General features: G+C 54.9%; 53 protein-coding genes (2 of these 53 cut by a window edge). 34 read left to right on the top strand and 19 right to left on the bottom strand.

Annotation, left to right across the window (positions count from 1 at the left end; all coding sequences use genetic code 11):
- Both rho and rnpA read left to right on the top strand, forming a co-directional pair.
- A protein-coding gene (rho, locus tag VN12_RS07265; RefSeq protein ID WP_146676199.1) for a transcription termination factor Rho crosses the window boundary here: on the top strand, positions 1–867 show its 3' portion. The gene continues 483 nt to the left of window position 1, outside the view; the window shows 867 of its 1,350 coding nt (coding positions 484–1,350); its start codon lies off the left edge, out of view; its stop codon occupies positions 865–867.
- 24 nt (positions 868–891) lie between these two features.
- Positions 892–1,281, top strand: coding sequence for a ribonuclease P protein component (rnpA, locus tag VN12_RS07260; protein WP_146676198.1), 390 nt, complete (start codon positions 892–894; stop codon positions 1,279–1,281).
- 66 nt (positions 1,282–1,347) lie between these two features.
- Here rnpA and cutA read toward each other — a convergent pair whose 3' ends face one another.
- Both cutA and VN12_RS07250 read right to left on the bottom strand, forming a co-directional pair.
- Positions 1,348–1,698, bottom strand: a complete 351-nt coding sequence (cutA, locus tag VN12_RS07255) for a divalent-cation tolerance protein CutA (RefSeq protein ID WP_146676197.1) — start codon at positions 1,696–1,698, stop codon at positions 1,348–1,350.
- Positions 1,699–1,736: 38 nt separating this feature from the next.
- Positions 1,737–2,186 (bottom strand): hypothetical protein, encoded by a 450-nt coding sequence (locus VN12_RS07250; protein ID WP_146676196.1) that lies wholly within the window; start codon positions 2,184–2,186, stop codon positions 1,737–1,739.
- A gap of 252 nt (positions 2,187–2,438) precedes the next feature.
- On the opposite strand from VN12_RS07250, the gene VN12_RS07245 reads away from it, so the two are divergent.
- Positions 2,439–3,599 carry a Sua5/YciO/YrdC/YwlC family protein gene (locus tag VN12_RS07245; protein WP_146676195.1) on the top strand — a complete coding sequence of 387 codons (1,161 nt, stop codon included), beginning with the start codon at positions 2,439–2,441 and terminating at the stop codon, positions 3,597–3,599.
- A complete protein-coding gene (rpiB, locus tag VN12_RS07240; protein ID WP_146676194.1) occupies positions 3,596–4,036 on the top strand; it encodes a ribose 5-phosphate isomerase B in 441 nt (146 codons plus the stop codon). The genes VN12_RS07245 and rpiB overlap by 4 nt, the downstream gene beginning before the upstream one ends.
- On the opposite strand, the gene VN12_RS07235 is transcribed toward rpiB, so the two are convergent.
- The 3 genes from VN12_RS07235 to VN12_RS07225 form a co-directional block, all read right to left on the bottom strand.
- Positions 4,037–4,402, bottom strand: coding sequence for a hypothetical protein (locus VN12_RS07235; RefSeq protein ID WP_146676193.1), 366 nt, complete (start codon positions 4,400–4,402; stop codon positions 4,037–4,039).
- A 258-nt stretch (positions 4,403–4,660) separates the two neighbouring features.
- Complete coding sequence (locus VN12_RS07230) at positions 4,661–6,025, bottom strand: L,D-transpeptidase (RefSeq protein WP_168164272.1); 1,365 nt, start codon at positions 6,023–6,025, stop codon at positions 4,661–4,663.
- Between the two features lie 189 nt (positions 6,026–6,214).
- On the bottom strand, positions 6,215–6,529 hold the full coding sequence (locus tag VN12_RS07225; RefSeq protein ID WP_146676191.1) for a Rieske (2Fe-2S) protein: 315 nt from the start codon (positions 6,527–6,529) through the stop codon (positions 6,215–6,217).
- Positions 6,530–6,847: 318 nt separating this feature from the next.
- Between VN12_RS07225 and VN12_RS07220 the strand changes: the two genes are divergently transcribed.
- From VN12_RS07220 to VN12_RS07190, 7 genes are all read left to right on the top strand, one after another.
- Positions 6,848–9,520 carry a M16 family metallopeptidase gene (locus tag VN12_RS07220; RefSeq protein ID WP_205855213.1) on the top strand — a complete coding sequence of 891 codons (2,673 nt, stop codon included), beginning with the start codon at positions 6,848–6,850 and terminating at the stop codon, positions 9,518–9,520.
- A 3-nt stretch (positions 9,521–9,523) separates the two neighbouring features.
- A complete protein-coding gene (locus VN12_RS07215; RefSeq protein WP_146676189.1) occupies positions 9,524–12,967 on the top strand; it encodes a pyruvate carboxylase in 3,444 nt (1,147 codons plus the stop codon).
- Between the two features lie 57 nt (positions 12,968–13,024).
- Positions 13,025–14,350 (top strand): S41 family peptidase, encoded by a 1,326-nt coding sequence (locus VN12_RS07210; protein ID WP_146676188.1) that lies wholly within the window; start codon positions 13,025–13,027, stop codon positions 14,348–14,350.
- Positions 14,351–14,452: 102 nt separating this feature from the next.
- A complete protein-coding gene (locus VN12_RS07205) occupies positions 14,453–16,042 on the top strand; it encodes an amidophosphoribosyltransferase (protein ID WP_146676187.1) in 1,590 nt (529 codons plus the stop codon).
- A gap of 38 nt (positions 16,043–16,080) precedes the next feature.
- A complete protein-coding gene (locus VN12_RS07200) occupies positions 16,081–16,764 on the top strand; it encodes a phosphatase PAP2 family protein (protein ID WP_146676186.1) in 684 nt (227 codons plus the stop codon).
- Positions 16,765–16,776: 12 nt separating this feature from the next.
- Positions 16,777–17,763 (top strand): bifunctional riboflavin kinase/FAD synthetase, encoded by a 987-nt coding sequence (locus VN12_RS07195; RefSeq protein ID WP_168164271.1) that lies wholly within the window; start codon positions 16,777–16,779, stop codon positions 17,761–17,763.
- Positions 17,760–19,643 carry a MutS-related protein gene (locus tag VN12_RS07190; RefSeq protein WP_146676184.1) on the top strand — a complete coding sequence of 628 codons (1,884 nt, stop codon included), beginning with the start codon at positions 17,760–17,762 and terminating at the stop codon, positions 19,641–19,643. Before VN12_RS07195 ends, VN12_RS07190 begins: the two co-directional genes overlap by 4 nt.
- Before the next feature lie 932 nt (positions 19,644–20,575).
- On the opposite strand, the gene VN12_RS07185 is transcribed toward VN12_RS07190, so the two are convergent.
- The 3 genes from VN12_RS07185 to VN12_RS07175 all read right to left on the bottom strand — a co-directional run bounded on the left by VN12_RS07185 (position 20,576) and on the right by VN12_RS07175 (position 23,256).
- Positions 20,576–21,733 carry a hypothetical protein gene (locus tag VN12_RS07185; protein ID WP_146675402.1) on the bottom strand — a complete coding sequence of 386 codons (1,158 nt, stop codon included), beginning with the start codon at positions 21,731–21,733 and terminating at the stop codon, positions 20,576–20,578.
- A gap of 524 nt (positions 21,734–22,257) precedes the next feature.
- Entirely contained in the window at positions 22,258–22,626 is a 369-nt protein-coding gene (locus tag VN12_RS07180; RefSeq protein ID WP_146676183.1) for a DUF2834 domain-containing protein, read from the bottom strand.
- Positions 22,627–22,767: 141 nt separating this feature from the next.
- Positions 22,768–23,256 carry a DinB family protein gene (locus VN12_RS07175; RefSeq protein ID WP_146676182.1) on the bottom strand — a complete coding sequence of 163 codons (489 nt, stop codon included), beginning with the start codon at positions 23,254–23,256 and terminating at the stop codon, positions 22,768–22,770.
- A gap of 452 nt (positions 23,257–23,708) precedes the next feature.
- Between VN12_RS07175 and VN12_RS07170 the strand changes: the two genes are divergently transcribed.
- Positions 23,709–24,713 (top strand): alpha/beta hydrolase-fold protein, encoded by a 1,005-nt coding sequence (locus VN12_RS07170; RefSeq protein ID WP_240491350.1) that lies wholly within the window; start codon positions 23,709–23,711, stop codon positions 24,711–24,713.
- 76 nt (positions 24,714–24,789) lie between these two features.
- Positions 24,790–25,113, top strand: coding sequence for a TraR/DksA family transcriptional regulator (locus VN12_RS07165; protein WP_146676180.1), 324 nt, complete (start codon positions 24,790–24,792; stop codon positions 25,111–25,113).
- A 76-nt stretch (positions 25,114–25,189) separates the two neighbouring features.
- On the opposite strand, the gene tyrS is transcribed toward VN12_RS07165, so the two are convergent.
- From tyrS to VN12_RS25735, 3 genes are all read right to left on the bottom strand, one after another.
- Positions 25,190–26,455: a tyrosine--tRNA ligase gene (gene tyrS, locus VN12_RS07160; RefSeq protein ID WP_146679825.1), complete on the bottom strand. Its 1,266-nt coding sequence runs from the start codon at positions 26,453–26,455 to the stop codon at positions 25,190–25,192.
- A gap of 70 nt (positions 26,456–26,525) precedes the next feature.
- Entirely contained in the window at positions 26,526–27,536 is a 1,011-nt protein-coding gene (locus tag VN12_RS07155; protein WP_146676179.1) for a carbohydrate kinase family protein, read from the bottom strand.
- 56 nt (positions 27,537–27,592) lie between these two features.
- On the bottom strand, positions 27,593–27,784 hold the full coding sequence (locus VN12_RS25735) for a hypothetical protein (RefSeq protein WP_168164270.1): 192 nt from the start codon (positions 27,782–27,784) through the stop codon (positions 27,593–27,595).
- A gap of 5 nt (positions 27,785–27,789) precedes the next feature.
- Between VN12_RS25735 and VN12_RS25730 the strand changes: the two genes are divergently transcribed.
- Complete coding sequence (locus VN12_RS25730; RefSeq protein WP_168164269.1) at positions 27,790–28,251, top strand: hypothetical protein; 462 nt, start codon at positions 27,790–27,792, stop codon at positions 28,249–28,251.
- Between the two features lie 122 nt (positions 28,252–28,373).
- Here VN12_RS25730 and VN12_RS07145 read toward each other — a convergent pair whose 3' ends face one another.
- Genes VN12_RS07145 through VN12_RS07135 form a run of 3 tightly spaced genes read right to left on the bottom strand, consistent with a single transcriptional unit; the run spans position 28,374 to position 32,554 of the window.
- Positions 28,374–29,669 carry a hemolysin family protein gene (locus VN12_RS07145; RefSeq protein ID WP_256388140.1) on the bottom strand — a complete coding sequence of 432 codons (1,296 nt, stop codon included), beginning with the start codon at positions 29,667–29,669 and terminating at the stop codon, positions 28,374–28,376.
- Between the two features lie 27 nt (positions 29,670–29,696).
- Positions 29,697–31,400 carry an amino acid permease gene (locus tag VN12_RS07140; protein ID WP_146676177.1) on the bottom strand — a complete coding sequence of 568 codons (1,704 nt, stop codon included), beginning with the start codon at positions 31,398–31,400 and terminating at the stop codon, positions 29,697–29,699.
- A 32-nt stretch (positions 31,401–31,432) separates the two neighbouring features.
- Positions 31,433–32,554 carry a serine/threonine-protein kinase gene (locus tag VN12_RS07135; RefSeq protein ID WP_146676176.1) on the bottom strand — a complete coding sequence of 374 codons (1,122 nt, stop codon included), beginning with the start codon at positions 32,552–32,554 and terminating at the stop codon, positions 31,433–31,435.
- A gap of 141 nt (positions 32,555–32,695) precedes the next feature.
- Here VN12_RS07135 and VN12_RS07130 point away from each other — a divergent pair, with 141 nt between their 5' ends.
- The gene (locus tag VN12_RS07130) at positions 32,696–35,263 is read left to right on the top strand and encodes a hypothetical protein (RefSeq protein WP_146676175.1); all 2,568 of its coding nucleotides are present in this window, start codon (positions 32,696–32,698) and stop codon (positions 35,261–35,263) included.
- A 48-nt stretch (positions 35,264–35,311) separates the two neighbouring features.
- Here VN12_RS07130 and VN12_RS07125 read toward each other — a convergent pair whose 3' ends face one another.
- The gene (locus tag VN12_RS07125) at positions 35,312–36,532 is read right to left on the bottom strand and encodes a hydantoinase/oxoprolinase family protein (protein ID WP_168164268.1); all 1,221 of its coding nucleotides are present in this window, start codon (positions 36,530–36,532) and stop codon (positions 35,312–35,314) included.
- 123 nt (positions 36,533–36,655) lie between these two features.
- On the opposite strand from VN12_RS07125, the gene VN12_RS07120 reads away from it, so the two are divergent.
- Positions 36,656–37,831 carry an FtsX-like permease family protein gene (locus VN12_RS07120; protein ID WP_168164267.1) on the top strand — a complete coding sequence of 392 codons (1,176 nt, stop codon included), beginning with the start codon at positions 36,656–36,658 and terminating at the stop codon, positions 37,829–37,831.
- A gap of 90 nt (positions 37,832–37,921) precedes the next feature.
- Here the strand turns inward: VN12_RS07120 and VN12_RS07115 are convergent, their stop codons facing one another.
- On the bottom strand, positions 37,922–38,485 hold the full coding sequence (locus tag VN12_RS07115) for a transcription termination/antitermination NusG family protein (RefSeq protein ID WP_146676173.1): 564 nt from the start codon (positions 38,483–38,485) through the stop codon (positions 37,922–37,924).
- Between the two features lie 285 nt (positions 38,486–38,770).
- Here VN12_RS07115 and VN12_RS07110 point away from each other — a divergent pair, with 285 nt between their 5' ends.
- From VN12_RS07110 to accD, 18 genes are all read left to right on the top strand, one after another.
- Positions 38,771–39,889, top strand: a complete 1,119-nt coding sequence (locus tag VN12_RS07110; protein ID WP_146676172.1) for a hypothetical protein — start codon at positions 38,771–38,773, stop codon at positions 39,887–39,889.
- 200 nt (positions 39,890–40,089) lie between these two features.
- Positions 40,090–42,447, top strand: a complete 2,358-nt coding sequence (locus VN12_RS07105) for a DUF1592 domain-containing protein (protein WP_205855211.1) — start codon at positions 40,090–40,092, stop codon at positions 42,445–42,447.
- Between the two features lie 18 nt (positions 42,448–42,465).
- The gene (locus tag VN12_RS07100) at positions 42,466–43,761 is read left to right on the top strand and encodes a DUF1552 domain-containing protein (RefSeq protein ID WP_146676170.1); all 1,296 of its coding nucleotides are present in this window, start codon (positions 42,466–42,468) and stop codon (positions 43,759–43,761) included.
- Positions 43,762–43,990: 229 nt separating this feature from the next.
- The gene (locus VN12_RS07095; protein WP_146676169.1) at positions 43,991–44,872 is read left to right on the top strand and encodes a DeoR/GlpR family DNA-binding transcription regulator; all 882 of its coding nucleotides are present in this window, start codon (positions 43,991–43,993) and stop codon (positions 44,870–44,872) included.
- Positions 44,873–44,884: 12 nt separating this feature from the next.
- Entirely contained in the window at positions 44,885–45,583 is a 699-nt protein-coding gene (pduL, locus tag VN12_RS07090; RefSeq protein WP_146676168.1) for a phosphate propanoyltransferase, read from the top strand.
- 43 nt (positions 45,584–45,626) lie between these two features.
- Positions 45,627–45,929 carry a BMC domain-containing protein gene (locus tag VN12_RS07085; RefSeq protein ID WP_146676167.1) on the top strand — a complete coding sequence of 101 codons (303 nt, stop codon included), beginning with the start codon at positions 45,627–45,629 and terminating at the stop codon, positions 45,927–45,929.
- Between the two features lie 92 nt (positions 45,930–46,021).
- Positions 46,022–46,291 (top strand): BMC domain-containing protein, encoded by a 270-nt coding sequence (locus VN12_RS07080; protein WP_146676166.1) that lies wholly within the window; start codon positions 46,022–46,024, stop codon positions 46,289–46,291.
- Between the two features lie 28 nt (positions 46,292–46,319).
- Positions 46,320–47,504 (top strand): acetate/propionate family kinase, encoded by a 1,185-nt coding sequence (locus tag VN12_RS07075; protein WP_146676165.1) that lies wholly within the window; start codon positions 46,320–46,322, stop codon positions 47,502–47,504.
- Positions 47,505–47,533: 29 nt separating this feature from the next.
- Positions 47,534–47,842 carry a EutN/CcmL family microcompartment protein gene (locus tag VN12_RS07070; RefSeq protein ID WP_146676164.1) on the top strand — a complete coding sequence of 103 codons (309 nt, stop codon included), beginning with the start codon at positions 47,534–47,536 and terminating at the stop codon, positions 47,840–47,842.
- Between the two features lie 3 nt (positions 47,843–47,845).
- A complete protein-coding gene (locus tag VN12_RS07065; protein ID WP_146676163.1) occupies positions 47,846–49,309 on the top strand; it encodes an aldehyde dehydrogenase family protein in 1,464 nt (487 codons plus the stop codon).
- Positions 49,310–49,319: 10 nt separating this feature from the next.
- Positions 49,320–49,580, top strand: a complete 261-nt coding sequence (locus tag VN12_RS07060; RefSeq protein WP_146676162.1) for a EutN/CcmL family microcompartment protein — start codon at positions 49,320–49,322, stop codon at positions 49,578–49,580.
- A 54-nt stretch (positions 49,581–49,634) separates the two neighbouring features.
- The gene (locus VN12_RS07055; RefSeq protein ID WP_146676161.1) at positions 49,635–50,384 is read left to right on the top strand and encodes a hypothetical protein; all 750 of its coding nucleotides are present in this window, start codon (positions 49,635–49,637) and stop codon (positions 50,382–50,384) included.
- Between the two features lie 13 nt (positions 50,385–50,397).
- Positions 50,398–50,679, top strand: coding sequence for a EutN/CcmL family microcompartment protein (locus tag VN12_RS07050; protein ID WP_146676160.1), 282 nt, complete (start codon positions 50,398–50,400; stop codon positions 50,677–50,679).
- A 54-nt stretch (positions 50,680–50,733) separates the two neighbouring features.
- Positions 50,734–51,669, top strand: coding sequence for a class II aldolase/adducin family protein (locus VN12_RS07045; protein ID WP_146676159.1), 936 nt, complete (start codon positions 50,734–50,736; stop codon positions 51,667–51,669).
- Between the two features lie 99 nt (positions 51,670–51,768).
- Complete coding sequence (locus VN12_RS07040; protein WP_146676158.1) at positions 51,769–52,707, top strand: lactate/malate dehydrogenase family protein; 939 nt, start codon at positions 51,769–51,771, stop codon at positions 52,705–52,707.
- A gap of 217 nt (positions 52,708–52,924) precedes the next feature.
- Positions 52,925–53,725, top strand: a complete 801-nt coding sequence (gene rpe, locus VN12_RS07035) for a ribulose-phosphate 3-epimerase (RefSeq protein ID WP_240491349.1) — start codon at positions 52,925–52,927, stop codon at positions 53,723–53,725.
- A gap of 34 nt (positions 53,726–53,759) precedes the next feature.
- Positions 53,760–54,452, top strand: a complete 693-nt coding sequence (locus tag VN12_RS07030; RefSeq protein ID WP_146676157.1) for a histidine phosphatase family protein — start codon at positions 53,760–53,762, stop codon at positions 54,450–54,452.
- Positions 54,449–55,285 carry an acetyl-CoA carboxylase, carboxyltransferase subunit beta gene (gene accD, locus VN12_RS07025; RefSeq protein ID WP_146676156.1) on the top strand — a complete coding sequence of 279 codons (837 nt, stop codon included), beginning with the start codon at positions 54,449–54,451 and terminating at the stop codon, positions 55,283–55,285. Before VN12_RS07030 ends, accD begins: the two co-directional genes overlap by 4 nt.
- 172 nt (positions 55,286–55,457) lie before the next feature.
- Here accD and VN12_RS07020 read toward each other — a convergent pair whose 3' ends face one another.
- The 3 genes from VN12_RS07020 to leuC form a co-directional block, all read right to left on the bottom strand.
- Complete coding sequence (locus VN12_RS07020) at positions 55,458–56,438, bottom strand: glycosyltransferase family 10 domain-containing protein (protein ID WP_146676155.1); 981 nt, start codon at positions 56,436–56,438, stop codon at positions 55,458–55,460.
- 42 nt (positions 56,439–56,480) lie between these two features.
- The gene (gene leuD / locus VN12_RS07015; RefSeq protein WP_146676154.1) at positions 56,481–57,077 is read right to left on the bottom strand and encodes a 3-isopropylmalate dehydratase small subunit; all 597 of its coding nucleotides are present in this window, start codon (positions 57,075–57,077) and stop codon (positions 56,481–56,483) included.
- Positions 57,078–57,139: 62 nt separating this feature from the next.
- Positions 57,140–57,671: the final stretch of a 3-isopropylmalate dehydratase large subunit gene (gene leuC / locus VN12_RS07010; protein ID WP_146676153.1), read on the bottom strand. The gene runs 884 nt beyond the window's last position; only the last 532 of its 1,416 coding nucleotides appear in the window; the start codon falls outside the window, past its right edge; its stop codon occupies positions 57,140–57,142.

The raw sequence follows: 57,671 nt of genomic DNA, 5'->3' as shown, positions 1-57,671 counted from the left end.
GAGAACCTCACCCCCATCAACCCGGAGCAATGGCTCCGACTAGAGATCGGAACACAACCGATCACCAACCGCGTGATCGACTTGCTCGCTCCCATCGGACGCGGCCAACGATGCTTGATCGTCGCCCCTCCCCGATCCGGGAAGACGATTATGCTGCAGCACATGTCACAAGGGATTGCGCAAAATTATCCCGAAGTCGAGCTCATTGTGTTGCTCATCGATGAACGTCCCGAAGAAGTGACGGACATGCGTCGAAACATCCAACGTGGCGAGGTGATCGCGAGCAGTTTGGATGAGGACGTTGAGTCACATGTTCGCATCAGCCAGTTGGTGGTGGATCGCTGCAGAAGACTCGCGGAGATGGGCAAGGACGTTTTCTTGCTCATGGACTCCATCACTCGCCTAGCCCGCGCGTTCAACAAATATGTTGGTAATAGCGGTCCTACCATGAGCGGCGGGGTGAACATCAAGGCCATGGATATACCCAAAAAGCTCTTTGCAACCGCTCGCGCTTTCGCGGAAGGTGGCTCGCTCACAATCGTCGGTACCGCTCTGGTCGATACGGGGTCCCGTATGGATGAGTTGATCTTCCAAGAGTTCAAGGGTACGGGGAACATGGAGTTGGTTCTGGATCGAAAGCTGGCAGACCGTCGCGTTTGGCCTGCGATCGATATCACTCAGTCCGGAACACGCCGTGAAGAATTGCTTCACGATCCTGATACGTACCATTCGGTCACCATGATTCGCCGGACTCTCAACTCGATGCATCCGGTGGAAGCGATGGAGCAACTGACGAAGCAGCTTTCTCGATTCCCGAGCAATCAAGAATTCCTGAAGCTCATCGCTAACGCAAAAGTGATGGATTAGCCTGCGTTCGAGATGTGAGGCAGCATGAAGGACGAGTCGCTACCCGCTTCAATACGCTTGAAATCCTCCCGAGACTTCGAACGGGTCTTCAAGCGAGGTATCGTGGTGGCAGATGATGTCCTCGTTCTTCACGCTATCCCTCGAGCGGACAATTCCGGCGAGCCGCCGGCGAAAAGCGAGGCATCGAAAACGCCCCAATTGGGGATTAGTGTTTCCAAACGCGTCGGCCACGCACCCCTTCGCAATCGGTGGAAGCGGCTCATCCGCGAAGCGTTTCGCAAGCAACGCGAACAGATTCCTCCGTTGGATTACGTGATTCGACCGAAAAAGGACGCACTCCCCGACTTCCATCGCATCTTCGCGTCGCTTCCGGTCCTTGCCAAAAGGGCCGCCAAGAAGATCGCAAAAAACTGATCCCTTGGAATCTTGTAGGAAACAGCGCCCAAGCCAATCGAAGGGTTGCCTAAAAGGCGGCGGCGTTTACGTCGAGGTGCTTGAGCTGGTCGGGCCATCGCACGTTTCCTGGGCGACCCATTCCGCATAGGAACGGCACGCTTCGACTTGCCGTACCAACAGCTCGGGTTGCTCATAGGGATGACTAGCTATTAACCATGCAACCAGCATCTCTTGTTTGTCGGCCGTGGTCTTCAATGAAAGCCTGTGTTCCGACGCTGTTTCGACCGAGCCACGCCAGCGATAGACACTGAGGATCGGACCATCAACCTGCACGCAGGCCGCCAGTCGCTGCTCGACTGCATTTCGTGCCAGCGTCTCCGCCTCCTCCGCCGTCGAAACAGTAGTAACGAGCTCGACAATATTGGGACAAACCACGGTGCCACCTCGAAGTCAGAGAATCCAGCGGAATACGATTACGCCAACCCACGTTCGACAAGCAATCGTTCCTGCGATTCCTCGTCCAAAATCTCGCCATGAAGCCGACGGAACTCATCTTCGATGTCCGCGATCTCGTCGCGCTGTGAGTCAAAAGTCTGCACATCGTGAATGATCGAGTCCAGCCGGTCGATCAACCGCCATTGCCAACACTCGATGTCCCGAAGATCGGAATACAATCCGGGACGCTGGCATGCAACATGTTCCAAATATCCTTCCCCGGCAACGCGAGTAAAGTGTTGATCGAGAACCCATCGAAAGCTCACCAAATGTTCCATGAGCTTGCTCCAGTATGGACGCTGGTGCGGATGCTCAAACCAGATTCGGAAGTCTTGCTCCAGCTCCACCAAGCCTTCTTCGATGCCGCTCTGACTATGATTCAAGCACATGCGAATGCCCGAAACGTCGCGTCTGTTGTTGCTCATCATCCAAACCCTCCTTTGAACAAGGATTGAAAGAGGAAGATCGCCCTCGAGATAGATGCGGACTCAGGATGTTTTGTCAGTCTCCCAAAGAATCGGTCGCAGCGTCAAGCATTTTGGGAAAATAACGGAATCCCCCTGGGGAAAGTCCCGCAACACCTTGGAGTCGCGCGAGGGGCTTTTCGCAACTTCGGCAACTCTGGTACCATAGGGGCGATTACAGATTAACGGGTGCTAGGGAGCCGGCAAATACGACGCATGGTCAAGCAGTTCGATTGGAAAAACACCGAAGATCCCAGGGACGTTGTCCACTTGGCCGTTCAAGCGGTTGCAGAAGGGCACATTGTGGCAGTTCCAGGAGACTGCTCTTACTTGCTCGTGGGATCAGGCATGCATGAGTCGGCGGTGGACAAACTGGCCGAGATTGCCGGTCAAGATAAGAACCAACATGGCTTGACCCTCATGCTGCGTTCTTCATCCGAACTCTTGGACTATTTCCCGGATGTCTCTTCCTCCATACGACGTTTTGCGTCGAAGGTGTGGCCCGGGCCGATTACAATCGATCTCGCCGATTCCCAGCCTAATAGCCTGCTGCGCTGCATGAAGCCGGATGTCGTGTCCAAGCTGATGCGACCGAACAAAAAGCTGCGAACCTCTCAACCCTACCACCCCGTCTTTCAACAAATGGGGCGGTTGTTGGCGGGGCCTTTGGTCGCAGCTCCCGCGACCACGCAAAATGGGAAACTGGCACGAACCGTGGAATCGATCTCCTCGGACTTGCATGCGATTGCCATCCATGATGGCGAGACTTGCGAGATCGGACTTCCCACTTTGGTCGAATTCGAAAAGAACGTAGCGTCCATCACCAGAGAGGGAATCGTGACGGCAGATTATTTGAAAAGCCTTTCGCGAATCACGATCCTCTTCGTCTGCACCGGTAATACCTGTCGCTCACCCATGGCAGGAGCCTTGATGAACAAAAAAATTCAAGAGCGATTCGCGGACTTGTTCCCAGGGGAGCAAGTGCCGATTGTCGCGTTCTCGGCCGGTGTTTCCGCTTACGGTGGAGACCCCGCGTCGCCTGGTGCCGTTCACGCTATCCAAAAGTATGGGACAAATCTCGACTCCCACTCCAGTTCGCAGCTATCGCAAGAAATGGTGGAGCAAGCGGACTTGATTCTGACGATGGGAAGTCGCCATAAGCATGCGATCGTCTCGCAGTGGCCTACCATTGCGAACAAAGTGCACATGATCTCGCCGACGGGCTCGGAGATCACCGACCCTTTCGGTGGGCCCTTCGACGCTTACGAGCGATGTGCCTCCCAACTGGATGAATACACGAATCACTGGATCGAACAACTGAAGCTCGGTGACTTGATTCTCTGGAACGATCCCCAAGACAAAAAAGGCGAGCAATGAGAATTGCCCTAGGAAGCGACCATCGGGGTTTTCAAATAAAAGGCAAACTGATCACGTTGCTTACAGCGGATGGGCACGAGGTCGAGGATTATGGTACGCACAGTGATCAACCAGTCGATTACCCGGATTTTGCAGTCACGGTGGCAAAGCGGGTTGCGGAAGGGGCGGTCGAACGCGGGATCCTGATTTGTGGAACAGGTTTTGGAATGGCTATCGCAGCCAACAAATTCAAAGGGGTTCGCGCTGCGGCCTGCAGCGATGAAGTCATGGCGGAAATGTGCCGTCGCCATAACGATGTCAATATCCTGTGCCTCCCCGGTGACTTGATCGGGGACCGCCCCGTCGGTGATTTGGTTCGAGTCTGGCTCGCAACCGAATTTGAAGGAGGTAGACACCAACGGCGAGTCGAAAAGATTCGGGCGATCGAGTCGACTTAGCTACTTCTGCGGACGCACGGCCAGGTTCTCGACACCTAGCAAGCTCCATAGACCGAAGCTAAGAAAAAACGACGCCACTGCGATCGGCAAGATGTAACGGTGGTAACGGTACCAAGCACGCTTTGCTTCCGCCCACTCTGCGGTTGGTCCATCGAATAGAACAAGCGACGAGCGGGCGTTGTCCTGCCGTGTTTCCGTGGCACGAACATCAGCGACATATTTCTTGGTGAAGCGGCTTGCGCTCGATGCGACGGCGGTCGATTCGATACCTTCGGCGGCAACAAAGGGCCAATCGATCGCCCAGATCAATGCCAGCAGGCTTCCCAAAAATAACCAAGCTCCCTTGTGAACAAATCGCTGCACCATCTTGCCCCGACACCCCATTTCTCTTGGAACGGACCCGTCATTCCCAGCCGTTGTTTGTGCAGCAGGCTAATCGCAAAGGCTGTTCCCTAGAGGTCGCGCTTGTCGTGAGGGAGGGGCTAAAACGCACTGAAACGCAGGCGAAAGCTCATTTTTCTCTCGCGTTCGCAGTGTTCAAACGAAAACAGGGATGTTGCTTCACGGCAACATCCCTGTTGGTTTATGGAAACACGAATGCGCGGGTGTTGTGGGAATACTACCCTAATTGCGAATGACAATAGGGGAGCCATGCGAGAGCATGCCGAAGACGTCGGCCGCATCTTGGGGAGACAAGCTGATGCAGCCTTGGGGGCCGCTCGCATCGGGCGACGAACCATGGATGCAGAGATCTCCTCCGAGATCCATCCAGAAGCCACCATAAGGATTGCGTGGGTCGGAGCCGGGGATAGGGGCTCCGCTGCCATAATAGTTACGATCCTTTTGCTTATCGACCACTTTGTAGTCGCCCGTCTTGGGGGCGGGATCTTTTCCAATCGTGACCGGGTAACGGCCCGCATACAAATCGCCAACGAACAACGTCAGTTCGCTCGTGCTCAAGTCGACTTCAGCACGAAAGGGGCCTGGCACCACTTTGAGTTTGGTACCGGTTTGTAAAGGGCCCTTTGGTTCGATCGCGTTGATACGGGCAAGGATTTCGGCCGGGACTTCAAACTTCTTGGCAACGTCTTCGAGTGTCTCGCCGGGGACAGGAAAGTAAGCGATGTCCAGGAAGTGCTGCCGGGAGTAAACGACTTCTCCCGCCAACGCATCGAGAAAATCCAACAGGTCTTGCCGTTGTTCGGTTGTCAGCTCGTTGTCGTTGTAAAAGAGGCTGAGCGTCGCGAGAGCTTCCTTCAGCTGGCCGCGTTTGGATTGCGAGAGAGCTGTTTCCTTGGCGTTTTCATACGATTTGCTGGGACCGATCGGCTTGCTATCGCCCGTCTGTTTCGCGTCGGTTGGATCGACACTGTTTTCGTCTGGTCCCGTCGACTCGTCCTTAGGAGATTCGGACGAATCCGGTTTGGGGAGGCCCGTTGCCGATGGCGGGAGGGCAATTCCGAAATCAGGACTATTGGTTGTTTTCAGATCCTCTTTAGTTGGTTCTGATTTTCCATCGTCGTTGCCTGCGGCCCCAGGAAGTGTGGAGGGGAGCGGAGGCAGCGTTTGCAGGGAATCGGCTGGCTTAGCGAGATCGCTCGCAGGAGCACCTGGCAGACTCGGAAGTGCGACGTCGGAGGGGGACGCCGGCAGAGGCGAGAGAGGCGACGGAGAAGAACTCACTGGAAGGCCAGGGAGTGGGCTGGTGGGAGGAGTTGCAGCGCTGCTGAAACCGGACGATGGGGCGCTTTGGAACGCCGCCCAGGGATCCGATTGGGGCGCAGCTGCCGGAGTACCCGGGGGCAGGGCAGCCGGGGCAGGCGCAACAGGCCCAGTTACGCCCGTTATGTCCGGGGCATCCGCCGACAGATCGAGCCCTTCGATCTCCGGATTGAAGGAGGTGTTGTTGGATCCGTTGAGAGCGATAAATCCCCCATAGATCACGAACAAAAGCAATACGACGACAACAGCAGTTTTGAGTGTTTGCACTTCGGTCCTCCTGACCTCTTCGAAGAAGGCATGGCGAACGAAGCGTACCGCGCTCGCCTCACAGCTTGTGAACACCGCATCCCAAACGAGTGCGTATCCGGCGTGGGGAGAACCCCAGTCGTGTCCGCGACGTTCCAACGCCTTCGCGTTAGCAACGAAATCCACAATCCGATTCAACCCGGACTTTAGTTAACTCGCGCCCGCAAGGTCAACCTCAATAATCCCGTCCGATTCCTGAATGGGATAGGTCTTTAGCATCGGCTTGCATGTCGCCGCATTGCAACCGGTTCGGAGGTCGTATTGCCAGCCGTGCCAAGGGCATGTCACCGTGCCGTCCATCAATTTCCCCCGAGCCAACGGGCCACCTTGATGCATGCAAATCCCATCGATCGCGTACAGCACCCCTTGGTGGCGAAAGATCGCCAGTACATCGCTTCCCACCAAAACTTCGTGCGAGCTTCCCTCGGGAAGCATGTGGGATTCGCAGACTCTTGTCCAAGCCATAACATTTAGTCCATAAAGGGATTCAAGAGGTTTCTAAGTCTTTTGGGTTCTGATCGCGGCATCCGTTCAACGGAAAAGGAAAATTGGTTTACAATCGAAGCCCTTGATCGCGGTCCGCTGCCTTATCACTGGCGTCGCCTTGCCATGGTCGTTTTGAAACGAAAGGACGTTTTGATACTTATGAAAAGCGCGTTCACGACGGAATCGATAGACCATCTACAAAGCGATTGGCCATCTCGGGCATTGCGAAGTTGCTTAGCTATGTTTTTGGTTCTAGGCACATACCTTTCCGACCGCCCCCACTTACAAGCCGAAAATATGCCAACGAAAGTCGCTTCCGTAGAAGGAATCAACGAATACCGACTCGACAACGGGCTCAAAGTATTGCTCTTCGTCGACAACAGCCAGCCCAAAGTCACCGTGAACTGCACGGTTTTCGTCGGCTCTCGCCACGAAGGCTACGGGGAAGCCGGCATGGCGCACCTTCTGGAACACATGGTTTTTAAAGGAACCGATCTCAACCCTGAAATTCCCAAAGCACTCAAGGACCGAGGGGCGACGTTTAATGGGACAACGTGGGTCGATCGAACCAACTATTACGAAACCCTACCCGCCTCGAATGAGAACTTGGAATTCGCCATTCGGTTGGAGGCGGACCGCTTGGTCAACAGCAAGATTTTAGGGGAGGATCTGGCTAGCGAATTCTCCGTTGTCCGCAGCGAATTCGAGCGGGGTGAAAACAACCCCATCGGTGTTCTCCGACAACGCATGCTGTCGGCCGCATTCCAATGGCATAACTACGGGAAATCGACCATCGGTAACCGCACGGATATCGAACGTGTACCTGTCGATAATTTGCGAGCGTTCTACCGCAAATACTATCGCCCAGACAACGCTATGGTCATCGTCGCTGGCAAGTTCGAGGAGGCCAAGGCGCTCGAATACGTTCAAAAGTACTTCGGGGTGCTCGCGCGACCCAAGCAGCCTCTTCCCGCCACCTATACGGTGGAGCCTCCGCAAGACGGCGAACGTATCACCATGGTGAGGCGAGTCGCGGACATCCAAGCGGTTGGAGCGGTATACCATGTTCCAGCCGGAGGAGATCCCGAATACCCTGCTATCGATCTGCTCGCGGAAGTTCTTACCGATGAGCCGAGCGGTCGACTCTACAAGTCGATGATCGAGACAAAATTGGCGACCGGTGTCTTCGGCGGAGCCGAGGGGCTGCACGATCCAGGCACGATCCTGTTCCTCGCCCAAGTTCCCCTTGAGAAGTCTCTGGAAAAGGCTGAGTCGGCCATGCTGGAGACATTAGAAAACTTAGTCAATGCTCCTGTCACTGAAGAAGAAGTCTCCCGCGCAAAGCAAAAGATTCTCAACCAACGCGAACGCGCTGCAGCACGTAGCGATAGTCTTGCTATCAGCTTGAGCGATTGGGCAGCCCAAGGGGATTGGAAGCTTTATTTCCTCTACCGCGATGGGATCGAAAAGACGACGGCTGCCCAAGTGCAGGTCGCTGCGCAAAAGTACCTAGTTCGCAATAATCGAACAGTTGGACGGTTCATGCCGGCGGATCGATCCGATCGAATCCAAATCCCTGAACGGCCGGACGTCAACGAGTTGGTAAAGGATTACAAAGGGCGAGAAGCGATCAGCGAAGGTGAGCAATTCGATCCCTCTCCCGCCAATATCGAGTCTCGATTGGTCCGCGGCAAATTGGCCAGTGGGCTGCCCTACGCCTTCTTGGCGAAGAAGACTCGGGGAGCAACGGTCAATCTCACCCTGAATCTTCGGTTCGGTGACGAGAAATCTCTCTTCGGAAAATCGGCGGCTTGCGATCTCTTCGGTGAGATGCTGATGCGAGGCACGAAGAACCTGCCTTTGCAACAGTTCAACGACAAGTTGGCTTCTCTCAAAGCGACAGTGCGAGCGTCTTCGCGCCCTCAGTCTCTCACAATTGGATTGGAAACACGCCGTGAACATTTGGCGGAAGTCTTGGAAGTCATCGAAGAGATGTTGCGAAATCCTGCATTCGAAGAAAAAGAATTCGAGCTTATTCGCGATCAAGTGCTGACGTCCTTGGAAAGCCAAAAGAGCGAGCCGCAGGCTTTGGCGAACCTAGCGGTCTCACGAACTTTGAACCCATACAAACGCGGAGATATCCGGTATCTACCCACGATCGACGAAGAAATCGAAGACTTTCAAAAACTCTCGATTGCTGACATCGTGGATTTGCACGCCAAGTATCTTTCGGGGACCGAGGGGGAAGTCGCTATTGTCGGGGATTTTGACGCGGAAGAGATCGAGCCCAAACTTTCGAAGATGCTAGGAAACTGGAAATCCAAAGTCCCATTCCAGCGTGCTGCGACGTCCGCGACCACCGATGTGAAGTTGCCGCTGCAGTCCATCGAAACTCCCGACAAAGCAAATTCGGTTTATTTCGCCAGCCAACAGTACGCACTGCGCGATGATCATCCGAAATATCCTGCTCTATTGATCGGCAACCAAGTGCTCGGCGCCGGTGCGCTCTCATCGCGTCTCGGGGACCGTGTCCGACAGAAGGAAGGTCTATCGTACGGAGTCAACAGCAATCTCGCATCCAGTTCGATCGATGAACGAACAGTCTTCTACATCACCGCGATTGCCAATCCGAAAAATCGGGACAAGTTGGTGGCGACGATTGACGAGGAGGTACGCAAACTCGTTAAAGATGGCATCACCTCCCAAGAGCTCCAGGACACGGTTCAAGGTTATTTGCAAAATCAACAGTTGATTCGCAGTCGCGATGTCGGTCTTGCTGGATTGTTGGCGAACAACATTTTTACCGGCCGCGACATGAGCTATTACGAAAAATTGGAATCCGCTGTCTCGCAACTGACCGTCGATGCCGTCAATGACGCAATCGCGGAGTACATTGATCCTGACACGCTCGTTGTCGCGACGGCGGGAGATTTCCAAGCTCCCACTCCTCCCCCTCCCTCCAAGCCTTAGTCCATGCCGGCATTCCAAAAAATCCTCGCTGCCAACCGCAGCGAGATCGCAACCCGTATCTTTCGAAGCGCTCACGAAATCAAGATCCGGACGGTCGCGATCTATTCGCACGAAGACCGATTCGCACTCCATCGATTCAAAGCAGACGAAGCCTATCAAATCGGAAAACCAGGGGAACCAATTCGTTCTTACTTGGATATCGATGGAATCGTGCGTCTCTGCTTGGAAAACGGAATTGACGCCGTTCATCCCGGTTATGGCTTTCTCTCCGAGAATGCGGAGTTTGCCAAAGCCCTTGGAGCCAACGGGATTACCTTTATCGGTCCGAGCGTGCGCGCTCTGGAGCTTCTGGGAGACAAAGTCGCAGCTCGCGGGATCGCTAAGAAAGTCGGTGTTCCTGTTTTAGAGGGCTCCACGCGTGCCGTCCGCTCGCTCGATGAAGCGCACGAGACAGCCAAAACGATGGGCTATCCTATCATGCTCAAAGCCTCCAAAGGGGGCGGGGGCCGAGGGATGCGCATCGTTGAAAATGAATCGGAACTGGCTATCAACTTGGAGCAAGCTCAACGCGAGGCGAAAAACGCCTTCGGCAGCGATGAAGTCTTTCTCGAAAAACTCGTGGCCCGCGCGCGGCATTTGGAAGTCCAGATTCTTGGAGATCTCCATAGCAATCTGATCCATCTGCACGAGAGAGATTGTTCGGTGCAACGGCGGCATCAAAAGGTTGTTGAACTAGCACCTGCACCGAACCTTGAAAAACGTGTTGCGGCGGAGCTCCATGAAGCGGCGCTCGCGATTGGTCGTGAAGTGGGCTATCACTGTGCGGGGACCGTCGAGTTCCTTCTCGATACCGACTCGAACCAATTCTATTTCATCGAAGTCAATCCGCGTATTCAAGTCGAGCATACCGTCACGGAAGAAGTCACCGGGATCGACTTGGTGCGGGCTCAAATTCTTGTAGCGCAAGGAGAGCGATTAGGTGACGATAGCCTTGGTCTGCCTCTTCAAAAGGATGTTCAAGTCGTCGGATCCGCGATTCAATGCCGGGTTACGACCGAGGATCCTTCCAATCAGTTTCGTCCTGATTATGGAAAGATTTCGCACTACCGGAGCGCAGGTGGGCTAGGCATTCGGCTTGATGCAGGAAGTGCCTTCAGCGGTGCGGTCGTCAACCCCTTCTACGATTCGCTATTGGTCAAAGTGACCGCGCGCGGTCGCAATTTGGGGGAAGCTGCCGGACGCATGGAACGATGCTTGCAAGAGTTCCGGATTCGGGGGGTTAAAACCAACATTCCTTTCCTGATATCCCTCATTACCCATCCCACGTTTTTGGAGGGAAATGCGACGACTCGGATGATCGATAAGACGCCAGAGCTGTTCGAGCTACCGCGTCGACGCGACCGAGCCACACGCATCTTGAGCTTCATCGCGGAAACAGTCGTCAATGGGAACAAGCTCATCGAAGGCTCCTCCAAATCCATTCGTCGCGAACCAGCAGCGATACCAGCTACGGACAAGAGTATTCCTTTACCGGAGGGATACCGCGACCGATTCTTGAAGCTCGGGGCACAGAAGTTTTGCGAGAGCATCCGTGACTCCAAAGAGCTATTGTTCACGGACACGACGATGCGGGATGCCCATCAATCCCTTCTCGCGACTCGATTGCGAACCGCGGATATGGTCGCGATCGCGGATGCGTACGCACGGCTTGCTCCGCAGTTTTTTTCGCTGGAAATGTGGGGTGGTGCCACGTTCGATACCGCGATGCGGTTTTTGAAAGAGAGCCCTTGGCAACGCCTCAGCGCGATGCGAGAACGCGTCCCCAATATCTTGTTTCAAATGTTGTTGCGAGCGTCAAACGCGGTAGGCTATACCAACTATCCGGACAATGTGGTGCAGGAGTTTGTTCGGGAAGCGGCGTCGGCAGGGGTCGATATTTTCCGTGTCTTCGACGCCCTCAACTGGACCGAGAACATGCGAGTCGCCATGGATGCGGTCCTGGAATCGGGCATGATATGCGAAGCGGCCATTTGCTACACAGGGGATATCACCAATCCGAGTCGTCCAAAGTACTCACTCGGTTATTATGTCGATCTAGCCAAAGAGCTTGAACGCATGGGGGCCCATATGCTGGCCATCAAAGATATGGCGGGGCTCTGCAAGCCAGCAGCTGCCAAGCAACTGGTTCATGCCCTCAAGCAAGAGATTGGAATTCCAATTCACTTCCACACCCACGATACCGCGGGGATCCAAGCGGCTTCGTTGCTGCAAGCTGCCGAGCAAGGAGTAGAGGTGATCGATGGAGCCTTCGCGTCGATGTCCGGCGGAACATCGCAGGTCAACTTGAATACGCTGGTGGAGGCATTGCGAAGCTCGGATCGAGAAAGCAAGCTTGAAACCGATGCATTGACCCAGATCTCAGAATATTGGAAAGGGGTGCGTCAGTTCTATGCACCGTTTGAAAGCGAATCGCTCGTCGCTGGCGGTGACTTGTACCAGCACGAGATGCCCGGTGGACAGTACACGAACCTTTACCAGCAAGCCAAGGCATTGGGGCTCGCATATCAATGGGCAGACGTATGCAAGCGATATGCGGACGCCAACCAATTGTTAGGGGATATCGTCAAGGTGACCCCGACGAGCAAAGCGATCGGCGACCTGGCGCTTTTCATGGTGGCGAATCAACTCACTGCGGAGGACATCGCCGAGGGACGCCGCGAGCTTTCCTATCCCGGTTCCGTTCTTGATCTGGTCGGGGGAATGATGGGACAACCGCCTGGTGGTTTCCCCGCAAACGTCAAAAAGAATATCCTTCGGAATAACCCCGAAGTCACAAGCAGGCCCGGAGAAACGCTGCCGCCTGTTGACTTCGAACAGATCGGCAAACATTTAGAGTCCAAGCTGGGGCGAGCCGCGAATCGACGCGAAAGGGTAACCTCGGCTCTCTACCCCAAAGTATTCGATGAGTTTCTCGCGCATGTCCGGAGCTACGGTGATGTCTCGCTGCTTCCGACACCCATATTCTTTTATGGACCTGCGATCGGAGAGGAATTTTCGGTCGACATCGAACCTGGAAAGAAGCTCATCGTCAAGTTTCTTGCGGTGGGAGAAGCCCGACCGGATGGAACTCGGGCCGTTTACTTTGAGCTTAATGGGCAACCTCGCGAAATTGAAATCGTCGACCAATCGATCGAGAATAAAGCCGTCGCCAGACTTAAAGCAGACCCATCCGATCCAACCCATATCGGAGCAGGGATGCCGGGTATGGTGATCGGCGTTTCGATCGCGGTTGGGGATAAAGTGCAAAAGGGTCAGAAGCTTCTGGCGCTCGAAGCGATGAAGATGGAAACGATCATGACTGCAGAACGGGATGGCGAGATCGCAAAGCTCTACGTGCAGTCGGGCAATCAAGTCGAGACGGGTGACCTGTTGCTCGTTCTCAAATGAAATAGCTCCTACGTCGATCAATGAGATACCTTAACACCAATCCGTCGAGTCGCTGCCGTGACAACCTTTAACCTTCGAGTTCTCGGAATCGTGACGGTGGTCTGCCTCTTTTGCTATGCAAATTCTGTACGGTTGAGGAAGCTCGGGGACCTTGGATTGGTTATGGACTTGATCGAGCAGCAGTACGTTGATCCTGCCGATCCGCAGGCTCTGTATAGCGCGGCGATGTCAGGGATGCTTGCGTCGCTCGATCCTTATTCAGGTTACATTCCGCCGGAATCCCTCCAGCCTTTCCAAGCGATCTTGGAGCAAGAATTTGGAGGCCTCGGGGTCAGTCTGGATGGACCGCCCCGTCGCGATCGATTGACGATCGTCAGCACGCTTTATGATTCACCCGCTTATCGGGCGGGAGTCAAACCCGGAGATATTATCCTGGAAGTAGATGGCTTCCCGGTCGCAGATTTGAAATTCGCGGAAGCGTCGCAGCGGCTTCGAGGCAAAGAAGGAACAACGGCCAGCTTGAAGTTGGAACGGCCGGGTGAATCCGAGCCTCTCTTGATCTCCGTGACGAGAGCTCGCATCGAAGTGGAATCCGTATTGGGCGACCGACGACTGGAAAACGGGCGATGGGAGTTCCGAATGCAAGCCGACGAAGATGTGGGCTATTTTCATATCGAACTTTTCGGAGAAAAGACAGCCGATGAGCTCAAACGAGCGATCGAATCGAAGAGCACCTCCTGGAAGGCACTGATCATCGATGTCCGCGATAACACAGGTGGATTGCTCTTCGCAGCCACCGACATTTGCGATTTTTTTCTCGAAGGTGGAGAGATCGTAAGCACGAAAGGACGCAACGGCAGCGTCGATGAAGTGTACGAGGCAACTCCCGGTGCGCTAGTGCCCCCCGAAATCCCGATTGTCGTGCTCGTCAATGATCAGAGCGCTTCGGCAAGCGAAATCTTAGCCGCGTGTTTGCAAGACCGCGAGCGGGCTATCATTGTGGGGACCCGAACATTTGGAAAAGGAAGTGTCCAAAATGTGATACCGTTGGAGGGTGGCAATGCGGCGATGCGACTCACTACGGCCTACTACTACCCCCCCAAGGGACGGTTGATCCACAGACGCAAAGACGCCAAGCCGGAAGATCCTTGGGGCGTGGTTCCGAGCGAAGGATTCACCGTAGAGGTCAACGAGCCGGAACTAGCCGCGATCGGCGAGCGTTTTCGCCTTCGAGCTGATCCCCGATTTGTACCGGAACCGGCCGAAACAGGGGAAATAAACCCTTGGATCCTGCGCGATCCGACTTTGACGAACGACCCGCAATTGCTGCGCGCACTCGAGGCGATCGAGACCTTTGCAAAAAAAGAGCTTGTCGACAAGTAGAGGCTCATCCGCTACGATTCCTTGGGGTAGGGTGCGACAAACCCAACACAAATCCAGTCCCCTTTGCTCGAATTCCTGCTAGTCGAGGCTTGATCCGATCTCATGAGCGAACTGCACCATGAATGCGGTGTTGCGGCCATTTATCACTTACCCGGTGGTGATGAAAGCCGTCTGAGCCCCGATGCGGGCCGCGACTCGATCTCTTATCTGCTTCCTCGCATGCTGCAGGATATCCAAAACCGCGGACAGCTCGCGGCGGGGATGACGACTTACAATCCAGATCGATCCCTCATTCTGGACACAATGAAGGATATAGGAACAGTCGCGGAAGTCTTCCGGCTGTCCCATCGCGGAAAAAGCGAGGCGATCATGGAGGCCTATGCAGGCCGCGCCGCGATTGGACACGTGCGCTATGCAACTTGCGGTCAAGACGACCGCAGCTATGCACAACCTTTCGAACGACAGCATATCCATAAAAACAAGTGGTTCAGCTTTTGTTTCAATGGGCAATTAGCGAACTATACTGACCTTCGCGATCGGTTGATGAAAGATGGAGAACACCATCTGGCGCGAGACACCGATACCGAGATTATCATGCACGAACTTGGACGCGAATTAACGCTCTCTGCCAATCGTTCGTTGATCGACGTATTCGCTTCCGCCGCGAAGAAGTTCGACGGAGCGTTTTCGATTGCGATCTTGAATGCCAAAGGGGAGCTGCTCCTAGCTCGCGATCCACTCGGGATCAAACCATTGTGTTATGCGACCGACGGGCGGCTTTTTGCTGCAGCCAGCGAGAGCGTCGCGTTACTCAACCTCGGCTTCGATCGAGATGCGATTCTATCGGTTCCCCCAGGGCATGCGATCTTGGTCACTCCCGATGGCATCCAAATCGAGAGATATTGCGAAACGCCTAAGCCTGCTCACTGCTTCTTCGAATGGATTTATTTCGCAAACGTGGCGAGCACCCTCGATGAACGAAGTGTTTATCTTTCGAGAACGAGGCTAGGTGAAGAATTAGCGCGTATCGAACTTTCTAGAAACCAGATTCCGATCGACAACGATACGATTGTCGTTCCGGTTCCCGATACGAGCAAAGCGGCGGCCGATGCTATGGCATACCGCATGCGGATTCCTTCCCGTGAAGGTTTGATCCGCAATCGTTATAGCGGTCGGACGTTTATCGAAGGTGGTCGAGCACGCAAAGCGAAAGCGTCGAGCAAATACACTCCTTTGCGCGAGGTACTCGATGGCAAACGCGTGATCCTCGTCGAGGATTCCATCGTTCGCTCAACGACGATGAAAGTACTGCTGCACCGCATACGCGAGCTCGGCGGAGCCAAAGAAATCCACGTCCGCGTCGCTTGTCCGCCAATTATTGCTCCTTGCTTCTATGGCATCGATATGTCGACCATCGACGAACTCTTTGCACCGAAGTTCTTGGAAAACGGGATGCTGACGGAAGCAGGCCAGGATCGGATGGCCGAACAACTCGGGTGCGACTCCCTTCGCTACCTGCCTGTGGAATCGATCGCTCGAGCAATCGATCTTCCTTCAAACCACCTTTGCCAAGCGTGCATTACAGGCAAATACCCCACTCCTGTCGGACAGCAGCTCTACAGCATCGCGCAAGCGAACCACCTGTCCGGAAAAAGCGATTCGCGAACCTACGAACTAAACCCAGTGGTTTGATCGGTCAACTCAGTAGTTCGGACGACGGGAAATTAACCGTGCTCGATTCGCGAAGTCGCAGGCGTTCTTGGGTCCTATTGATCGCTTGCATGGGCGCGGCGATCCTGTGCTTGCCTTGGGATCTTGAGCTTTCCTACTGGTTTCGCTCCCTGAAAATTCCCGGTGACCTCAATAAGTTCATTCAGATGAGCGAAGCGTTCGCACATTTCTTAACGATCGCTTTCGTGTTCGGTTGCTTGCTATGGACGGATGTTCGCAATCGGTCCCGGCTTCTCATCGGTCTCGCATTCGTTCTGTTGTGCGGGGCGGTGGCCAACGCGGCTAAAGCCATAATTCCCCGTGTTCGGCCAAACGCGATTGATCTATTGCCCCTCGAGCTTTTGCCTGAACGCAGTTTGGACGTGTGGGGCGCTCCCCTTTCAGGTTCCTGGTTGGATGAGCATTTCCGTAGCTTCCCATCTGGCCATGCAGCGACAGCCATGGCTGTCGCCATCGCTCTTACTGCCGTTTATCCGCGGGGTAAGTGGTTTTTTGTTTCGCTCGCAGTCGTCGCTTCGGTGCAACGAGTTGAAAGCGCCTCACACTATTTTTCGGATGTCCTGTCGGGGGTCGCAATCACTCTGTTCACAGGTTTGATTTTCTGGCCTCGTGTTCAACCTCGATTTGAGCGCAATGCTTCGACCGAATTGGATCTAACGACCATACGAAATGCGTCAGAGTAAATGGACCAATTGATGTTTTTCGATAAACCAGTAACTAAGGATGCGAAAGGTGGAGCCATCGCAATCGGCAATTTCGATGGCGTGCATTGCGGCCATCGCCGTTTGTTGATCCAGCTGAAATCCCTCGCCAAACGAACAGATGGGCCCGTGGTCGTTGTGACTTTTGATCCACCCCCCCTCCGCATTCTTCGTCCGGAACTATCCCCAAAGCCCCTGACGACGCACGAATCCAAATGCAGACTACTGAGGGAGGCTGGAGCGGACTTCGTCGTCGCATTGAGGACCTCACACGAATTGCTCCAGCTGTCTGCGGAAGATTTTTTCGATCAAGTGATAGTGGGAGCTTTGGGGGCAAAAGGAATTATCGAAGGACCAAACTTTCGGTTCGGACGTGACCGGCGAGGAGATGTGGACTATCTCCATCAACGATGTCGAACGCTTGGAATTGAGTTTGAGTTAGCGGCAGTCGAAATGGATTCGGGAGATTGGATTTCGAGTACACGTATTCGGAAAGAGATCGAGCTCGGAGCTATTCAAGCAGCCAATCGATTATTGCTACAACCCTATCGCATTCATGGAGTTGTGGGGACAGGCGCTCGACGCGGTCGAACGCTAGGATTCCCAACCGCGAATCTCGACGCAATTTCCGTCCTCGTTCCGGCGCATGGAGTCTACGCAGCGCGTGTGTCAAACGTTGAGGGGATAGAGGCCTCGATTGCAAAGTCAGCAATGCATCAACCTGTTGCGCTGCACATCGGTCCCAACCCGACCTTTGGAGAGGATGCAAAGAAGGTTGAAGCGCACATACTTGACTTTAGTGCGGATCTCTACGGCGCATCGATGGAATTGGAATTGCTCTCGGAGATACGAGGGGTCCAGAAGTTTCCGTCGATCGAGGCATTGCGTGCCCAGCTGTCGAAGGACATTCAAACGACTCGCGAGATTTGTTTGGCTCACAAGTCTCACCCAGTTCAGAGCCTTCGCAAGGAATTGCCATGACATCGGATTCGAAATCGGCGGTCAACACCTACCAGTCGCTTGTCGAATCCTTTGAGGAAACGATCGAGCGTTCGAAGCGACTGTCGAAGGTATTGGTTCGCTGTCGAGTCGGATCTGCAATACCAGGACTGGCCATGATCGTGGTGGGAGTTGCAGAACCTTCGCTTGGAAGTTGGACTTGGAAAGTAGGACTTCTGCTCATCGGAGTGTTCCTCTTTTTTGCCACCTGGTACGAAACCATCCAATATCGAATGCAAAATCTGCATTCGCAGTTGTTTGGGTTGGTGAGACTCATTGATCGTTGCAATCGTAATTGGAAGGAGCTGGCACCCTTACCCTCTGAAGATTACGTGGTTCCATACACTGCGGAGTGGACGCAGGATCTCGATGTATTCGGTGAAAGAAGTTTGTTTCGTTGGGCGTCCCTTGCAATGACGCGGACCGGAGCCGAGACGCTTGCTCAGTGGATTACGGAATGGGCGAGCCCCGAAGAGATTCAAATGAGGCAGGAGGCAGTTCGCGAATTGTCGAAGACGCGGTCGTGGAGATTGGATTTCTACCGTATTGCGTGCGGGCTCCGATCTCAAAGGACCTATCCCGAAGCCATCGCGGAGTGGGCCTCCTCGCAAGACTTTTTTGAGGGAAGGCGTTGGATTTACGCCCTCGCTTGTCTAGGACCCTCTCTCGTGATTCTGGGAGCGATCGGATTGGTAGGGGCGTTCTTTCTGGGAGTCGGGGTTGGGCAACTAGTTGGAGTAAGTGTTTTGCTCTTTGGGTTGGCTATTAACTTTGTGCTAACCATGATCATATTGGGCCCGATTCATGATCTGTTCAATCGAATTGGATATGCAAACCGCGAGCTCCAACTGTTGAGTGACTGGATTACCTGCGCGGGGGAAATGCCTCGGAAGAGTTCGATGTTGAACAGCATTCACCGGTCTCTCCTTACACCTGGAGATTCGCTACCCAACGCATCAGATGGGATTAGCAGACTACAGCATTGGATGACGCTAGCAGGTTTCCAAAAGAGTCCATTGTTTTTCATTCCGTATGTCACGTTGCAAATTGCGATCCTGTGGGATGTGCGCGTTTTGGAAGGACTGGAACGCTGGAAAAAGAAGTACCAGGCCCTAGCGCCGCGTTGGGTGGAAGCGATTGGGCAACTTGAGGCACTTAACTCGTCAGCGACGATTGCGGATGAGAATTCCGAGTGGAGTTATCCGTCTGTCGGCCAACGAGGCAAGATGATTACGGCAACGGGTCTCGCACATCCTTTGCTCCGCGATGATCAACGTGTTCCGAACGATCTTGCTATCGATGAAAAGCAGCGGCTTCTGTTGGTAACGGGCAGTAACATGGCTGGGAAGTCGACGCTGTTACGATCGGTCGGTGTGAACGTGTTGTTGGCTAGGATAGGTGCACCTGTTTGTTCGAAGAGTTGGGTCAGTGAGTCGCTGGACATCGCATCGAGCATTCGGGTCCAGGATTCTTTGCAAGACGGTGTGTCGTTCTTTATGGCGGAGTTGAAGCGACTTCGGCGGGTGGTCGACAAGGCTGTGGAGGAGGATCGAGAAGGGGGGCACCGTATGCTCGTCTTGCTCGATGAAATCCTGCAAGGCACGAATTCTCGCGAACGTCAAATTGCGGTCGATTCCGTTTTGAGGAGATTGATCGATCTGGGGTGTGTGGTATTAGCAAGCACCCACGATTTGGAGCTGGCATCCAGTGATCAAATGAGAACTTACGCGCAGATCGTTCATTTTCGCGAGTACTTTGAGCAAATCGATGGAAAGCAAATCATGCGGTTTGATTACAAAATGCGACCTGGTGTAACCCCAACCACCAATGCTCTCAAACTCCTCGAACTCGTTGGCCTCTAGTTCCCCGATACGCGTGCGATACGCCACGAAATAGTCCGCATTGTCCACAATTGTCCGGACCCCTCTTTGTTCCCCGGTACGTTTGCGATCGGCCACGGGGAGCATGCGACATGAACACAACCGGATACCCCACCATCTCCCCACCCCTCCTCACAACGCTCTCAATTAAGGGCACCCACCTTTTGGGGGGCGGGAGTTTTCTCGCAAAGGCGCCAAGACGCAACGAAACGCGATCACCAAATCCGAGGCACCCACCCATCACCAAATCCGAGGCACCCACTCATTGCGGCGCAATCGTTCCTCAAATAGCAGGCACCCACCTTTTTGGGGGGAAGAGTTTTCTCGCGAAGGCGCCAAGACGCAGAAATTCCCAATAGCAGGCACCCACCTATTCAAATCATCCCCGATCATTCCCAATTCCCGATAGTAGGCACCCACCTTTTGATAGCAGGCACCCATCGTTTGGAGGGGGTGGGGACGGAGGTTGGGGGGAATTGGGGGCGGAATTGGCCTGGGGGGCTGGAATTCGGAGGGATGGCGCTCTCAATTAAGGGCACCCATCTATTCAATCGTTCCTCAAATAGCAGGCACCCACCTTGTTGGGGGGAGGAGTTTTCTCGCAACGGCGCAAAGACGCAAGCATTCCCAATAGCAGGCACCCACCTTTTGATAGTAGGCACCCATCTTTTGGAGGGGGCTGGGACGGAGGGTGGGGTGGAAGTGGGGGCGGGATTGGCCTGGGGGGCTGGAATTCGGAGGGATTGGGCTCGGATGGGCGCAGCGGCGAGCCGGACCCGAGAATGCAGGAGGGCGAAGAGCGGGAGACTGGAGAGCGGGGTTCTGGCTCAGGCTCCAAGGTGGGGAACCGGAGCTAGCGGAGCCACTTGCTCCTTGCTCCTTGCTACTGGCCAGTTGCCGCGAAGCGCTGCCCGCTAGGCGAAGCAAGCGGCAGCTTGGCGCTGGCCGCGACTCCAGCGTTTGTGGGTCCGCTCCGCGTCGGCGATCATCGCCTTGGGATTCCCACTACAACGGCTTGTCCCAAAGTACTTCGTGTAGTTCCACACCAAGTCGCACCACATGCTCGGTTCCACTCCCAAGCCGGTAAACAAGGGCTCCAAGGATTCAGGAACCCGACACACGCTCCCTGGCGGATGATCCTTCTGCTTAGCAGTCCATTGCAACAACTTCACATAGTCCTCCAGGTTCATCGTCAAGAACCCTCGGTTGCTGGCGCGCAGACCATTGGTGCTGGCCTGCGGATCAAACGCGTCCACTCCGGGGTCGAGCGTCAAAGGGGCCAACCAGGCGTCTCGGGGGACCAGTGGACGGGGGCCAGTCTGCTTACGAGCCTTCTTCTGCTCCTCGAGCGTCATCTTGGTCCTCCTCGCGATCGATTCCTCCCGGGACAAGGGAATACGATCCAGAGCCGAGGATTCGATCATCGCTCCCTTGGCAGCCTCGATTCGATCAAACACCGACGTGTGCATCGAGAGTTCGATTGTTGCGGCCAGGTTCGCGCGCAAGACATTGAGATCCACATACATGGCGCAGGCCAGCAAACCCGCTTCATCGAGAAGCCGCTTCGCTTTGAATCGGCCATCCCAGAAGCAGCCACTGCATTCATCTTCTGCATTGGCTCGCCTGGCGATGACTTCTGCGAGAGAACGCATGAACCAAGAGATATCGGAGAGTCGGCTGCGATACTCTTGGATCTTCTCGGGATTGGCTACAGCGCTTCGGACATCCTCCTCGTTGGGCTCGGCCAAGACATCGAGGATTCGGGTGCCTGGAAAGAGTCTTAGCCAGCGGGTGGCGACTTCTACGTCGGACCAAGTCTTCACGACATCGGGGCGATTGCGGAGGATGACATGGAGGTGATTGGATAGGACGGCATATTGGAGAACGTCGATACCGAAGACAGAGGCCAGGGACTCCAGGCGCTGGCGAATCCATTCTCTGCGGTGGGTGTAGTCTTTCTGGGTGAGCTCATCGATGCCTGTGAGGAAGGCGCGACGGACACAGCGATGGTAGCAATGAACAAGGCAGATTTCGTCGCTGACGAACTGCTCACAGCGGAGCGTGCTGGACATGGTGGATCTCTCCAAGAAGTTCGGGGTGTAGATCCCATCACCTTATGGGATTGAGGGAAGGGATGCAACCAAATAGGTGAACTTTTTGGAGAGGGGTAAATAGAAGGCACCCACCTAATGGGGGGGAGGGAGGTTTCTCGCGAAGGCGCCAAGACGCAAAAGGGGAGGGGCGGGGATTCGGGGTAATCGGGGATTCGGGGCACCCACCTAACGAGAGAGCGGGGATTCGGGGCACCCACCTAACGAGAGAGGGAAATAAGAGGCACCCACCTTTTTATAAATCATCACCAGCGTTGGGTGGCGCCCACGTATTGAAAACTTGTTGAAACCAGGAGGAGAATAAGAGGCACCCACCTTTTTGATAGCAGGCACCCACCTTTTGGAGGGAGGTTTCGCGCGACGGCGCAAGGTCGCGATCGGAGATTGGGGCACCCATCTAACCAAGGCCGGGGAATAGGGGGCACCCACCTTATGAGTTGGTATATGAATAGAAGGCACCCACCTAATTGATAAGGGGCACCCACCTAATTGGGGGAGGGGAGATTGGGGGCAACCACCTTGGGGAGGTGCACGTTGGGGAGGTGTCGCAAGTGCTTTTCGCGGCGGTATAGAAAGGTGGGGAGGGAAAAACAGACCCCCACTGCGAAGATCAGTAGCAAGTGCCAGATGAAGCCCTTCATTCGAAGTCGCTTCGATTCTTGGTGCATCCAAAGTGTCGCTGCAGTAGCGGTTACCATCAGATCCCAGGAGAAACCCGAAATCACCCATGTGGCATAGGGTGCCGCAAAGAATTCGGACCAAGCGGTTTCGCCACGCGAGCCGAAGTGAACGCCGAAACAAACCATGGGTGCAATGAACCCCAAGATGGAAAGTATCAAGTATAGGATTCGCATCGAGTCTATGCTCAGTTCTGGAGCGGAGGCCAATCGGATGCAATGAGGAACGGGATGCCCCGATGAGCTGCGTCCCCGTTAGGAGACATCCACGAGCTGGATGTCTCCTTGAGGTGGATGACCCATTTTCAAGACGGTCGATTATTCTTCGTACACGGACGGGAATTGGACTCCCGCCATTCGTAGGTAGACCGAAAGAATGCCTCGGTGATGCGCTGAGTGGCCAAATACCCACTTCCTTAAACAAGCCCCTTTCGCCATCGTGAAAAGGGTTTGTCCTCCCATTTTGAGAGACCAATTCTCATCCATGACGGAATCATCGACGCCCTGAAGTGCTTGCATCGCCTTACCGCAGTAGGCATCCAATGTTTCGATCAACTTTCCCTGATTTGCTAAATCGGGAGTGCTATACGCTTCACCGTTTGTTGGTGCGATATCCCACTCACTTCCTGAAAGGATATCGGGCAGCCAGCTCATGATCTCTACCAAGTGATTGGCGTTCCATGCGATCGAGTGTAGGTCGGCACTGGGTTGCCACGCCAGCAGGTCCCTAGGGATCTTTGATAGAAGGGAACGAGTCATGGCGGACTCGATCGCAAGCTCCTTCGCCATTTGATCCGAGATCAACATTGCATGTTCCTCAACGGGGAGTTTGGTCTAGCCGGATATAGCCTGATTCGTAGACGAAAGGGATCGAATGCGCGTCCCAAGCGGGCGTCACTGCGTCGTTTTCCCTTTTGGCAGAACAACCGAGCTGCTCATCCGGACCAGTTTAGCAAACTGCGGAGGCTTAGTTGGAACATTCAAGAAATTCTAAATCTCTCCGAAACCTTGCGGTATTCGTCGTGTTCTAGGCGCTCTTAGCACGAATTCCAGCCAAGCTCTTCTCCTCTTCTCATGCAATGGAAATCGATATGCTCCGATCTTTCCTTCTCTCTTCGTTTGCAACACTCTTTGCGATCCCATGCGTCGTCCCTTTTCCATCAGTGCAGGCGCAACAAGCTGTTCCTGCCGATGACTGGAAGCCCGCTTCAACAAATCAAGAAGGAAAAAAATATCCAAGGGTGAATTCGGAGGGGCGAGTGCAAATTCAAATCGTGGCTCCCGATGCGAAAAGCGTTTCTTGCAGCTTTCGAGATAGCAGTGAATTCGTTAAAGATGACAAAGGGGTGTGGATTGGCACGACACGCTCATTGGATGAAGGCTTTCACTATTACACGATCAAAATTGATGGAGCTGAAGTCCCCGATCCTAACAGTAAGTATTTTTTTGGTGCCATGCGATGGGGGAGCGGGGTCGAAGTTCCTGCAAAGGACGAAGAGTTTTACAGTGTCAAGAACGTGCCGCACGGACAACTTCGGGAGGTTCTTTTTTTCTCAGCAAGCACGGATATGACGCGTCGCGCGTTCGTCTACACACCTCCCGGATACGAACAAGATTTGGAGAAACGCTATCCCGTCCTTTACCTGCAACATGGTTGGGGTGAAAACGAGTACGGCTGGGGGGCCCAGGGACATGCCGGGCTGATCATGGACAATCTGATTGCTGAAGGGAAAACCAAACCATTCATCATCGTGATGACGTACGGTATGACCAGTGATATTCGGATGGGGGGGATGGCGAACTTTGATATCAAGCACTTTGAAAAAGTGCTGGTCGAGGAGCTTGTGCCTTACATCGATTCGCATTTCCGAACGCTATCGGATCAGCCTCACCGTGCGATGGCCGGACTTTCCATGGGAAGTATGGAAACCAAAGCGATCACTCTGAAGCATCTGGATAAGTTCTCGCATATCGGACTTTTCAGCGGAGCCACGATCAGCAAGGAGGACGTCGACAAGACCGAGGGCTTCCGAGACAAAGTGAAGTTGGTATTTGTCAGTTACGGTAGCAAAGAGGTTGGTGGTGCAGGCGCTCCTCGCCGTGGTGGGGAGCCAGAGGCCAACACGAAAGGCCTGCGAGACGCTGGGATCAACAGCCATTATTATCTATCTCCCGGCACGGCCCATGAGTGGCAGACATGGCGTCGAAGTTTGCGCGAGTTCGCACCGATGCTTTTTGCCAGCGAAACAGAAAAGGCGAATTGATCTGCATTATTCGGGCACGTGTTTTGCTTATGGTAAGATAGCTCGAACGAATCATTCCTTCCAACTATGAAATGACATGATGACGGAACAAGAACTTGCCGAACTGAAAGCGAACTTGGAAGCCAAGCTATCGGAATTGCTGGAAAGGGCCGAAACGCTAGAAAACAAGCTGCGCGAGCCTGGCGACAGCGATTGGAGCGAGAATGCGGTCGTTCTTGAAAACCAAGAAACCTTGGTCGCTCTAGGAGGGGCAACGGAAAAGGAAATCGGTGACATCCGACTGGCACTCGAACGCATTGCCAAGGGGGAGTATGGGCGATGCTCGCGATGTCACAAATCAATTCCAAAAGCGCGCTTGAGTGTGCTCCCATGGGCCACTACCTGTGTTCAGTGTGCTTGAACGGTACAGGTAGATTGAGCGAGTGATTTTCCGGCCCCTCATAGTGGGGGCGCGGGAGGGGGAAGCGTTGGGTTGGTTATTCGAATCTCAAAAGTGCATACTTCTTTTTGCCGCTACGGAGCACGATGACCGACTCGCTCGCTAGGTCGTCGACACCAAGAGTTTTGTCGATACCTGGGCAGCGACGATTGTTGATGTAGACGCCACCCCCTTCGATACTTCGGCGGGCTTCGCTTTTACTAGGAGCCAGGCCAGCGGCTACCAGTGCGTCGATGATTCCGAGGCCTGCGGCGAGAGTGGCCTTCTGCAGCGTCGAGCTGGGAACATCTTGGAAGATGGACAGCAACTCGTGATCGGACAAGCGGTCGATTTCACCTCCGAAGAGGATTTGCGAAGCGCGCTGCGCGGACTCTAACCCTTCGATCCCGTGGACAATTTGCGTAACGGATTGTGCCAATCGGCGTTGGGCTTCGCCTGGTTTCGATGCAAGTTCCGATTCGATTTGAAGGTACTCTTCGTGTGGAATGTCCGACAGGAATCGCATGACGGTAAGGACATCCGCATCGGCGACGTTGATGAAGTATTGATAGAACTCATAGGGACTGGTTCGTTCGGCTGACAGCCATACTGCACCTCGTTCTGTTTTTCCCATCTTTCTACCATCCGAGGTAGTGAGCAATGGATTGGTGAGTCCGAATAGCTGTTTGCCCAGCATGCGACGACCGAGGTCGATTCCGGCGGTTATATTTCCCCACTGGTCGCTTCCGCCTAATTGCATGCGGCAGTCCATGTTCTTGGCCAGATAGACAAAGTCGTAGGCTTGCAAGAGCATGTAGCTGAACTCGGTGTAGCTTAGTCCGCTATCCGTTCTTTCGAGACGGCTCTTCACGCTGTCTTTGCTGAGCATGACATTGACCGGGAAGTTCTTTCCGACATCGCGCAAAAAATCGAGATAGGAGAACGAGTGCATCCAGTCGAAGTTATTGACGAGTCGAGCACTTGATTCGCCGTCAAAGTCCAAGAACTTCGTCATCTGCGATCGAATAGCGTCGACGTTGCTGGCTAATTGTTCTTTGGACAGAAGGTTCCGTTCATCGCTTTTGCCGCTAGGATCTCCAATCATTCCGGTTGCACCTCCTACGAGGGCGATCGGTTTGTGACCTGCCCGTTGAAAACGGCGGAGCAGCGTCAATGGGAGTAGATGTCCTAAGTGCAACGAATCCGCGGTTGGATCGAAGCCGGCATAAACCACAGTGGGGGATTCAAGTTGTTTGGTGACGGCATCGAGATCGGTGCATTGGTGGATGAGGCCTCGCCACTGAAGTTCTTGAATGATCGACATGGTGTATTGAAGGATGATTGGCGCGGAGGGTGATGTACCGTCGGCTGGGCTTTCCAAGACCGAGGAGACGCTATTGTGGTAAACAAAGTTCGTTTGGCAATGCCGGAGTCGCACCGCTTTGGGAAGCCACATAGCCGGCGACATCGGTCGCCCAACATTGGACGCTATCCCAAGGCTGCTGCAAAAGTGCTCCGAGGACGAGGGCGGCGGTGAACGCATCGCCCGCACCGACCGTGTCCTGGATTGTCACGGGGTTCGCGGGCTGCTCTGTCCACCGATCTGTTTGAACCGCGGAGCCCTTTGCACCTTGCGTAAGCGCTACAAACCGATACCCAAATTTGGCTTGGAGCTTTTCCAACATCTCTCGTTCACTGCCTGAAATCTGAAGTATTTCTGCGACAACGGGGAGTTCGTCTTCGTTCAATTTGAGGGCATTGGCTCGCTTCAAGGAAGCCACAATGCACTCCTCGGTGAAATAGGGGAAACGCAAATTCAGATCGAGAACTTTCCAACACTCTTCGGGGCAAAGGTCCAGAAATTTCTCGATTGTTTGACGAGAAATTTGCGAACGCTGAGCCAGTGTGCCAAAGCAGACGGCGTCGGTTTGCGAGGCGAGTGTGCGGGCTGTGTCGGTCCAAGTCAGTTCGTCCCAGGCCGGATATTCGATAAAGCGATAGGACGCTTTGCCTTGCGAATCGAGTTCCACGAGGACTTGCCCGGTTTCCCGTTCATTCCTTTGAACCAGTTCTGTCCGGACGGATAGACGGAATAGCTCGCGCAGCGCGGCATCTCCGAGGGCATCGCGGCCTACAGCGCTCAATACGTAAACATCCGCTCGGTCGCCTGCAAGCTGTTTGCAGGTCGACGCGAAGTTCGCGGGAGCTCCGCCGAATCGAGGGCCATCGGGGAAGACATCCCAAAGCACTTCCCCTAGTCCCACAATCGTGAATCCAGTGTCCTTCATAGCGTGTTCGGTTCCGGTATTGACGAGTGAAATCCAATGTTTGCGTTCCAAGCGTTTCTGATCATATCCGTTACAACCGCTACGTTGTCCCGAGCTTCCCACTTTACTTTTGGGCAATTTTTACCATTTAGGTTGCGTTTCCTGTTCCTTGGGGAATGTCTTAGGAGTTCGCGTCATTGACCATCCATGACGATGGCGACTGGATGAAGGCCAGGACGGCAGGCAACCAGAATGTTCCGGACGCGGTAAATGAAACCCTCGTTTGTGTTTGGAGATACATCCATGCGTCGTTTGATCGCTTCCTTGGCAGTGGCTGCTGTTGCAATTAGCTTCTCGTCCACCGCTTCCGCTGGTCTTTTCTGCAAGAAGAATGCTTGTTGCGAGCCAGCACCTGTTTGTTGTGAACCCGCTCCTGTCGCTTGCTGCGAGCCAGCACCTACTTGCTGCGACGTTGATCCTTGCTGCAAGCCAGCTCGCAAGCATCACCTCAAGGGCTTGCTCTCGAAGCTCCACTGCAAGAAGTCCAGCTGCTGCGAACCAGCACCATGCTGCGAAGCTCCTGCACCAGCTCCTTGCTGCCAAGCTCCCGCTCCAGCACCAGCACCTTGCTGCGATGCAGCTCCAAGCTGCTGCGACGTTGATCCTTGCTGCAAGCCAGCTCGCAAGCACCACCTCAAGGGCTTGTTCGCTAAGCACCACGGCCGTAAGGCTAGCTGCTGCGAGCCAGCACCTGTATGCTGCGAAGCAGCTGCTCCTAGCTGCGGTTGCAACTAGTTGCACCGAGCTTCGGCTCATTCAACAACAGTCGGCGACGACTTATAAAATGACTTAGACGCTTGGTCTAACGCAGGAGCTCCAGCAGTCGCTGGGGCTCTTTGCGTTTGAATGGACCGATCGCGATACGAACACGTTGTGTTGGCCATGGAGAGCAAACGGTGATCGCTTACGGTTAAGCTAATTTGCGAGCACCGACAGATAGGCCTCGAGAACTCGCTGCCGGCGAACTTTACGAACGAGTATTCGGACGTCTTCGAACTGGATCGTCTCGCTCCCCTGCAGGTTTTGTTGACCGAGTCTCTCCATAATCCACGAGCTTAGATTCCGAGGAGTCTCCGTCACCCCGAGGTCGATACCCGTGAGATCGCGCAGGCGGGACAAGGTCACTCCCCCGCCGACTACCCAACCCCCTCCGGACCGAATGACATGGATGGGGAGTTGATCATGTTCGTCTTGAATGTCCCCTACGAGCTCTTCGACGATATCCTCGAGCGTGATCATGCCGAGAACGGTCCCAGAGGCATCGCGGACGAGTGAAATGTGCGTCCTCTCTTTGAGGAGAAACTCCAGGGCGGTGGCGATTGGCAAGTCCGCTTGAAGGCTGGGAATCTCTCTCAAGATCCCTCTTAAGGTTGGCTCGGTCGGACTGAGCTTGAGAGCTGTGACAATATCTTTGAAGGTCACATAGCCAACGATCCCTTGGGGATCGCCTTCCTTTTCCGTTACGGGGAATCGCGTATGGAGATCCAAGTGGGCTGCGATGAGACTGGAGCCGAGATTTTCATCTGCATGCAACATGCGGATATGTTCTGCCGGGAGTGCGATCTCTCGCAATGGGCGGACCGATAGACGTGCGGCTCCCACGATGATGTTCTCTTCGCGGGCCCCAATAAGTCGCGAAGCGCGGGCCATGCTGGCAATCGCCCGAAGTTCTTGTAGCTCCAATGCTTCGACACGGGAGTCGCCATGCATTTTAGGTCGCATGAGTTTCTCGATCACATCGATCAAGGACGACGCGGAGTATTCGAGGAACCAAACAACAGGCAGGACGCTTAAGGAAAAGAATCGCATCGAGGGGGAGAGCAGAAGGCAGACCCACTCCTTGTGACGCAACGCAAAAAGCTTCGGCATCAACTCACCGGCTACGATGGTGAGTGCGGTCAAGGGAACGACGACGACTGCGATGGCAACAATTTCAGCCGTGCTCTCTCCCAGTCCGAAGGTTTCGAGGAGAGGCGCCAAGTCCTCGGTCGCGCTCGCGCCGCTCGTCGCCCCGGCAATGAGTCCAACTAGGGTTATCCCGAGCTGGACCACTGCTAGACTCTTTTCGATTTCCTGCTTCATGTAGAGCGAGGCCGATGCCCCACGTCGCTTCTCGTGCACGAGCGATTGCAATCTCGCAACGCTCACCGATGCGAGCGCGATCTCATAGGATGCGAACACACCGTTCACAAAAATCATGGCGACGACAATAAAGATCTCAGAATACGCTATGAAAATCTACAAACTCCTCCGCAGATGGCTGTTCCAGTAACCGTACAGGAAATAGACCAAGAAACCAAATGAACACCATATCAAAAACAAAAGCCAGTTCTTAGGACCGATTCCGGCGATGAGATACAAATTGGTCAAAACTCCCAAAACGGGAATCAATGACCACCGGTGCAACCAGGCGCCATACGAAAGCACGACGAAGACAATGTAGAAGACAAGATAGGGAATGCGTGACGGATCGGTGGGGGCATCCGTAAACAGAGACTGCACCAAAGTGCTCCAGTGGGACAAGTCCCACACGCGGTGATTCACAGGCAATTTCGGGGTAAATATCGAGTAGAGCAAAAGCAGGGCAGGCATAATCCAGCGACCATTGATGTAAGGGACGCGGAAAGACGATTGCGCGGCCTCGGATGGATCCGCTTCGAGTCGAAGAACCCCAGCCGAAACAAACATGAACGCAAATAAAGTCCCCATGCTGCATAAATCGAGAACGATATCGGCGTTCAAGAACAGCGTTGGCAATGCAACTCCCAAGCATGTTACCCAGGTTGCAAAAGCGGGTGTGCGAAATCGAGGGTGGATCTTCGCAAAGCGTTTGGGCAGAAGCCCATCGCGAGCCATGCTCATGAAAATCCGAGGCTGGCCGATTTGAAATACAAGAAACACGCTGGTGATCGCTACGACCGCGCTGATCGAGATGATGCCAGCCAGCCAATGCAACTCGTACTTCTCAAAGACCAACGCCAGCGGGTCTTCGACATTCAACTCGCTGTAGGAAACCATCCCGGTGAGGACAAAGGAAAGGATCACATAGAGCAACGTGCAGATACCCAGCGTCAATAATGTAGCCAGGGGGAGATCGCGCTTCGCATTGCGGCATTCCTCGGCGGTGGTGGAGATTGCATCGAAACCGATGTAGGTGAAGAAGACGGACGATATACCTGCCAATACTCCAGTCACTCCGTTGGGTGCAAAAGGACTCCAATTCGAAGGCTTCACATAGAGGAAGCCGACCCCGATGACCAATAGGACAACGGCCATTTTTAAAAACACCATCGCATTCGCAACGACTTTGGATTCTTGGATTCCGATGAACACCAGAATCGAAACCAGGAAGTTGATGAGCAGGGCGGGTAGATCGGCGATGATCCGAAGTCCTCCGATTTGCGGAGCGTTGTTCCAGACATCGCGCAGCGCTTGCTGACGTTCGGTCGGCTCGGAGGCTTGCACCGCTAAGGAACAGGAGTAGTAGTCGGTAATCATCCACTCGGGCAATTGAATATGGATCCCTCGCAGGAGGTTCACAAAGTAGTCCGACCAAGAGAAGGCGATGGTGCTATTGCCTATGGCGTATTCCAACAAGAGATTCCAGCCGATGAGCCAGGCGCAGATTTCGCCAAAGGTTGCATAGGAGTACGTGTACGCGCTACCACTGACCGGGATACGCGAGGCGAACTCGGCGTAGCACAAGGCGGAGAACATGCACGCGACCGCGGTGAGGACGAATAGGACGCTGACCGCAGGGCCTCCGCTCGCAGCGGCTTTTCCGATAGTGGAAAAGATACCTGCGCCGATGACGGCTGCGATGCCGAAGCATGTCAAATCGAGCAGTCCGAGGCTTTTCGCGAGGGAATGCCCGCTCACGCTGACATCGGGGGAGCTCTGGAGTGAGGAGAGAGGTTTCCTGCGGAATAATTGAGAAGGCATCTTTGCTTTCAATGGATTTCAAAACGACCGATTCATTCGGATTCGTCCAGCTCTTTGAGTTCTTCAATCCAAACTCGAATGTCGTTATCGTACTCGCTAGCCAAATCACTGAGGACTAGTTGCCGATGAAAAGAGGCCGCTCCCTCCTGAAGCAATTCGGCCGCTTCGGCGCTCGGGAACCTTCTCGCAGGATCGGGCGAAATGAGACCCCGGCAAAAATTCATCAGAAGAGCATTGCAACTCACCTCTGGTGGCAACAACTCGTGCAATCGATTCGGTAGCGATCGTTTTTGCTCCAGAAGAGCGCGGTAGGAATCGGTTTCTGAAAAGCATGGTTGCCCGGAGAGGAGTTCGACTAGTACGTAACCGAGCGAGGCCAAGTCGCTGCGAGGGGAAACCTGAGCGTTTTCTAGGACTTCAGGAGCGGCGTAGACAGGCGTACAAGTGAAGATGTTGGGTTGGTTGTCCATGGAAAAGGCCGATCCGATGTCGATCAGCTTCGCATGTCCCGTTCGCTTGATCATGATATTCGACGGTTTGATGTCGCCATGCACGAGGTTCTCGCGATGGAGCGCTGCGAGGGCAGCTAAACAATCGCGAACGACCGCCACTGCGACACCTGCTTTGAATCGTGCATGAATGGGGCCGGCCGTGGCGATGACATTGTTGATGTATTCCCAACGCTTGGAAGGCAATCTCCCGCGAATGCGAGAAAGCCTTTCGGATCGAAGCAGATCCTTGAGATCGTATCCGTCGATCCACTCCATGATCAGGAGTCGAATCCGATTGCGATCGATGAAATCATGAACGCTGAGAACCCCTTCATGCTGAATGCGAGCGACACACGAAGCGACTTTACCTATCCGCAGCATCGCTTCGTCGTATGCCGATTGCGAGCCGTAACGCTCCGGTGAGAAGACTTTCATTGCAACAGGGAGTGCGAAGCCATCTGCACCCCTGCGTTCCGAAAGAAACACGACACCTTGACCGCCGCTGCCGAGTACCCGATCCAATTTGTGATAGCTCATCCACTGCAGACGGCGATCCTCCAGCAAATGCTGATAACGATCGAGCAATTCTGGATTGCATACTGGAAGGGAATCCCCTCCAATCGTTCTCGAACGGAGGTCTCCCGCGTAGGTGGTGGTTTGCATAAAATCATCCATGAGAGGAAAAGCCGCTCCGCTGGGTTGAGGAGGCCATCTAATCCTGATGCAATTCGATCCCAACGACAAGAGATTCGGACCCGAGATTCCCTTTTTTGTCCATCGCGATGCGCAGACAGTGTTTCCGCCATGCTCACCGATAACCGCTTTTTTTCTTGGATCACTGTTGTCCTTCTGGCATCTCTTTTTCTAGGAATTGGCCCTGTATTTGGCATCGAAGGTTATGGAACTCCTTGGCCGGAAAATCACCCCGATCGCATTCTCATCGAGCAAATCTCCCAGGCTGGATTGCATGAGGTCGCTATCGAAATCTGCCAACGGCGAGGCAACGATTCCAGTCTGTCGAGTTCCGTCAACGAGAAAGCCCATTGGCGAATGCTCTGGATGGAGGCATGCACTTATCAACGCATTTCCAATTCCGGAACTTGGTTGGACAATCCGAGCGAGATCACCCAATTCCTCGAGGAAATTGATCGAGAAGCCGAGCTTGATCGAACGGGAGTGCGCGGGCCATGGGTTCAATTTCAATCAGCACGCTGCCGGTGGCTACTGCTTCGGTCCGCCGTATCTTCCTATCTGGCCAGCCCTACGCGGACGGTGCTTTCGGAGTGGGCGCTGACGGAGATTCGTCGAGCCCTCGAGATTCTCGAGCGAATCGAGCAGGATGCCGCTTCCATCGCGACCGCTTCGCGCCCGAATCCACTTCATGAAACTCCGACGGCGACAGAAGTCAGTTCCTTGATTGCCGATTCCAAACTTCTTCGGTGCGATTTGCTCGTTCTACGGGCCAGTTTGTACCGCGATAACGGAGATGAGCAGTCTGCTGCGGGTACCAGCATGCTCGCGTTGTTGGAGGAAGCGGAAAAAAGAATTGGAGTCAATTGGAGGGACTATCCTAAAATCGAGATCGCCCGCTGCCGCGCTTGGCTTTATTTGCAACAGCACTCGAAAGTGATCGAAGCGGTACAGAGCACCTTGGGGGACTGGGATGCGAAAGGGGACAGACAGGCGACCGAACGTTGGAGAGCAACGCTTTGCGCCATCGCTTCGGAGTCGCTGCGGAGGACAGGGAATCTGTCGGGGGCAAGCGAGTGGCTGGAGCGTGGAGGGGGATGGCAGACGGATCCGAGTCTCGCGATTGAGCATTTCGCAATTGAGCTTGCACGAACCCAAGCAACCGACTCCCAATCGCTTCAGAGAGTTCTCGATCTCAAGCGAGACATTTCCGATCGATTTGGTACCTATTGGTCGAATCGTGCCGACGCATTGCTCATCGCCTCCAATCGTGCAGCGCCGGGTGTCTCGAATTCGCCCAAGATGCCTGGCTCACCGGGGCCCACGAATGCATCGGTGGCCAATGAGCTGATTAAAGCGGAGGTCCGGCAATTATTGGCTGGGAAACGATGGGAGCAAGCCATCGATCGATTGCAACAAGCAGAATTGGCAAGCTCCGAACAAAAGGACATCGACAGTGCGATGAGTTTTGCCATGCAGATCGCTGCGCTGTGGGGATTGCAGGGGGACCCGATGGCTTCGGCTAATGAGTTTTATCGCGCTGCCGTCACCTATGCTGACTCGCCATTGGCGCCAAAATCCGCCATGAATGGGGTGTCCATGGTCCAGGCAGGATTGGTAAAGCTCTCGCAGGCTGCGGAACTCACCGACGTGCAGAGGCAAGAGCAACGCGAGGAGTGGCTTCGACTGCGAACCGAGATTTGGAAAGAGCTTCTCGAGCGATGGCCCGTTTCGGAGCAAGCCTCCACCGCCGCAGATTCGCTGGCAGATTTTTATCTTGGAACCGACCAGATCGACGATTGGTGCGAGCTTTGGGTCGGTCGTTGGGAGAAGCTAGCATCCGGAGCAGGTGCATCCAGTACGAGCGGAAATCAGCTCGCATCGCGGGAAGCCATCCATGTCGTCGCGCTGCGGTCGCTCGAAGCTCTTCGAGTTTATGCGTGGCTGCTTCATGAGTCGTGGCTCGATTCTTCGATCGTCAATTCCGAGGATGGAGCCAAGTGGGATCGATGGATGTCGAGAACCAAGGACGCCAATGCAAAAGATGCAGCACAAGACATCGCCATGGAGTGGGATCGATTGATGCGATGGCGGAGCTCCGCGGGTTGGGAGTTTGCCGATCGATTGGCAGAACTGTCCGATGCACCGAAGTGGCTGGTGGCGTGGGTACCCGCTCATCAGTTGGCGCTCCAATTGTCCAATGCTTCTCCAAGTCCCTCTGGCAATATAGAAGACTGGAAGGAATTGAATCGACGGGTCACTTCCACGCGAGACGCCTTGCCTACGGATTCAGCGAACGACACCGCGTTGATGCGATCCGTTCGGCGCTCGACATCGTATTTGCAATGTGTCTTGGAGCATTATGCGGACCCCTCGGGAGGGGGACTGCAGCGATTGATCGAGTTCGAAAGGAACCATCCCCGGGATCCCTGGTGGTCTTATTACTCCGCCTTGATTCTATCGGGAGTACCAGAGAAGAGGGCGAGTGCGGAGTTGAGTTGGAAACGTTTGGCGGCGGCGGTTCCTGTTGGTTCGGTCGGTTGGCTGGAATGCCGAGCCCGACAAGTTCGGTTGCTGCGAACAAGCGGTCGCACCGAAGAGGCGAACCAGCTTGCGGAACTTGTGCTGGCTACGACCCCCGGAATCGATGCGCTTTGGCGCGGGCGTTTCCCAAGCAAGTGATGGAAGGGAGTTGATGGATCGGAGGGACTCGACGAAGCCTGCGACGAATTAAATTCCGTGGGTGGGAGCGTTTTGTTGGGCCAGTTTAGCCACGGCAAATGCTGGACCGCATCGCGAGATATCGCTGTTGTACGCTTGCGACCAATCGATTCGGTCGACGTCCCAACGGAGGAAACGCAAGGCGTCTTCGATTAGGAATCCCCCGTGTCCGCAGACGATGATTTGGCCAGGTTGCGGGAGCTCCGCCGGTTTCTCGGGATTATCTCGCGATTCCATCGACTCGAGGGTAGCTCGACTCTTCTCGGTTTCTTTCGATATCGATCGTTTCGATTTCTTCGTCTTCAACGCGAGTTGGCTTATTTCAGTTTGGATGACTTGCTGCATCCCTTTTGCGATCAATGCGACTTGATCCTGTCTCGCTTGGGAGGCAATTGCGTCGATATCGCTGTCGGCCAGGGTGGATCCGTCTTCACCTACGAGGCGAGCCAATCGAAAGCGAGCGCCGTCGCGTGTCGCGGGACGACCATCGGCGGTTTCGCAGTCATCGGGGGCGTCAGGCAGGTCCCCTAACCAGAGATGCACATCCCGAGCACTGGCAAACCATTCGTTGATCGTCGGGCACCATTTCCCGTAAAGAGGAAGCCTCGGGGAAATTGCACTCACATTGGATCGCTCGATACCCGTATAGACCAACGCTCCGCATTGCAGTCGTTGCGAATCCGTGCAGGCGTCGATGGTCACATGGCCATTGCGAAGCGGTATCAGATCGGTTGTTGTCGAACCGATATCGACCATCAAACTGTATCGAGGAGGAGTCGACTGACCCACAAAGCGGGCGAGCGCGTGCCAGTTCGACGCAGCGACCATCCACGGGTCGCGAGCGGCTTGCGAGACCGTATACCAATTCCCTTGAACCCCATAAACCTTCACCATGCTAGCGGGGAGGATGGTGGTTGTTTGTTCTAGGATGCTGGCCACGCCGATGGCTCGGGTGGGGAAACAATCTGCGAGCTCGCCGGTCATCGTCAGAGCTATTCCCGAGAAGGGAGGGGCATCCTCAAGCAACTGCGCGATGGCGGCTCCGAGAGCGTGCGGATGTTTCCAGAGAGGAAACGGGAGGCTTTTGGCCCACTCGCATGTGTGCGCTCCTTTGATATTGGCTCCGCCAATATCGAGACCAATCCAAGGCTCAGCGCCATCGTTCGGTCCGTGGCGCTCCATCTGAGAGAGCTGTGGAGAAGCGAAGTTGGATGCAGAGGAGGATGGCATATTCGAAGACGAGCAATGCGAAATGGGGATGCAAATAGACAAGGAGGGGGGCGAGAAGGTAAAGTCTGGTTGATACTCGACATCCTGCAACGGTACTATCGGAAAAGAATCGAAACAAACGTTATGCGAACGCCGTTGGCTTGGCTGAACACGACTTCGAGCATTTCGAAGCTGGCGCTCGGAGCATCGGGAATCGGGTTTGCTGTTCTGCTGATGTTCATGCAGATTGGATTCCTCAATGGATTGTTCGATAGCGCTGTGCAAGTGGTAAGGTTGTTGGACGCCGATCTCATTCTGCTCAGTCCAGCGCGGTATACCGTTCCGAGCGAGCAAAGGTTTGATGTGAAGATCTTGGACAGAATCCAGCCGAACCCGCGAGTCGAAAGCGTTCATCCCATCTATGTCGATCGGGCTGTCTCCGAGATACGTGTGATGGGATATGGGACTCGTTCGATTCGCGCCATCGGCGTTCCTACCGGGGCTCCGATCTTCGTCGATCCCGCGATGAATGAGAAATGTGCCCTCCTGGTCCAGCCCGACCAGATCCTCGTCGACCGAAAAAGCAAACGGAAATACGGTTTTGAGAAGCGAGACTTGCAGCGGCTTCAACAGCAAGAGGTCGAGCTATCGGGTAAGCAAGCGCGGATGTTGGACTGGGTGGAGGTCGGCACCGATTTTGTATACGACGGGACGATCATCCTATCGGAGCGAGGGGTCGCTCATTTTTTTCCGACGCGGAATGGAGTCGCGCCTCCGTTATCGGGAGCAGACTTGGGATTGGTCAAGCTGAAGTCTCGCGATCGAGCGTCGATCGAGGCGGCGCGCGAGGAGTTGACGCCGTTGGTGGGGCAGGGGGTGCAGATCATGACCAAGAGCGAATTGATCGCGAGGGAAATCGGATTCTGGGCTCGCAACACCCCGATCGGAGCGATCTTTTCCATCGGAACCGTCATGGGGCTCGTGGTAGGAGTCATCATTTGCTACCAAATTCTCTTCACCGATATCAGTGATCATTTGGCGGAGTTCGCCACATTGAAAGCGATGGGCTATGGTTCCAACTACTTTCTGCGGTTCATTTTAGCCCAATCGTTTTATCTCAGTCTGTTTGGCTTCTTTCCAGGGTGGATCGTCAGTTGGCTGCTCTATTACGGGCTTGCTGAATGGACCGGTTTGGTGATGCGGCTGACGACCGGGCGTGTTGCCTTGGTCTTTTGCCTTACCTTTGTGATGTGCACCGTGAGCGGCCTGCTTGCCGTTCGCAAACTTTGGGCGGCCGATCCCGCGTCATTGTTTCGATAGCAAGAAGCTTGGTGTCGTGTCAGCCGATCTGAGGCGTCCCTTGCGATCCGATAGCCCTTTAATCCGCGAGCGGGCGGATGTGGGGAAGATTTAGACTGGTTCGAGTTGGCAATCGTCAAGGGCCACACTGGCGCCGCGACCCATGTAGCGGACGCCAATCAAGAGGCGTACTTCGTTCTCGCGACGAAGGATCGTCCCTTCGAAGCCCTTGAAGACTCCGGATTTGACGCGAACTTTCTGGCCGGGTTGGAGTCGGACTTCGGGAGCGAGCGGTGCATCGGTGAGGATCAAGTTCCGGATTTGTCGAAGGTCTTCCACCAATTCATTCGGGTTTGCGACTTCCATCCAACGGCTTACGCTTCCTGTGCAGACGGCGCGGTATCGCTGCTCATTGTCCCCTCGCATAAAAACGTAGTTGGGGAAGAGCGGTTCCAGACTCGTTCGAAGCCGCCCTTGTGGCGATCGATACCGTCTGGCGATCGTCGGTCCAAAGAAAGGGATGTTCTCATCCAGCAGCTGACGCATCAGCTTCTTTTCGAATCGAGCGAGCGTGTAAAGGGCGAACCAGGTCTGTGGAGTGGTGGAGCTGGCTGGCTCGATAGGTTCTAGCAAGTCCAGCGGCCAGATATCGGCTTCAGGCTTCAGAATAGGCATAGCGATGGCCCGCAATTGACAGCAAAAGGACAAGATAAAACGGAGCGACCTTTCCTTCTTCTTCGGAATCTGATAGTTCCCGACTGCGATCGATCCTCCAAGAATCATACGCAAGCATGAGAAAGGTCAAGTCCGAGTCATTGAAAGTGCTAGCGATCGCTTCAGATTGGAAAATGCAACCCAATTCGCTGTAGAAGAATCGCCATAAGCCCGATAATTTGACTTACCGGATTTCTCAGACGCAGGGTTCACGACACTTTGTTCCGCTCTCCCCAAGTCCAACCGATGGTCCTACGGCACTTCCGCTTGGTCTGCTTGGCGTCCTGCGTGGTCCTTTGCTTCGTCCCGTTGTTGAATGGGATGGATGCCCCTGTCGTGAGTGACGGCGAAGCGTCCGCCTTGGGGGACCAGCCCTTTTCGTTTCCGGAACCGTCCGGATCGATCGAGTTTCCGGGTCTGCGTGAAACCCCTGACCGTGAAACTCCAGTGGGAAGACTCATCAACTTGGAAGATGGTCCGGATATGGATTCGGCCTATGTCCCAACGGGCCGTGGTGATGAACTAGAGCTACCGTCCGCTGAGCACTTCGGTCAGGCGTGGGAACGGTATCCAGCGAGCAAGATTTTCTTGCCGAGGCTTCGGCATGCGGCCCATCACCCTTACACGGAATACCGGCAGGACGAGAGCACCTTTAGTTACTTGCCTGGCACTGGCGACGAGTTGGGATGGATCGACTTCGAATCCACGCCCTATCAATCCAGGGGGCAGCGGAGCGGAATTTCGACAGGGATGGGAATGCATCTTCTGGCAGGTCCTGTCGTCGTCGATGCGCCGCCACGAGTCTATGACTTCAGTTTGGGATACCAGCGACGGGACGCATGGAATGATTTCTGGAGTTACGACGTCGCCGCGAGTGTCGGGGTATTTAGCGATTTCGAGGGGAGTGCTCGGGACGGAGTTCGTTTCCCTGGGCATGCGGTAGGGATGCTCCATGTATCTCCGGAGACCGATTGGGTTTTTGGAATCGACTATTTGGATCGAGGGGACATCAAGATCTTGCCTGTGGTTGGTATTTCTCGTCATTCGGAACGGCACCCCAGCATGCGGTTCGATCTTGTCTTTCCCAGACCTCAGGTCGAGTTGGCGCTGGGGTCGGGGCGAACGTTTTACGTGGCGGGCAGATTGGGGGGCGGGACTTGGGATGTCGAATTCCCCGATGGTCAGGGGGATGTTCTCACGTATCGAGACTATCGGCTCCTCTTTGGCTTGCGAAGCCCTCATAGCGATTGTGCCAGCAGCATTGAGGTCGGGTATGTTTTCGGACGGAAGATGGAGTTTGAAACCGAGAGTGGTGTCGCGACCCCTGACGATGCTTTCGTTTTGCGGTTCGTTACGTGGAGATAGGGGAAACCACAAACCGTTCCGCCATGGGATTCTCTTTAGTGGCTTGATTCATTTCGTGTAGAATGAGTCCCCGCCCTTCCTTTCCTTCCAGCGGGGGAAGCTTCCCACCTAACATGCATTGCTCTCCTTCTCCAAGCAGACCTCGGATTGCTTGGTCTTTTCGGTTCGTCGCGCTGTGGATCGTGGCCGCTTGTTTCTCCTTGCCAACGAGAGCCGAAGAACGGTTGACGGGTTTTTTGGCCCAGCACTGCACCGCTTGCCATTCAACGGATTCCCCTGAGGCGGGGCTCGATTTGGAGGGGCTGTCGGTCGATTTTCAGGGGCCGACAGATGCGCTGCGCTGGACGAGAATTCTGGATCGGGTTGCAAACGGTGAGATGCCCCCTAAAGGGGAGGCGCGTCCGAGTGCGAGGGAGCAAGAGGACTTTGTGTCCGGACTTTCCAAGCGAATTCGATCCGTTCAAGAGAAGGAATACGAGCGATCCGGCCGGGTGACGGCGAGGCGGCTTACCCATTTGCAATTGGAGAGAACGCTCCATGATTTGCTCGGTGTCGACATACCGTTGGCAGCGGAGATGCCCGATGAGCCCAAGACGGGTGAGTTTACGACCAGTTCGGCAAGCCAATCCATGTCTCACTTTCAGTTGGAAAGCCATTTGAAGGTCGTGGATCTAGCGCTCGATGAAGCATTTCGCCGACTTTCGGCAAAAGACGACGATTATTCGAAACGAGAGTTTGCCCCGAAGGACTTCTCGCGCACGCGCGACCGATGTCGAGAGCCGGAATGCATTGACGATCAAGCCATTGTGTGGGCTTCGCAGCTGATCTTCTACGGCCGGATTCCTGCCACGACAGCAAAAGCGGCGGGATGGTATCGGATTCGATTTCAGGCCCATTCGATCAATACCCCAGCGAAGCATGGCGTATGGTGTTCGGTTCGGACCGGACAGTGCGTATCGAGCGCTCCGCTGCTGGGTTGGGCGGGAGCATTTGAAGCGACCGAGACCCCAAAGGTTGTCGAGTTCATCGCTTGGCTTCCCAAGGGTCATATGTTTGAAATTCGCCCCAACGATCGCACCCTCAAGCAGGCGAAGTTCGCGGGTGGGCAAGCGTCGAATGGGGAAGGAGGGGCACAGAATGTAGCCGGCATTGCGCTAGACTGGCTGACGCTCGAGCGAGTCCACCAAGGACCCACGCAGGAGGAGATCCGTGGAAGGCTTTTGCATGAGTTACCTATCGAAATGAACCGGATTGCTTCGGATGTCCGATCGAAAAAAGGGAACGAGGTCTCGGAACCAACAGTTGCACTGACGTCTTCGGACCCCGAATCGCACTTAGCCACTGCGATGACGGCCTTTGCGAGGCGTGCCTTTCGCCGACCTTCGCGACCGGAGGAGCTACAGAAGTACATCGAATTTGCTCAGGATGAATTTCGTCGAACCGACGAGTTCGCCCAGGCTTTGCGGAGCGGTTATCGTTCAATCCTTTGTTCGCCGCGATTCCTCTATTTGCTCGAGCCACTCGGCGCATTGGACTCGCATTCCATCGCATCGCGACTCAGCTACTTCCTTTGGGGGTCCATGCCTGACGACGAGTTGATGCGTGCTGCGAATGCGAAGGAGTTGCAAACGAAGGAGCAAATTCGTTCGCAGGTGGATCGGATGTTATCCACTTCACGTGGCCGGCGATTCATTCTCGATTTTGCGGATCAATGGTTGGAACTCAACCAAATCGATTTCACCGAACCTGATACCAAATTGCATCCCGACTTCGACATTGTGGTGCAGAGCGCGATGCTGGAAGAAACACGATCCGTTCTGTCGGATGCCATGGCAGAGAATCGTTCCGTGGCCGAGCTATTGATGTCAGACAGTACGTACCTCAACAGCCGGCTTGCTCGGTTTTATAAACTCCCTTTTGATTTGACGGATCAGATGGAAAGGGTTGCATTGAAACCGGAGCATCGGCGCATCGGATTGCTAAGTCACGGTTCGGTATTGAAGGTGACGGCAAATGGCACAAACACTTCCCCTGTGTTGCGAGGTGTTTGGGTTGCCAATCGCATTTTGGGGGATCAGATTCCGCCGCCGCCGGAAAATGTTCCGGCAATCGAGCCCGACGTTCGAGGTGCCACAACGATTCGCGAGTTGTTGGAGATGCATCGGAGCGATCCGAGTTGTGCGTCGTGTCATGTGAAGATGGATCCGCCCGGGTTTGCGCTGGAGAACTTCGACGCTGCGGGCCGTTGGCGCGACCGTTATCCCGCGGTGATCGAGGGAAAAGTGAAGCCCGGGGCTGTGATCGACCCGAGTTACACAATCGCCTCGGGGGAACCGTTTCGCGATTTGCCGGAATTTGTTCGTCTCGCTGCTTCGGATCCGCGCAAGCTGGCTCGAAATTTGGCGGAGAAGCTGGTGGTGTACGGGACAGGTGCTCCTGTGTGGTTCGCGGATCGGGCAGAGGTGGATCGAATCGTCGCGGAGAGCGAATCGAGTCGGTTCGGCATCCGATCCATTTTGGTTGCGGTGGTCGCCAGCGATCTATTTCTTAGAAACTAAAGCAAGGGAGTTGGTGCAATGAATCCAGTGAGAATCGGTCAGGCCCCGTGGGCTGTCCAACGTCCCTTGAGCCGTCGTAGTTTGTTGCGAGGTGCGGGAGTCGCGATGACTTTGCCTTGGCTTTCGGCGATGGAGCGAACGTTCGCGAGTTCGCCTGCGGGATCGCCCAAGCGATTTGTGGCCATCACGCTTGGGCTGGGGCTGCATCAAAGCAATTGGAAGCCGGAGGAGGCCGGCTTTGACTACGAGCCCTCGTTGTATCTCAAGAATCTTCAGGACTTGCGACGGGACATGACCATCATTTCCGGATCGTCGCACCCAGGCGTTGGAGGGGGCCACCGCGCCGAAGCCAGCATCTTGACCGCATCTCCCCAGGGAAGTTCGGGGCGTTCGCGCAATACCATATCGATCGACCAACTGATGGCGAAGCATTTGGGCGATTTTACGCGGTTTCCGTCATTGGTCCTTTCGGCCAACGGGAGCGACAGCCCGTGTTACACCGAAAGCGGTGCGATGATTCCTGCAATGAATTCTCCGAGGGCCGTTTTTGAGAGGTTATTCGTGGACGATACCCCATCAGCCAGGGCCTTGCAGTCCAAACGGTTGCAGCAGGGGGTATCGATCATGGATTTGGTAGGAGAGGATGCGAAGGATCTGAAGCGGAAGTTGGGAGCGGGGGATCAAGATCGGTTGGATGCCTTTTTTACAAGCGTCCGGGATCTGGAAAAACGGATGCAGGAATCCGAGCAGTGGACCAAGCGACCGAAGCCCAAGGTGGACGCGAAGCCGCCTGTAGATGTTGGGTCCCCCAACGACGTCATCGCCAAGCAGCGGACGATGTGCGACGTCATCAAGTTGGCTTTGGAAACGGATTCTTCCCGATTTGTCACCTTCCATTTGGGTGGCGCCGGGGGCGTGGTACCCATTCCGGGTGTGGAGGAGGGGTATCACAATTTGAGCCACCACGGGATGGATGAGACCAAGATCGCGCAGCTCGCGCTCGTCGAGCAGGCGATTGTCGAGGAGTGGGGGCAATTCCTGCGATCATTGCGGGAGACCCAGGATCAGAGGGGGAAGCTGTTGGACAACACCAGTGTGCTCCTCACCTCGAATCTCGGAAACGCATCGAACCACGACAATCGCAATATGCCCGTGCTGTTGGCAGGGGGAGGGTTCCGGCACGGTCAGCATTTAGCGTTCGATCAAAAGAAGAATTATCCCCTGCCGAATCTCTTCGTATCCTTGCTCCAAAACGTTGGAATTGAGGCCGATCAGTTCGCAACCAGTACCGGGACTCTGACCGGTCTCAGCTGAAGTGGGGTGGGGCAGCTTCGCCTGCGCGGCTATCCCACCTTTGGATTTTTCTGCTCCCGGTGGCCTTCACCGGTGAGGGATTTGACGGCTGCCCCTTCACATGTCGCCTTTTTGTGACAGATTTCCTTCAAACTCCCGTCACGGATCGTTGCAGAATAGGCAATTTGGGTCATATTGGGGGAGTGGTGTTGTAGCTCCTCTCCAAATAAGCCAGAAAACTATCATCTGGATGAATGTTTCCTCTCACCCTAATGCATCGCTCAGCCGCCGAGAGAAGATTCTCGAGATGGTGCGGACGCACGGATTCGTGTCGATACCGGATTTGCGGGATGCGTTCGAGGTGAGCGAGTCGACGATCCGGCGGGACTTGGAAGCGTTGGAGGAAAATGGGGAGGCGAAGCGGACGCATGGTGGAGTCTTTTCCACGGGTCCGAGTTCGAGTGTTCGGCAGTTTGGTTCGAAGGGGGGGACTTGGGAGAAGAAGAGGTCCATCGCGATTGCGGCTGCTTCTTTGATCGAGGACCACGAGACGGTGCTGCTGGATGGTGGGAGTACGACCTACGAGTTAGCGAGGCAATTGGTGGGTCGACCGTTGCAGATCGTCACCAATTCCTTGCCCGTCGCCAATTTGTTCGCATCGAGCGATACCGTCGAGTTGGTATTGCTTGGGGGCGCGGTGCATCACAAGACCGGGGTGACGTTGGGGAGTTATGCCAACGAGATGCTTCGATCGTTGAACGTTCAGAAAGCATTTCTGAGTGTTGCGGGGATCAATCCCAAGGGCTTTTACAACAGCAACATGCTTTTGGTTGAAACCGAGCGGATGATGATGCAATGCGCTGATCAGGTATTGGTCATCGCAGACAGCACGAAATTCGGTCGCTCCAGTCTCGCTCGATTGTGCGATTGGTCTCAGGTGCACACATTGGTTTCGGATGACAGTCTTGGCGAATCCTGGCGTCGGCTCGCGAATGAATCCAAGGTTGTTCTCCATCTGGCGGAGCCGAGCGTCACGGAGGAGTCGTCGTTGGAGGCTCGAGACAGCCATCCCGTATCCGCGTCCACGGTCGTGTCCGAACGACTTTCCCTTAGCAAAAATTCCGCTTCATAAAGCACATTGAATATGGCAAGCGCAATGAATATCGATCCATCCCACATCGAGTCGCTGGTTCGCAGTGCCGTTGCCCAAGCGTTGGGTGGCGTAGCGGGCGCGAGCAGCAAACCAAATTTGGTCGTAAGCATATCGGCCCGTCACGTCCACTTGACCGACGAGCATGTGGAGAAGTTGTTTGGTAAAGGAAAGAAGCTGACGCCGGAGAAGGGGCTTTATCAGGATGGTTTTTATGCGGCGGCGGAGCAAGTCATGATTGTGGGACCTCGGCGTCGGATGCTTCCGAATGTTCGCGTTCTCGGTCCCACCCGCAAAGCGAGTCAAGTCGAATTGGCGTACACCGATGCGATCTCCCTTGGCATTGATGCCCCGGTCCGGCACAGCGGTGATATCGCTGGGACACCGGGTTGTGTGCTGGTTGGGCCCGCGGGTGCGGTTGAGCTGACGGAGGGGGTGATTCGAGCGGCCCGGCACGTGCACATGGGGCCATCGGATTGCGCGCATTACGGAGTCAAAAACGGGGACTTTATGTCACTCGTGGTGAAATCACCTCAGTGTTCGGTCGTCTTCGAGGATTTGCTTGTTCGCGAGGACAAAGCGGCCAAGCTTGAGGTGCATATCGATACGGACGAAGGGAACGCGTGTGATCTGGATCACGCCACCTTGGTCGAGTTGCGAAAACAAGGTCCTTGCAAGTGCCAGGACCACTAACAGGTTCTATGTCTAGTTTCCCTATTTTGTTTGGAGAATTCGAATGGCAAAGGTCAACGAAGCGCTCGGTATGATCGAGACCAAAGGCTTTATCGCCTTGGTCGAAGCGACCGACGCGATGATGAAGGCGGCGAACGTGAAGTTCCTAGGTTGGGACAAAGTTGGTAGCGGGCTGGTTTCTGCTTTTGTGAGTGGCGACGTCGCTGCCGTCAAAGCAGCCACCGATGCGGGCGCGGCTGCGGCTGGTCGCGTTGGTCAAGTCATGAGTGTGCAAGTCATTGCACGACCACACGATGATTTGAACAAAGTGCTGAAGGTCAATGCGGCCTCCAGCTCCGCTGAATAATGTCTGCCGAATCGAAGAGCTTGCGGAGCCGCAAGCGAACATCGAATTCCAAACAAACTTCGAAACAACTTACAAGCTCGAGTGATAGCAACATGCAAAATGCAATTGGATTGATTGAAACCAAAGGTCTGCTGGCTTTGATTGAAGCCACCGATGCCATGGCCAAAGCGGCCAGCGTCGATATTGTGAAGCGAGTCGATATCGGCGGCGCCTATGTGACGACGGTTGTCAGTGGCGACGTTGGCAGCGTCCGCGCGGCAGTAGAAGCTGGCGCAGCAGCGGCCGCCCAAGTGGGCGAATTGGTCGCTAGCCACATTATTCCACGACCTGCTGAAGGTCTCGTGACTGCATTCTTCAAGTAAGCCTGGTAAACGGAGTGTCTGGAAAGCCATGAAGGTTCTCGTATCCAACTTAGGTTCGACAAGTTTCAAGTACCGACTGTACGACATGACCGATGAGCGGCAGCTCGCTCGCGGTGGTGTAGAACGTATCGGTGCACCCGAGAGTCGTTGCTTTGTCGAGATCGGCTCGCATCGAGCCGAGATGATGCAGAGCGTACCCAACCACGGGGTTGCCGTGGATGCGTGCATTGCTCAGTTAACCGACCCGCAGAATGGCTGCATCCGAGATGCCAGCGAAATCAGCGCGATCGGTTTCAAAGCGGTACACGGCGGTCGAATCTCGGGGGTGTTCCGCATCGACGATGCGGTTTTGTCGGCGATGGACGAGATGAATTCGGTGGCTCCTGCCCACAATCCTCCGTACATGGCTGCAATGAAGCAGTTGGCTTCGATGTCGAAGATCCCTTTGGTCGCCGCGTTCGAAACCGACTTCCATCAAACGATCCCGGAAGCTTGGAAACGCTACGCCATTCCGACCGATTTGGCGGCCGCCCTTCCCATCCGGAAGTGGGGGTTCCATGGTGCATCGCATCGTTTCATAGCAGGTCGGGCTTCGGAACTCTTGGGCCGTAAGGACGCGAGAATCGTCTCGTGCCATTTGGGAGGTAGCTCGTCCCTCTGTGCTATTCAAGCCGGAAAGAGTGTTGCTACCACGATGGGGATGAGTCCGCAATCTGGATTGCCACAGAACAATCGAGTCGGCGATTTGGACCCGTTCGCACTCCCGCTCATGATGGAACATACGGGGCTTAGCTTGGACCAATTGCTCCACAAGCTGGCGACCCAAGCCGGGTTGCTCGGGCTCTCCGGCGGACTGTCGGGGGACGTGAGAGATTTGGAGCAAGCCGCGGAGGGTGGCAACGCCGATGCCCGTCTAGCTCTCGATGTCTATGTAGCGGACATCCGGCGGCAGTTGGGTGGGATGATGATGGCCATGAGCGGAGTCGATGCGATTGTCTTCACCGGTGGAATCGGCGAGAACGGCAAGCGAATTCGGCACAGTATCTGCGAAGGATTGGACGATTTCGGTATTCGCCTCAGCGAAGAAAAAAATCAAACAGGTGCACCCGAGAGACGGATTGACGATGGAGCAGGCAAGGTCCAGCTATGGATCATTCCGACCAACGAGGAAATTGTCGTTGCCCGTCAAACGGTCGCGGCGATTCAAAAGTAACTTTCACCAGCACAAGCTGAGAATCAACTATGTTCGTCGCTAAAGTGACAGGCTCAGTTGTTTCCACTCAAAAGGTGGACACGATGGTAGGCCAAAAATTGCTCGTCGTCGAACCGTATCGATTGGAACCCAGCGCTCGTAACGAACTGGTGACGACCGGACGGACTTTCATCGCCGTCGACACGCTGGGAGCAGGAGTCGGCGATATGGTGTTGATCACGCAGGGAAGCAGTGCGAGATTCACACCAGAGACAAACAAGCTTCCGATTGATTGTGTGATCATCGGAATTGTGGACACCGTTCATATCGAAAAAAATAACGTTTACAAACGTCAATAAACCATGCAAGTTTCAGAGACCCTTATTCGTACGGTGGTTGAGCAAGTGATCAACCAAGTGCGGCAGTCCTCCGCGGCTGCTGCCACCTCGAGCGCCCCGGCTGCGAGCCAATCGTCGGCTTATGGTCGCTATGGACTGTTCTTGGAAGTCGACGACGCCGTTCGCGCGGCGCGGGCGGCTTTCGAGGAATTGCGCAATCGCCCCATCGAACACCGTCGCCGGATCATCGAACACATCCGACGGATCTCCATCGAAAATGCGGTGGAACTCGGCACGATGGAAATGAACGAGACCAAGATCGGCCGGTTAGAGCATAAGATCGCAAAGCTTCAGACGTTGGGGGAGAAGACCCCGGGTGTGGAGTTCCTCAAAACCGAATGCTACAGCGGTGATCACGGTCTGGCGGTCATCGAACATGCTCCGTTCGGCGTTATTGGTGCGATCACTCCGGTCACTCACTCCCTGCCTACGATCACCGGAAACGCCGTCAGTATGATCGCTTCCGGGAATGCCGTCGTTGTGAATCCACACCCGAGCGGAAAGAAGGTTGCCGCCGAGGGAGTACGTCGATTCAATCAAGCCATCCACGCTGATTTGGGGATTGATAATCTTATCTCCTTGATCTGCGAACCCACTCTCGAAACCGCGCAGCAGCTGTTCAAGCACCGAAGTGTAGCGTTGATCTGTGTCACGGGCGGTCCTGCCGTCGCAAGGGCAGCGCTCAATAGCGGCAAGCGAGCGGTCGTCGCTGGCCCGGGCAACCCGCCTGTGGTCGTGGATGAGACTGCGGACCTCGATCGCGCGGCACGCTGCATCATCGATGGAGCTTCCTTTGACAACAACCTCCTTTGCATCGCGGAGAAGCAAGTCTTCGTGGTGGCCTCCGTATTCGACGCCATGATGTCCGCCATGGAGCGGGCAGGAGCCGTTCGACTCAATGCACCGGAAGTCGAGCGTCTGACCCATGCCGCGTTGTCCAAGGTCGGAGAAGGGAGCGATGTCCACTTCGCTCCCAAGAAAGAACTGCTCGGTCAAGACGCTCACAAGTTGGCGGCGGCGGCTGGCAAGACGATCGATCCCAGCGTGCTGGTAGTCTTTGGAGAAACGACGAAGGATCATCCGTTTGTACAGACCGAACAGATGATGCCGTTTCTGCCATTCGTTCGCTGCCGAGATTTCGACGAAGCCGTCGCACTCGCCCAAGAGTCCGAACATGGCTACCGGCACACCAGCATTATCCATTCTCGCAATGTGTCGAACATGACCAAGATGGCGAGAGCTATGGACACGACCTTGTTCGTCAAAAACGGACCCTGCATGGCAGCTCTCGGGCTTGGTGGCGAAGGGTACCTGTCGTTCTCGATTGCCGGGCCAACCGGTGAAGGGGTAACGACGCCGTTGACGTTCACGCGCGAACGTCGTTGCTCATTGATCGACGATTTGTTCATCCTCGGCAACCCCAAGTAGGAACATCGCGATGCAGGCAGCCCGCGTCCTCGGCAATGCAACTTCGACCGTGAAGCATCGGACGCTTGAGAATCTCAAGCTTCTGATTTGTCAGCCCCTGACGGCGGATGGCAAATCTCCGGATGGTGCCCCCTTGGTGGCGGTCGATCGGTTCGGTGCCGGGGCGGGAGAACTGGTCATGCTCACCAGCGATGGGAGCGCCGTCAAGGAAATGTTTTCTGTGGAGAACAGTCCCATTCGTTGGGCCGTTCTCGGACTACTCGACGAATAGTGCACGCTTCGCAGCCACTGCCTTCAACCCATTTTCAGATTCCAGACCAACACCGTGAAACCCACTGCGACCGAAGTCGAAAAGCTTGTTCGCCAAGCCCTCCAGGCTTGGACCGGAAGCGTCGCGTCTTCGTCGGTTTCTGCGATTCCTGTCGCGAGCGTCGCTGCGATCCCAGCCGCTAGCCCCTCCGCAGACGCTCGTGAGTTGGTGCTCATGGATTCGGTGATCAGCACGGAGTGTTTGCGTGGTCGTACGGGAGGGATCGCATCGCTTCGGGTTCCTCCACGCTCGATTCTGACTCCAGCCGTGAAGGATCTTTGCCGCGAGAAAGGGATCGCCATCGTTCGCGATAGCGGTGCCGACCAGTCGGCGACGCACCAAGCTATTCCGGTGCCTTTGTCCTCGCAGGAATCGTCTCCTTCGCCGGGTTCGCGCCCGCAGCGATTGGTGATGGCAGGTACATCCCCATGGATGTCTGCCATCGAGAAACAACTTTGTCCAAAGCAAGCCAAGGTATTGGCAAGATCCACCGATGATGCCGCGGCCCTGCGATCGATCCAGGAATCGTTGGGTCATGGTCATCAAGCAGGCATTCTATGGGTCGAGTCGGCGTATGCGACCGGATGGCAAGCGGCTCGCATCGAATCGCTACGCCCAGCGGTGGTTACCCAGTGGAGCGATGTAACACGGGCCCTTCGCGAGGTCCCGCTCAATTTGCTCGTGTTGCCGATACACGGTTGGTCGATCCCCGCCGTGTGCAATGCGGCGAGGACTGTTTTCGAACATTTGAAACGGACCAATTAGAGAGGCCCTACCAATGCAACTTTATTTAGTCGAAGGAACGGTGACGCTCAGTCGTGCTCATCCGAGTTTCAAAGGTGCTTCGTTGAAGGCGACCGTTCCCTATGGTGATACCTTGTTAGGCCGAGCCGTCAAAGATCCCGATCTGGTCGTCGTCTGGGACGACCTCGGTGCAAGCGAAGGTTCGATCATCGCAGTGAGCGACGGCGCGGAGGCGGCGCAGGCGTTCAAGCCAGCTCAAAAGCCCGTCGACGCTTACAACGCTGCGATTCTCGACGAAATCCGAATCCAATCTTAATCCCGTCTACTTCATCCAAACCTCATTCATCCCCTGTCACCACTACAAAGCAACATGGTCAACGCACATAAGATCAAGCAGGATATCTGTGAAATCGGTCGCCGTTTGTACAACAAAGGGTTCGCCGCCGCCAACGATGGAAACATCACGGTTCGCATTAGCGACAACGAAATCTTGTGCACCCCGACCATGCACAGCAAGGGGTTTCTGAAGCCCGAAGATATCTCGTCGATCGACATGACCGGGAAGCAAATCTCGGGAATCAAGAAGCGATCAAGCGAAGCTCTCCTGCATTTGGAAATTTACAAACAACGTCCCGATATCAAGAGTGTGGTCCATTGCCATCCACCCCATGCGACCGCGTTTGCAGTCGCCCGTGAACCGATCCCTCAGTGCGTTCTGCCCGAGGTCGAGGTCTTCATCGGAGACGTGCCGATCACCAAGTACGAGACCCCGGGGGGACAAGCGTTCGCCGACACGATTTTGCCGTTCGTTTCCAAGACCAACATTATCATCTTGGCCAATCACGGAACAGTAAGTTACGGCGTGGATGTCGAGCAAGCCTATTGGTGGACCGAGATCCTCGATGCGTATTGCCGGATCCTGATGTTGGCCAAACAGCTGGGGAACGTTTCGTACTTTACCTACAAAGAGGAAAAAGAACTGCTGGACCTCAAGCAGAAGTGGGGATGGCAAGATCCCCGCAATACACCGGAATACCAGAACTGCGATGTGTGTGCCAACGATATTTTCCGCGACTCATGGAAAGAGTCTGGTGTAGACCGCCGTGCATTCCCATCGCCTCCTCCGATGGCACCTGCCGCGAACGTCGCGCAAGCGGTTACGCAAGCCGTTTCGTCAGCAGCTCCTGTCCTCCGCGCTGCCGCCGCAAACTCCGGTGCAGCGGAAGGTTCGGAATTGGCCGGCCTCGACCAAGAGCAATTGGTCAAGCTCATCACGGCACAGGTCCTGAAGCAACTCAACGGTTAATCGCTGCGGGGACGATTCTGGGCACGGGGCCCAGGCGAGCCTATTCGGCCGCGTTCCCTTTTACCCAATAATCCTTCGTTCGTTTCGAAATCAAATACTATGAAAATCAGCATTATCGGCGGTGGCGGCTTGGTCGGGTCTTGCGCTGCGTATGCGTTGCAGTGCGGTGGCGTCGTCCGCGAAATTTGCTTGATCGACGTCAATGCGAATTTGGCAGCGGGGCACGCTCTGGATTTGATGCACGGGACCCCGAGCGTCGCCGATCAACTATGCACCTCGGGCGGGTACGAGCAGATTCCTGATTCCGACATCATTTGCATAACCGCTGGCTTGCGACGGAAACCGGAGGAATCCCGCCTCGATTTGATCAATCGCAACACCGATTTGTTCGTAGGGATTCTGGATGAGATCAAGAAAGTAGGAATGAAGAAGTCGGCGATTGTGTTGGTTGTCTCCAATCCCGTCGACATTTTGACCTTCGTCGCGGCCAAGCGATTGGGGCTCCCGGCAACGCAAGTCATCGGATTGGGAACGCAACTCGATACGATTCGATTCTGCTCATTGATCGCGGACGCGTTGGGCACGGCACCGACGCAGACCAAGGCATTGATTTTGGGCGAGCATGGTGACAGCATGATTCCTGTTTGGTCGAGCGCGACAGTCGGTTCATTGCCGTTGGAAAAGTATCCAGGATGGAACAGTGTGCTCGCAGACAAAATCTTCACCCGGACGAAAGGATCTGGAGCGGAGTGCCTTTCGAAGAAAGGTGGGGCTGGTTTCGCGGTTGGGATTGCGATACGAGATGTCGTCGATGCTATTGCACTCGACCAGAACCGCATTCTTCCCGTCTCCACCGTGCAAGACGGGGCTTGCTACGGAATCGATCAGGTTGCGATTTCGGTCCCCACCGTCGTCGGTCGAACCGGTGCTTTGCAGCGGATTGAGTTGGATCTTTGGCCTAAGGAGTTGCAGGGGCTTAAAGCGAGTGCCGCGGCCATCAAGCCAACCTTGGATACCGTCCTCAAGCGAATCGGTTAATGCGATTCCCCAATCCTTGAAAAGGAAAGGGGACTAGGGCGTGAAACGGGGACCTTTCGTTTCTCTCCCGCGAGCGCGGCAAACCGACCGCGTTCGGAGGGAAAATTGCTGGCTGTATTTGTTTTTTTAATGACGCGTAAGTCCTCTCTGATTCTGGACTTACGGATTTGGGTGGGGCAGCTGGTGGGTTGGCTGGCAGGGATCGGCATTTTGCCCCTTGCCTAACCACTGCGAGCTTGTTTATTGTGGAGTGTATTGCAGCGATGGATTGCTGGCGTTAGCCTGCTTTGCTGCAAACCACCATCTAGCGGTCTATATGTCCGAACCATCCAGCAAGGCGACGGAAACGAGAAATCGGTTTCGATCTGCGAGCCCTGCCATCCTGCCATCCCTTCTGATGTGCGACTTCTCCAATTTGGAGCGGGAAGTTCGGCAATTGGAAGAGGCCGGGATCGCCGTGTTGCATTTGGACGTGATGGACGGTCACTTTGTACCGAATCTTACGTACGGCATGCCGATCGTCGAAGCCCTTCGCCGGGTGACCGACTTGGCGCTCGATGTTCACTTGATGATTTCTGATCCGAGCCAGTACGCCCATGCTTTTATTGAGGCAGGGGCGGACGCGATCACATTTCACATCGAGGCGGAGTCGAACCCTGAGGGATTGCTAAGGTCGATCCAGTCACACGGAGTTCTCGCAGGGCTAGCGATCAATCCGCAGACTGGCTGGGAGACTGTAACGCCATTCGTGGAATTCTGTGACCTGTTTCTGGTCATGAGTGTCCAAGCGGGATTTGGCGGGCAAGCGTTCAATCCGATTGCGTTGGAGCGGCTCTCGCAGTTGCACGACCAGTACGGCGATCGTTTGTTGTTGGAAGTTGATGGTGGTGTCAATGAAAAAACAATCGGTTCCTGCGTTGCTGCTGGGGCCGATTTGCTAGTGGTGGGGTCTGCGTTGTTCAAGCAGCCGGACTACTGCCAAGCGATCACTCGATTGCAAGCGGCGTACTCCCCATGAGCGGCCGCATTTCGTTCCTCTCTGGATTGATTGTATGTGTAATGTTGTAGTGGTACGCCCTGGGGCCACTGTGTTCGATGAACAAGAACGAATCAAGGGAAGTCTGGATATTCCTCTCTCGTCGCATGGGTTGGAGCAAATCCAACGTGTCGCGACGGAACTGGAGCGATTGCCTATTGCTCACGTCTATTGCGGTCCTTGTGAATCCGCGCAGGAGACTGCCAAGGAGATCGCGGACCACTCCAAAGCGAAGTGGAAGGTCTGTGATTGCTTTGCCAATTTGGACCATGGACTTTGGGAGGGAAAGCGGATCGACGAAGTGAAGCGTCAGCAGCCGAAGTTGTTCCGCCAGGTTCAAGACAATCCTCGAGCGTTCTGTCCACCGGGCGGGGAAACGATTGACGAGGCGGAGGCTCGCGTTTCAAAATTGCTAAGCAAGCTATGCAAAAAGCACGCAAATGAGACAATTGCGGTCGTCGTTTCCGAGCCGCTCGCTACGTTGGTAGCGAACAAATTGATGGAAACCGACATCGACGATATGTGGGAGTCGGAGTGCGATAACGGGAGTTGGGAATTGATCGACGCAGATACGCATCAGTGTGTCGATTCCGATTCTCAGGTTTCTGGATCGCTAACCGATGGGCAGCAGTCAGCGATGGGCGATTCGAACGCCCTCGCAGGATCATCCTCGCACACCAGTTATATTCGGCCTGAATACGCGACATGAGCACTTTAGAGAACGAATCCAAGCAAGCGAGCCGACGTGGCGTACCTGAAGGTCTTTGGATCAAGTGCGCCGGGTGCAACGAGACGATCTACCGCAAAGAGGTAGAACGGAATTTGAATGTTTGCCCCAAGTGCAACTATCACATGTACGTTTCGGCTTGGGATCGCATCTCGCAATTGCTCGACGAGAATACCTTCGAGATCTGTGATGAGAGTGTATTGCCGACAGATCCCCTCTCCTTCTCGGACAAAAAAACCTACGCGCAACGACTTGTCGATGAGCAAACCCGCACGGGGTTGACCGATGCAGCTGTTTGCGGGACTGGGATGATTCGCGCCCGCCGGGTTGCGATTGCTATCACCGATTCGGCCTTCATTATGGGGAGCATGGGATCGGTGGTGGGGGAGCGTTTGACTCGGCTGATTGAGCGTGCCACCGAACTGAAGCTTCCTTTGATCATCGTGAGCGGGTCTGGCGGTGGAGCCCGGATGCACGAAGGGATTCTGTCCCTGATGCAGATGGCCAAAGTATCCGCGGCGCTCGCGAAGTACCATGCGAATGGCGGGCTATATATTAGTGTCCTCACCAACCCCACGATGGGTGGCGTCGCCGCCAGCTTTGCCAGCCTCGGTGATTTGATCTTTGCAGAACCCAAAGCCCTGATCGGGTTTGCGGGCCCCAGGACGATCAAAGCGACGATTCGAATCGAATTGCCGGAAGGGTTCCAGACGAGCGAGTTTCTGTTGGAGCATGGCTATGTCGACCGAATTGTAGAGCGCAAACGTCTCAAGACCGAGATCGCGACCGCCATCGACTACTGCGGGAAACTGTAGTTTTTTTGGCCTTGGCCTCCTGCCTCCGGATCTGTCGTTCTCACCACATCCTTCGTGATAATTCCTAGCCAAGTGTTCTTTCTTTTTGATGCTTGGTCGCCCACACAACGCAGTCGCGAAGGGTTACCCCATGTGGCTTGCCATATAGCAAGCTCGTGCACCGACGTTGGGGTCAGTCCAGCAGCAAGCCTCGTTCGTAGAACCGACGCAGTATTTGTTTGGTGGCTTGTTTCTTTGGGTAAAGCACACATCCGCGTCCCCGTGGGCTCCACGGAGCAAGTTCGGCGAAGTGACGTTGAATCATGGCGAAAAGATTGTGTTGATACAGCACGCTCTCTCTCGCCGTACGCATTGCGTCGAAGCGACGCTCCGCCAAATTGTTCCTGATCGCATCGCGAATGCGGTGGATCGACTCCTCGGGCCGATACATATCGATGCGAAGAAACGATTCGGTCGGAAACAAGTCGTTCACGTGTCGGCTTCCGGAGTAGATGGGGAATGCCCAGCCGAGATAGCTATCCACCAGTTTCTCGGAGACATAGTAATCGGAGTGGTCATTTTCGAGAACGATATGGTACTCGTAGGGATAAATCGCCTCGGATTTGTCCTGCATCGACCGGATGCCTCGTCCAAACACATGGAGATCCTGGCCCATTGCATCTTGGAGCATCTGAACGAAACGCAATCGTTCTCGGTGATCCGGTGTGGTCGTTTTGTTGCTGGCAATGACGCTGATTCGGTAGGGTTTCGCGGGTGGCGGAAGCTGTGCAAGTTCGTCAAAACGCAGGATATCGCCGTGGGTGTCCCCTGGCCAAAGCCCGTAGTACCACGGCTGCCCCTCATGTCCCAGCGATTTTTTGGGATGGGATATCGATGTGTGGCTCGTGCGAATCGCACCAAACTGATGCGTGTAACGAGGGCGATAGGTCCGCAGGGAAGGGGGTTCGCCCGTCACTAGCAAGCAATGCGATCTGGGGCATGGAAGCCGAAGAGTTCCAGGCAGATCGTCGTAGACCACGCACCCAAAGAGATGGGGGTGCGTGGGATCCAGTGTAAATTCGAAGCGATTCCAGTCGATTGGAGAACTTGGAATCTGACGCAGAAAATCGTAGCCGACGTAGGTGGATGAGAACAGAAGGACGGGACGCGTCATCAATCCACCTTCCAATGGCAAGTTATCGCGAAGGGGGTAGGTTTAGGCCAACGCGGGATGCGCCGCTTCGAATGCGCTGATCATGCTCTCATTTTCCAACGTCAAGCTGATATCGTCCAGACCGTGCAGCAAGCAATGGCGTCGGAATGGCTCGATCTGGAACGTTGCTTCAAATCCGTTTCCATCGTTCACCGTGCAGTTTTCCAGGTCGACGGTAAGCGTGTATTGCGGATTCGCCGCGTGCCTTTGGAACAAGGCTTCGACTTGTTCTTCGCTCAGTTGAATCGGGAGGGTACCGTTCTTAAAGCAGTTGTTGTAAAAGATATCCGCGAACGAAGGAGCGATGACGCATCGGATGCCGTAATCGTCGATGGCCCAGACCGCGTGCTCTCGCGACGAACCGCTGCCGAAGTTGCGTCGTGCGACCAGGATGGACGCAGAAGCATTACGGGGGAGATTCAATTCGAAGTTGGCATTTGGTGAGCCATCTTCGTGGAATCTCCAGTCGAAGAAGAGGAATTGGCCGAAGCCGCTTCGTTCGATCCGTTTGAGAAACTGCTTGGGAATGATTTGATCGGTGTCGACGTTCGCGCGATCCATTGCGGCGACCACACCGGTGTGTTTGGTAAATGGTTTCATGGGGGAGTTCGGTTTAACAGGTTGGTTGGAATCGGAAATTCGCGGCGACTAAGAGCGTAAGGTTAGGACTTGTAAGTCCAGTCGCGAATGTCGGTGAATTTACCCGAGATGGCAGCGGCAGCGGCCATGGCGGGGGAGACTAAGTGGGTTCTTCCGCCCTTGCCTTGCCGACCTTCGAAGTTTCGGTTGGATGTTGATGCGCATCGCTCGCCTGGTTCCAAGCGATCGGGGTTCATGGCCAAACACATGCTGCATCCCGCTTCGCGCCAGTCAAAACCGGCTTCTTTGAAGACTCGGTCGAGACCCTCCGCTTCCGCTTGCCGTTTGACTTGCCCGCTGCCAGGAACGACCATCGCGTAGACTTTGTCGCTCACGCGGTAACCTTTGACGACATGGGCTGCAGCGCGCAAATCCTCGATACGAGCGTTGGTGCAGGAGCCGATGAAGACACGATCGATTGTGACGTCGGTCAAAGGCATACCGGCTTTCAAGCCCATGTAGTCCAATGCATTGGCTGCGGATTTGCGCTCGGTATCGTCTGCAAACGCTGCCGGATTCGGAACCTTCGAATTGATCGAGGTGACTTGTCCTGGG

Origin of the sequence: Pirellula sp. SH-Sr6A (assembly GCF_001610875.1) — a bacterium.
Taxonomy (GTDB): domain Bacteria; phylum Planctomycetota; class Planctomycetia; order Pirellulales; family Pirellulaceae; genus JBKCUI01.
This window is presented reverse-complemented; position numbering and strand designations above follow the sequence as displayed.

What these genes read in the sequence shown, in the direction of transcription:
- VN12_RS07135 (WP_146676176.1), bottom strand. Translation starts at nt 32,554, where the DNA reads ATGCAAACCACCACCTACGCGGGAGACCTCCGTTCGAGAACGATTGGA.
- VN12_RS07125 (WP_168164268.1), bottom strand. Translation starts at nt 36,532, where the DNA reads ATGCCATCCTCCTCTGCATCCAACTTCGCTTCTCCACAGCTCTCTCAG.
- VN12_RS07205 (WP_146676187.1), top strand. Translation starts at nt 14,453, where the DNA reads ATGAGCGAACTGCACCATGAATGCGGTGTTGCGGCCATTTATCACTTA.
- VN12_RS07130 (WP_146676175.1), top strand. Translation starts at nt 32,696, where the DNA reads ATGCTCACCGATAACCGCTTTTTTTCTTGGATCACTGTTGTCCTTCTG.
- VN12_RS07115 (WP_146676173.1), bottom strand. Translation starts at nt 38,485, where the DNA reads ATGCCTATTCTGAAGCCTGAAGCCGATATCTGGCCGCTGGACTTGCTA.
- VN12_RS25730 (WP_168164269.1), top strand. Translation starts at nt 27,790, where the DNA reads ATGCTTGTTGCGAGCCAGCACCTGTTTGTTGTGAACCCGCTCCTGTCG.
- VN12_RS07080 (WP_146676166.1), top strand. Translation starts at nt 46,022, where the DNA reads ATGCAAAATGCAATTGGATTGATTGAAACCAAAGGTCTGCTGGCTTTG.
- VN12_RS07045 (WP_146676159.1), top strand. Translation starts at nt 50,734, where the DNA reads ATGGTCAACGCACATAAGATCAAGCAGGATATCTGTGAAATCGGTCGC.
- VN12_RS07065 (WP_146676163.1), top strand. Translation starts at nt 47,846, where the DNA reads ATGCAAGTTTCAGAGACCCTTATTCGTACGGTGGTTGAGCAAGTGATC.
- leuD (WP_146676154.1), bottom strand. Translation starts at nt 57,077, where the DNA reads ATGAAACCATTTACCAAACACACCGGTGTGGTCGCCGCAATGGATCGC.
- VN12_RS07235 (WP_146676193.1), bottom strand. Translation starts at nt 4,402, where the DNA reads ATGGTGCAGCGATTTGTTCACAAGGGAGCTTGGTTATTTTTGGGAAGC.
- VN12_RS07060 (WP_146676162.1), top strand. Translation starts at nt 49,320, where the DNA reads ATGCAGGCAGCCCGCGTCCTCGGCAATGCAACTTCGACCGTGAAGCAT.
- VN12_RS07120 (WP_168164267.1), top strand. Translation starts at nt 36,656, where the DNA reads ATGCGAACGCCGTTGGCTTGGCTGAACACGACTTCGAGCATTTCGAAG.
- VN12_RS07095 (WP_146676169.1), top strand. Translation starts at nt 43,991, where the DNA reads ATGAATGTTTCCTCTCACCCTAATGCATCGCTCAGCCGCCGAGAGAAG.
- VN12_RS07110 (WP_146676172.1), top strand. Translation starts at nt 38,771, where the DNA reads ATGGTCCTACGGCACTTCCGCTTGGTCTGCTTGGCGTCCTGCGTGGTC.
- VN12_RS07190 (WP_146676184.1), top strand. Translation starts at nt 17,760, where the DNA reads ATGACATCGGATTCGAAATCGGCGGTCAACACCTACCAGTCGCTTGTC.
- VN12_RS07185 (WP_146675402.1), bottom strand. Translation starts at nt 21,733, where the DNA reads ATGTCCAGCACGCTCCGCTGTGAGCAGTTCGTCAGCGACGAAATCTGC.
- tyrS (WP_146679825.1), bottom strand. Translation starts at nt 26,455, where the DNA reads ATGTCGATCATTCAAGAACTTCAGTGGCGAGGCCTCATCCACCAATGC.
- VN12_RS07250 (WP_146676196.1), bottom strand. Translation starts at nt 2,186, where the DNA reads ATGATGAGCAACAACAGACGCGACGTTTCGGGCATTCGCATGTGCTTG.
- VN12_RS07075 (WP_146676165.1), top strand. Translation starts at nt 46,320, where the DNA reads ATGAAGGTTCTCGTATCCAACTTAGGTTCGACAAGTTTCAAGTACCGA.
- rnpA (WP_146676198.1), top strand. Translation starts at nt 892, where the DNA reads ATGAAGGACGAGTCGCTACCCGCTTCAATACGCTTGAAATCCTCCCGA.
- VN12_RS07165 (WP_146676180.1), top strand. Translation starts at nt 24,790, where the DNA reads ATGATGACGGAACAAGAACTTGCCGAACTGAAAGCGAACTTGGAAGCC.
- VN12_RS07220 (WP_205855213.1), top strand. Translation starts at nt 6,848, where the DNA reads ATGCCAACGAAAGTCGCTTCCGTAGAAGGAATCAACGAATACCGACTC.
- VN12_RS07020 (WP_146676155.1), bottom strand. Translation starts at nt 56,438, where the DNA reads ATGACGCGTCCCGTCCTTCTGTTCTCATCCACCTACGTCGGCTACGAT.
- VN12_RS07030 (WP_146676157.1), top strand. Translation starts at nt 53,760, where the DNA reads ATGTGTAATGTTGTAGTGGTACGCCCTGGGGCCACTGTGTTCGATGAA.
- accD (WP_146676156.1), top strand. Translation starts at nt 54,449, where the DNA reads ATGAGCACTTTAGAGAACGAATCCAAGCAAGCGAGCCGACGTGGCGTA.
- VN12_RS07180 (WP_146676183.1), bottom strand. Translation starts at nt 22,626, where the DNA reads ATGCGAATCCTATACTTGATACTTTCCATCTTGGGGTTCATTGCACCC.
- VN12_RS07225 (WP_146676191.1), bottom strand. Translation starts at nt 6,529, where the DNA reads ATGGCTTGGACAAGAGTCTGCGAATCCCACATGCTTCCCGAGGGAAGC.
- VN12_RS07050 (WP_146676160.1), top strand. Translation starts at nt 50,398, where the DNA reads ATGCAACTTTATTTAGTCGAAGGAACGGTGACGCTCAGTCGTGCTCAT.
- VN12_RS07040 (WP_146676158.1), top strand. Translation starts at nt 51,769, where the DNA reads ATGAAAATCAGCATTATCGGCGGTGGCGGCTTGGTCGGGTCTTGCGCT.
- VN12_RS07070 (WP_146676164.1), top strand. Translation starts at nt 47,534, where the DNA reads ATGTTCGTCGCTAAAGTGACAGGCTCAGTTGTTTCCACTCAAAAGGTG.
- VN12_RS07175 (WP_146676182.1), bottom strand. Translation starts at nt 23,256, where the DNA reads ATGTTGATCTCGGATCAAATGGCGAAGGAGCTTGCGATCGAGTCCGCC.
- rpiB (WP_146676194.1), top strand. Translation starts at nt 3,596, where the DNA reads ATGAGAATTGCCCTAGGAAGCGACCATCGGGGTTTTCAAATAAAAGGC.
- VN12_RS07195 (WP_168164271.1), top strand. Translation starts at nt 16,777, where the DNA reads ATGTTTTTCGATAAACCAGTAACTAAGGATGCGAAAGGTGGAGCCATC.
- VN12_RS07245 (WP_146676195.1), top strand. Translation starts at nt 2,439, where the DNA reads ATGGTCAAGCAGTTCGATTGGAAAAACACCGAAGATCCCAGGGACGTT.
- pduL (WP_146676168.1), top strand. Translation starts at nt 44,885, where the DNA reads ATGGCAAGCGCAATGAATATCGATCCATCCCACATCGAGTCGCTGGTT.
- VN12_RS07140 (WP_146676177.1), bottom strand. Translation starts at nt 31,400, where the DNA reads ATGCCTTCTCAATTATTCCGCAGGAAACCTCTCTCCTCACTCCAGAGC.
- VN12_RS07215 (WP_146676189.1), top strand. Translation starts at nt 9,524, where the DNA reads ATGCCGGCATTCCAAAAAATCCTCGCTGCCAACCGCAGCGAGATCGCA.
- VN12_RS07100 (WP_146676170.1), top strand. Translation starts at nt 42,466, where the DNA reads ATGAATCCAGTGAGAATCGGTCAGGCCCCGTGGGCTGTCCAACGTCCC.
- VN12_RS07085 (WP_146676167.1), top strand. Translation starts at nt 45,627, where the DNA reads ATGGCAAAGGTCAACGAAGCGCTCGGTATGATCGAGACCAAAGGCTTT.